Here is a 57,671-nt window from a genome sequence, read left to right as displayed (position 1 = left end):
AAAAGCATCGTTGCCCATCCTACATAAATCATGGACTCATACGCATCACTCCACGGTGCATGACCCGAAAGATACCATCGTACAATAAGTCCCGCAGTATGACAGGCAAATAAGGCTACAATTAGCCATTTGGAAACCTTGATAGCAGTTGCAATTCCTTTCCTATCTTTAAATATTTGAACAATGATAAAGACAAACATTAAAAATCCAACTAATAAATAATACATCATTAATCGTTCAAAAACGTTGACTTTATTGTAAATAATTTCTGTTTCTATTTTTGTGTCTGATGGCAACACAGCACTTCCAAATTCTTGTTGTCGCAGGCGTAAACTCTCTACCATTTTATCTGCTTGTGAGTAATCCCCTGATTGCTGTGCGGCATTTAACATCAATGCGTACACATTCATTGCACTCTTAACATATTTCTGATATAGTGAATCTTTTGGTTGAAAACCAACTCCTGGGTTATCTTCATAGTCTTTACTTGAAATCCATTTGTTATTTTCATGATTCGGTAATGGGAAAATTTTAAATAAATCTCCACGAATTGATCTACTCAACAAACCAAGTTTTAAATCATATTCCTTGATTGCCTTTTCGTACTGATTTGGCTTATTTGTGGAATAAGCATCTTGTGTATATGGATTCAGTTTATATTCGTTTTGCGACGTAAAGAAATCCAACATAGACGCATATTTATCGCTTTTTTCAATTCCAATGATATTACGAATACTATCGTGTTTTTGTCTCTTAACACTTATAATGTTTGCATTATACCACATTTGTGGATATTGAATCATCGAAATCAATACTTGTTCAGGAGACAAGCCTGCATAATCATCTGTTTTACTTAATTTACGTACTAATTCTCTTGCGTACGTATGTGCTGGTTTCATACGTCCATTTTCATCTTGAATTACCAACCGTGCAAACTTATCGGCATGTGCTTGTGGAACTGCATTGGCAACGATAATAGAATCTATTTGCGCATCTGTATATGGTTTTATGATAGCTTCATGATCATGTCCATCATTAGGTGAATGTGCTTCTCCTTGATGTGTATCTTTCACCTCTTGGGTAACTTCTGTTTGCACCGAATTTTGCTCCACATTTTCTTGTGCATACATTCCCATCGTGAATAGCAATGCTACAACTGTAGATAACTTTGCTTTTTTCTTTTTGACCTTTTCCAATTGCTTTTTTAAATCACCAAAACGTGTGTGTTTGTCAAATAAAATTACCATCAATGCTAAATAGAGTAAAAAATATCCTAAATAGGTTATATTGGTTCCCCAGTAATCATGACTTACAGATAGGATCGTTCCTTTTTCATCTCGATCAAATTGTGCTTGAAAGAAACGATATCCTTCATTATCTAAAACATGATTCATATAAATATCGTAATCAAAGGGCTCTTCTTCCTTATTATTTACAGTTACTTTACTCATAAACGATTTGTAATTCGCTTGACTAATAGCTCCTGGATGACGTTCAGCAATAAAGTCGTTCAATTTCATGCTAAACGGAAGTTTCAATCTTTCTGCTCCATAAAACAACCAAAAGTCAAGTCCAGCTACAGTCACTTGTACAGGTTTCATATCATACCCTTTTCCGCCTAAGACACGTACTTCTTGTGTTTCTCCTTGGCTAGAGACTTCAAGAATAACAGCATCTGCCTGATCTTTTAGTTTTTCAGGAGTTTCTACTACGCCAATTTTTCCTTTTATTGCTGGCTGTGGAACCACAAACTGTAATCCTGCTAAATTGTATAAGGACCCCAATTGAAATGGTTGCAGACTGTCTTTAAGTACTTTTTGTTGCATGCGCGTTTGCATGATCATGTTCGTTCCTTCAAACGGACTTTTCATAGTATAGTTGCCATATTCGTCTGCCATGATATTGATGGCTCCGTCTACAGGATTATTGAACGTAACTAATATATTGTGTATGCTTTGTGCTTTTGCGCCTCCTTGTAAGAAATGATTGTGACGGTTTCCGCCTCCAGATTCTACAATTTTCAATAATTCTTCACCATTTTCATCTGGTATAATTCCTTCTTCAGCTCCTTGAATAAATCCTTTATAGTCAATTGTAAAATCTTGCTTGTTAAAATCGCGCTCCCAAGGAAAACCTTCTTGAACCCAAGTTGTCGGTGCAATTCCTTCTGGAGAAATTAAGTAATCACCTTTTAAGATACGTCTTCTAGGTTCTCCGTCAATTTCACCATCAACCCAAGCTTTGATATATGTTTTTTCAGAGAGAAAGGTATTTTCGGTAGCTCCTTCACGAATTGGCATCACACCTTCATAACTAACATAACGTGTAATAAACGCGCCAAGAATGATAAAGATAAATGACAAGTGAATGAGCAATGTTGCCCATTTTTCTTTTCGCAATAAGCGATAACGGAAGATGTTTCCAAAGAAATTAATCATAAATAAAAGTAAGATTAACTCAAACCACCACGCATTATAGACGTATATTTTAGAGGTTATTGTACTGTATTCACTTTCAACAAAAGTTCCTATTCCCATGGCCAAAGCAAATGCAAAGAAAAGAAGTGCCATTAATCGTGTAGAGAAGAGAATATTCTTAATGATATTACCCATTGTGTAGCGTTATCGTTTAGATCAAAATTTCAATATGCAAAAATACGGTATTTTGCATAATTTAATGTCTATTTAATACGCAATTTATTCTTATTTAGGAATATTCTAAGTTGAAGCGTTTTTATTTTGTAGTTCTGGATTCAAATAATTTGATATAGATGAAAGTTCCCATTTTCCTAGCTCTGTTTTTAGCAATATTAGCTTTATCGCCTTCAAAAAGCTCATCTAAGGTTTGAATCCAGTAATTTAGCCAAATTCCAAAGTGATGTTCATTGATAACATGATCAATAGCCGCATCTACCTCAACATGCTTTTCTAAAGGATTTCCTTTGTATTTGTTGACAAAAAACAAACTACTTTCCCAAAAATCGGTTAAATGATCTAAATGTGAATCCCAATCATGAATACGATTGTTAAAAATTGGACCTAAAACATCATCTTTTCTAATTTTAGTATAAAATGTAGTGACCAATGTGTAAACGTCTGCTCTATTTAGTATATCATTTTTCATGAAAGATTGGCTTGATTTTAATTTCGTAAACGCTTACCCATATCAACACAATTACTTTTATAAGTTCTAAGATTACATAATTCATGTGTAAAATTGAATCTTCTACAGGTTGTTTTTGTACTATTTTCAGTGCTCTTTCGTCTAAAAAAGGCAATAATATAAAAGTTTGAATTAGTACAATTCCAATTAATATATGCAACAAATAACTTCTTTTGAAACTTCCCGAAGCCAATGTCAAAATTGTGTAGATGATTAAAAAAATTACTTCTACTCTATTCAAGAAAGTAAATACAATTCTTCCAATACTAACGCCTACGCGTGTATCTACCAATTCGGATTGAAATTTGAGTGGCGCTCCCATAAAGCTGATTGCCAACACTATTCCAACCCAAATTAGTGTGATTATATATTTATGTACTTTCAAGAAATCCCACATTAGAGTATCGATTTTGTAGTACGCTAAAGTATTCTTTTTTAATCAAGAGAATTATATCGTGTTGATTAAAATAAACAACGTATTCAACAGTAAACTTAATATCAACATATTAAACACCCATTTATCTTTTAACTGCGCTAAGATTGCTGCATTATAAAACGATGTAAATATTACACACAAAAATAATTTTACTAAACCTGCAATGTTATCTAATCCATTCATTAAAATACACATTGCTGCAATTCCTCCGATACAACTTTGCAGAATAATGGTTAATGGAATATACATAGTGTACTTGTCATGAAACTCGTTGTAATATTTTGTATGTAATGTCATGGCGTATATGTTTTTTTGTTTGGTACAAATGTCAGCACTCTATCATTCTAAAAACATGATATTGGTCATATTTTGCTTTTTTGTGGAATAAAAACTCTTTTTGTTCACTCCTCATTTGGAAGTAATCTGTAGTAAAGTTTCAAAAATCCCAAAGTGTTGCTATTTTTGCCCAATGGTAACAGTGGTGATTCTCGGTGCAGGAAATATTGCGCAACACTTTTATACTGTATTTCAAAATACAGAAAGCATACAGGTTGTTCAGGTATACAATCGATCTGAAAAAGCACTTCAATATTTTAATGCAGTACATACAACAACTAACTTAAAAGATATAGTTGAAGCAGCTGTATATATCATTGCTGTGGCAGATGATGCTATTGCAAGTATTTCCAACAAAATCCCATTTACTGATCGTTTTGTAGTACACACTTCTGGAAGTGCCAGCATGCATGTACTTCACAAGAAAAACCGTCGCGGTGTATTTTATCCATTACAAACATTTACAAAAGGAACACAAGTTGATTTTGCCACGATTCCTTTATGTTTAGAAGCTGCTGATAAAACAGATTTTAAGTTGTTGCATAGTATGGCAGCAGCTATTGGAAGTACTTCCTATAGAATAAGTTCAGAACAACGTCGTGCCTTGCATGTTTCGGCAGTATTTGTGAATAATTTTAGCAATCACTTATACAGAATTGCACATGAAATTTGCGAAGCCAACAATGTTCCTTTTAAAATTTTAAATCCGCTGATTCAGGAAACTGCAAATAAACTTAATACGCTAACTCCATATATGGCTCAAACGGGTCCTGCAAAACGTGGCGATGAAAAAACAATTAACGACCATATAGCAAAATTAGAGAAAGACATTCACAAAGAAATATATACATTGCTTACGCAATCAATTGGAAAAACTTATGGAAGAGAAGAGTTATAAAGAATACTTAAACGACATTACTACGTTTATTTTTGATGTAGATGGTGTATTAACAGATGGAACTGTAACCGTGACGACCTCAGGAGAAATGCTACGTCGAATGAATATTAAAGATGGTTATGCACTCAAAGCAGCGGTAACCAGAGGTTATAATGTATGTATTATCTCTGGAGGAACCAACGAAGGTGTTCGTAAACGCTTGGAAGGTTTGGGTATTACTGATATTTACTTAGGAGCACATCAAAAAGTAGTACAATTAGAAGAATACATTGCTGAGAAAAATGTAAAGCTTGAAAATGTATTGTATATGGGCGATGATATTCCTGATGTCCCTGTATTAAAGCGTGTTGGTTTATCGTGTTGCCCACAAGATGCCGCGTATGAAGTATTGGAAATTTGCAAGTATATTTCGCATATCGATGGTGGAAAAGGTGCAGCAAGAGACGTGATTTCGCAAGTAATGCGAGTACAAGGAACATGGGATAAAAATTTTGACGCTAAATACGATTAAAGGCAGAATTCATGGCAAAGTTTTTACAGCTTATTCGTTTTCCTAACTTGGTCATGATTACCTTGACACAATTCCTCATTTATTACTATTGGATACCTTCTTCTGACTATTCTTATATTTCAATTGACTTATTCCATTATGTGGTATTAGGAACAATTTTAATTGCTGCTGGCGGAAATATTATTAACGATATTTTTGATGTAGTTACGGATCGTATCAACAAACCACATAAACAGTTTATTGGCACATTTATTTCTAAAAAAAGCGCCTATTCACTGTACTTTTTATTCACTTTCGTGGGAATTGGCTTGGGAAGTCATGTTGGTTTCGCAATAAATCGTTGGTGGATTTCCTTGATTTTTATTGGAATTGCTTTCTTGTTATTTTTATACAGTTCACACTTAAAAGGAATTCCAATTGTAGGAAACATCATAGTATCACTTATAGTAGCAAGTAGCATCCTAATCTTGATTGTTTTTGACAATGGACAAAGCGCTGAGGAGAAGCATCCTAATTTTTTCAATCAAGTTTCACTTATTGCAATATATATGTACGCAAGTTTTGCCTTTTTGATCAATTTGATGCGAGAAATGGTAAAAGATATTGAAGATATTAACGGCGATTACAACGCAAACATTTCTACCTTACCTATCATTTTGGGAAGAAACAGAGTCAATAAAATTGTGGCGGTTTTAGCAGGAATTGTCATTCTTTTCACATTATACGTTATAAGTGAATATCTTCAAGGAAAAACAATAACTACAGTATACGCTCTACTTACCATCCTATTACCTCTACTATATTTTATTGTTAAAATTTGGCAAGCCGATACCAAACGTGAATATAGAATGCTGTCATTATTATTAAAGTTAATTATGTTTTTTGGAATTCTATCTACACTAATTTTCTATTACTTTGAGTCTTATGACGTTTTCCAATATATTTTATTTTAAACTAAAAAATTATGCTGAATACACTTTCTGAACAATACCATATCATTTTAGCTTCAGGCTCACCAAGAAGACAGCAATTTTTTAAAGACTTAGGATTGGACTTTGAAATCCGATTAAAATCTGTAGAAGAAGTCTACCCAGCACATTTACAACATCATGAAATTTCAGATTATTTAGCACAATTAAAAGCATCTGTTTTCAAAGATGAGCTAAAAGGTAACGAAGTGTTGGTTACGTCTGATACCGTAGTTTGGCATGAAGGTGTTTCCTTAGCAAAACCTCAAGATGCACAAGAAGCATTTGATATGATTGCTGCTATGAACGGAAAAAGTCACGATGTCATTACATCGGTTTGCTTTACCACAATAACTTCACAAAAAGTAGTACATGAAGTCACTACAGTAACTTTTGAAGAAATGACAGCCGAAGAAATCTGGTATTATGTCAACAATTTCAAACCTTTTGACAAAGCTGGCGCATACGGCATTCAAGAGTGGATTGGTTATACTAAAGTTTCACGTATCCAAGGTTCGTATGCTAATGTCGTTGGATTACCAACGCATTTAGTATTTAAAGTCTTATCAGACATAGAAAGCCTGTTCTGACAAATCATCTTTTTATAGGGTAGAAAAAAAATCGATGAAGCATGTCGGTTATTGTCCTGTTAGTTGTTCTATAAATGAACTATGAGATTTGTATCTTACTCATAACCATTTATATACAAAATGGCACGATTCACACATTAATACAGTAATCTTACAAAAAAATACGGCATTTTAACATAACTTTATGTATCTTGATGGAAGATTCCCTAAAATAACAGCTTAGTGAAAAGAATTATACATTTTATTAGTATAGTAATTATCTTCTCTTCGTTGTCATTAATGTACGCGCAAGAACCACTTGAAACTTCTGTAGATGTTGTTGAAGTTTCTAGTAACTCTATGCCATTCCCAGAAATAGAAACAATGACAACAAACGGAAGTACGCTAGCCAATACTGGAAATAGCATTAAACTACAAGTTGAATCTTCAACCAGCTTTGTTTGTGTTATTGCTGCGATTTTGGCTATTTGCATCATCATTATTATCAGTTTTAGAATTCGAAAAAATACCTTGAAATTGTTTTAACAGACTGTTAAAGCATTGTTAGTATCGTCGTTTTTAAATATCTTTATAAAAAAACGATGAAAGCCATTTCCCGACAACTTATTTTAGCTGGACTCACAGTTATTGGAACTATTATTGCGTGTTCTAATGTAAAAAATGACACTACAACAACTAGGTACAATACCTTAAAAACACCTCAAAAACCAGCTGCACAGCCAACTTCTGACGCTTTTAATAAATATTGGTATGCTGGCGAAGCAGAACTTACTTCTTTTGAACTAGAACAAGCTCGTTATGGCGAAATCCATAAAGGAAAAGCCGTATTGGTGTATGTAACGGAAGATTTTAATCCTGAAAAGCAAGTAAAAGCAGATCAACGCAGAGACAATAATGTTCCTATTTTAAAGTTAAACGCTACTAAAAAATTCTACACAGGTGTATATCCATATAGCGTAATGACAAGTACATTTTATCCTGTTGCCAACAATCAGCATGCAATTAAAGTGACTTCTTCTATGCAAGAATGGTGTGGACATGTGTTTACACAACTTAATAATAGAGACATATTTGATGTGGAATCCTATTCGTATTTTGAAAGTGAATCTGATCAAAAGTTTTCATTAGATAAAGTTATTTTAGAAGATGAATTGTGGACTCAATTACGAATAAACCCTTCACAGTTACCTGTAGGCTCACAACAAATCGTTCCAGCTTTTGAAACATTGCGCATGAAACATATTCCATTAAAAACTTATGAAGCAACTGCGACGTTAACCAATTCAGATAGCATTTCTACATATACTATAAACTATCCAAAATTGAACAGAAAATTAGAAATTTCTTTTAATTCTAGCTTTCCGTACGATATTTTGGGTTGGACAGAAACTGCTTCAAGTGGCTTTGGAAATTCAGCAAAAATAATGGTCACTAAAGCAACGAAAATCAAACAGTTAAAAAGTCCATATTGGTCTAAAAACAGCGTAAAAGATAGCGTTCTTAGAAAAAAATTAGCGTTATAATTCTTACAAAAAAACTCTACATATCACTGCAAACGTGTAGTGGTTGTATGGTAAAACCGTAACTAGAAGTTTCGAAATTTCACGAAATTTAAGATAATAATATGATAAATTATTTACTAAGTATATTTAAGTCATAATTCCACGCTTAACCTGCTGGCTTAGATATCATCTCATTAAGAAAAGGATACAATATGCCCTTATTGTATCCTTTCTGTTTTTTTAACTTTTATATGATGCATCCTGAATGCAAGAAATGATCAATATTATCGTTGTCTTTTTATATTTAACTTAAAAAAGTATCTAAAATATACGAAGATGAAAAACTGTCTATTTTTTGTACTGGTATTCGTTTTCTCTATTTCTTACGGGCAAAATAATTCTTTGAATTCGGATAAAATTTGGGAAAAAGCTAAAGCACAATGGAAATAAAATAAGTTCAATGAAAAATATCCCAATTACATTGGTAAGTACAACTATACTCAAAAAGATACTATAAACAACGTCACCTTTACCGTTGACTCAACAGAAATTACCATCACAGCAATCGACCTATTTGGAAATATCCTATGGAAAACAGATCCATGGAAAGACAATAAACTACCTATTTATCGACACAACAGACCTGTTATTAAATATTTTGCTTTAGATACGATATCCAGCTATTTTACTGATGAAAAATGGCATGCTAAAAAAAAAGTCATCAGCATCACATACACAAATTCTCAATTTGGTTATGTAGATAGAAAAACTGGCGAATTCTTTTTCTTAGGACAAGATTGAAATCATAATATTTAATACGAAACACCTAACATATCATCAATCGTATTCACGGTTACCGAATGATAGTTTGGACGTGCTTTTTCATAAATACGCTTAGCTTCTTCCAATTTATCAGCACGCTTAAATGCTCTATATAAGGTAGAAACATACCAACGGCGACCAACAGTCATCAAAAAGTTTTCAATGTGTACGTCTACATTATTTGCATGATAATTATGATTAATCGCTTGTTCAAACCAAACCATTGCAATGTATGAATTGGTTGCAGATGAAAACTGGCAAGCATTATCTAAAGTAGTAAACTTTTCAATAGAAATCGTTGCAGGAATGTTTCTTATAAAATGAATCTTTTGCTGAATATTCCAGTCTTTTGCACACAACTCGTGATCACTCAGTGTTCCTTTTTTCCAATTTTCAATCGCTTCTTCTACTTTTTGAAACTTATCGGATACAATTTTTGCCGCGTTTGCAGGAACACCAGCATTATAAACCCAATCATTTATATTAAAAGAAACCTTATTTTTTTCTAATAATTCTGTATTCAAATACTTAATAAACTTCTCTGTTGTCATCGTTGAAAATGCATGTTTATTGAAATATCCTTTCAAGAAAGTATCCATTTTATAACGTCCGACAGTTTCTTCTAGGGTACGTAAAAACAAATATCCTTTATCATATGCAATACTATTCATTCCATCATCAGGATTTTTCCCTTTTAAATCCAACTTTAAATGTGTTGCTTCGGGCTTATCATGAAAACTTTCCAATTGCTCCGCTAAGTCTTGTCTTCCTATAGACGCCAGCATGTTTGCATATTCTTTTCCATATAAAGCTTCCATGATACGCATTTCAAAATATACGGTAAACCCTTCGTTCAACCAGAAATCATTCCAAGTGGCATTGGTCACTAAATTTCCAGACCATGAATGCGCCAATTCGTGTGCAATTAAACTTGTCAAACTACGATCGCCCGCAACAACTGTTGGTGTAGCAAATGTCAATCTTGGGTTTTCCATTCCTCCAAACGGAAAACTTGGTGGTAAAACTACAACGTCAAATTGATCCCACACATATGTACCATACAAGTTCTCAGCTGCATTCACCATTTTTTCCATATCTGCAAACTCATAATGAACTTTATCTATCATAGATTTTTCGGCATACACACCAGTTCTAGGACTAATTTCTTTATATACCAAATCACCAACCGCCAAAGCAATCAAATATGGTGAAATTGGTTGTCTCATTTCAAAACTATACTGTCCATTTTCACTTTTTACTTTTGGATTTTCGGCACTCATGATGGCCATTAATTCTTTTGGCACTTTTACCTTAGCAGTATATGTTAAACGTACTTGTGGACTGTCTTGAATAGGAATCCAAGTTCGTGTCAAAATAGCTTGTCCTTGCGTTAATAAAAATGGAAATGCTTTGTCGGCTGTTTGCTGTGGGTTTAAAAACTGTAAAGCTTCTGTTTTATCAGTGGTTTCATAACTGATCGCAACTTTTTTAGCATTTTTTGTAATTGGAATCGTCAATGACTGCCCTAATATTGGATCATTTGTACCAAGTGAAAACGCTACTTCTTTTCCATCTACAGTTGTTTGATGAATCTTTAAATTCTTAGCATCAAATACGATTTCAGATGCATTTGTACTCTCTATACTATATGCAGCTGTTCCTTTGATAACTTCTTTATCAAAATCAACTTCAACATCTAATAAAAGATGCTTTGCCACAGCTTCATTAGGTTTTGCATAGGAATGTGTATCGTTTGCATAAGAATTCGATTTGTTCATTTCTTTTTTAGTAGTTGTACAACTTACTACACAAAGAGTAAACAGTAAAAAAGCAGTTTTCTTTAAAATATTCATGTATGTTTGGGAATTTATATCAAGGTTTCAGTGATTTTCTCAAAACTACATAAATTATTAAAAACACACATAAGTTGTGACTAACCAAATGTTAAGTAAGGTATTACCATACTGAGCTTTTAGCTTTTTTTTATAAATTTTGTTTGTTAACCATAAAAATTACAATCATGTTAAAAAACATTTCAAATTTAAAAGGAACTGAAGCACTCAGTAAAAAAGAACAAAAAACCGTATGTGGGGGAATAAGACCTAGACCTAGTAGACCATGTGATGGAACTGGTGGAATGCCAATAAATTGGTCACAAGATCGATGTTTTGGATGGGGAATTGTTTGGCATAATGGACAATGTTATGCGTGTTATTAATAATTTATAATTCATTTAAACCCATTCATTATGAAAAAAAGAGAATTCAAAAATTTACAATTGAACAAAAAATCAATTTCAAATTTAGAGATGACAGAAATAGTGGGAGCTACAGGACGTGCTTGTCATGCAGAAAGTATTATTATTTGTGAGGAAGGAAAGACAGAAACAAAGTGTCTATTTAATTCAAATTGTATTTGTTAAGTTTAAAATAGAATTATGTGGAAAAAACTACAAAAGTTTACAACTAAATAAAAATTCATTTCAAGTCTAGAAATGAATGCTTCCAATGGTGAATACAAATTACAACAAAGTTTATCCATTTAGCAGGATTCCCCATCTAATGATCCTAATTTTATAAGTGATTATTATTACAAAATAACAAAAAGACGAAGGAAATAGTAATCATATTGCCAAACTTAGTAAGGTTGAGGATCTGGAAGTTCTCGCTACTTTGAAGATTATGAAGATTGTGAAGATTGTGAAGATTGTGAAAAAATAAATTAACTTCTAAATTCAAAAACTCATGAAAAAAAGAACTATTAAAAATTTACGACTCAACAAAAAGTCTATTTCTAATATGGATATTAACAATCCTATTGGTGGACGCAACTCTAACAACAGAGAATGTTATTCTGAGCAAAATATTACCGCTTGCTATTGGGAACCAAGATGCGAAAGTGTTCACCCAAGAACATGTCGTTAAAATAATCGTATCTTAAATTATTATAAAGTGAACTTTGGTTCACTTTTTTTTGTCACTTTTCATTATAGTGATTATCCTTTATAAACTCCGTGTTTTTCCCCACATAGTTTACATATATGATTTCTTTCTTTGGACAATTGAAACTTTAAAATAGATCAAAATGAAAAAAAGAACAATTAAACACCTATCCTTGGGTAAGAAAACGATTTCTACATTCGAAAATGGTGTTATTGGGGGACTGCCAACAACACTACAATCACAAAATTGTCCTGAGCCAATTCCAGTTCCTTGGAGCTTTACTTGCCCACATTCATTGGATGAATTAATATGTAAGACACGCTCTTGTAACACAGCTTGTTATTCAAGATGTCAAGGGTGCTAATGCATTACGTATGTAAACAAACAAAGCGAACTTCGGTTCGCTTTTTTTATAACTTTAATCTTTTTAGCTTCATAATGAGTTTGCGAGGATCTTTAAACTATTTTTGAAACTTAAAATCTAGATTTTTTTTGGCTTAATGAAGTCTTTTTTTGAGTAAGATAGCCTTAGCTACTTTAAAGAAAAAAGTCGAAACAAGAACAAAACAAAATAAATTCTCACCTATATCATAATGTTTAAATCACTTCTATGCAAAAATTCTAATGAAAGTTAAAGAACGTTAAAAATAGAAGTCCGTAGATGAACTTTTCTATTTTTGATGCTATCCAAACCAAAAATGTCCTAATGAGAAAATTATTACTGTTTATTTTTGTGACTTATGCTATAGTATCGACCAGTTTTGCACAGAAACCTGATAAACTTTCCTCCAATGAAATCTACGAGAAAGTACAAAAATTAAACTTTCTAGGTTCTGCACTATATATAGCTGCACATCCTGATGATGAAAATACGCGACTCATCGCCTATTTAGCAAATAATGTAAAAGCACGAACAGCCTATTTATCGTTAACACGCGGTGATGGTGGACAAAATTTAATTGGTCCTGAAATCCGTGAGCAATTAGGTGTTATTCGCACACAAGAGTTATTGGCAGCGCGCCGTGTTGATGGTGGGCAACAATTATTCTCACGTGCCAATGATTTTGGCTATTCCAAACATCCAGATGAAACTTTTGATATTTGGGATGAAGATGAAGTGTTGAGCGATGTGGTTTGGGCAATTCGAAGGTTTAAACCTGATGTAATCATCAATCGTTTTGATCATAGAACACCTGGTAGAACGCATGGACACCATACAGCATCAGCGATGTTGAGTGTAGAAGCTTTTGATTTAGCAGGTGATAAAACAAAATATCCTTCTCAATTAGCAACTTATGACGCTTGGCAACCTACACGTTTATTTTTTAATACATCTTGGTGGTTTTACGGAAGTCGTAAAAAGTTTGAAGAAGCTGATAAAAGCAAAATGCTGAATTTTGATATTGGAGTATATTATCCGATAAAAGGATTATCTAACAATGAGTTGGCTTCTATTGCGAGCAGTCAACATTTATGTCAAGGTTTTGGTCGACTGACTTCACGAGGAACACAACAAGAATATATAGAATTTTTAAAAGGTGATTTTCCAGAAGATAAAAGTGATATTTTTTCAGGAATTGATACGTCTTGGAATCGTGTAAAAGGTGGAAAAGCTATTGGAAACATTCTACATGCGATTGAAAAAGATTTTGACTTTGTAAATCCGGCTACGCATTTACCAAAATTAATGGAAGCTTATGGAATGATTCAACAATTAGAAGATGAGCATTGGAAAACGATTAAATTAGCTGAAATTGAAACAATTATTCAGGCTTGCGCTGGATTGTACTTAGAAGCTTCTGCAGCAGCGTCAAGCGCCACTCCTAGAGCTAATATAGCTGTCAATATCGAAGCGTTAAACAGAAGCACAGCAACAATTAAATTGGTTTCAATAACTTCTACTAGCGACAATAAAACGGAAACCAAAAATTTAGATTTATCTTCAAATAAAAGAGAAAATCTAAATCTAGATATCAATTTAGCTACAGACGATTTTTCTGCACCATATTGGTTATTTGAAAAAGGAACACTGGGAATGTACAAGGTAGCAGACCAACAATTACGTGGATTACCAGAAACGCCAAGACCAGCAATGGTAAAGTTCAATTTAACTATTGAAGGTAAACCTATCACAATTACAAAACCTGTTGTATACCGTTATTCAAAACCTGACAAAGGTGAGTTGTATCAACCATTTGAAATATTGCCAGAAGTAACAGCGAGTTTTGCTGATAAAGTAATTATTTTCTCTGACGATAAAACCAAAGAAATTCCAGTAACTATAAAAGCAGGAAAAGACAATATTGATGGTTACGTTTCTATCAAACACCCATACAGTTGGAAAGTATATCCTGCAAAACAAAAAGTAAATATTCAACAAAAAGGAGATGAAGTAACGTTAATGTTCACAGTAGTTCCTCCATCTACACAAAGTGAAGGTGTTTTAACTCCTGAAGTTGTTATTGACAATAAAAAATATACACAAGCTTTAAACGAAATTGAATACGATCATATTCCTAAGCAATCTGTGTTATTGCCAGCGGAAACAAAAGTAGTACGCCTAAACATTCAGAAAGGTGGACAATATATTGGATACATTCAAGGTGCAGGAGATGCCATTCCTGAGAGTTTGCGTCAAATTGGATACGATGTAGAAGTTATTGACCCATCAACAATTAATGGCGAATCGCTTCAAAAATACGATGCGGTTGTGGTAGGAATTCGTGCTTATAATACCGTTGACGAATTAAAATTCAAGCAAAAATACATTCTAGAATATGTAAAAAATGGTGGAAATGTAATTGTTCAGTACAACACTAATCGCCGCATCAAAGTTGAACGCAATGAACTCGCTCCTTATAAATTAGAGTTATCGAGAGATCGTGTAACTGATGAAAATGCAAAGGTAGAAGTTATTGCCAAAGATCATTCGTTGGTGAACTTCCCTAACAAAATAGAAGCTAAAGATTTTGACGGTTGGGTACAAGAGCGTGGATTGTATTTCCCAAATAGTTGGGGAACTGAATTTACGCCAATTCTGTCAATGCATGACAAAGGAGAAACTGCAAAAAAAGGAAGTTTATTAGTGGCCAAATATGGAAAAGGAAACTACATCTATACAGGATTGAGTTTCTTCCGTGAATTACCTGCGGGAGTTCCTGGTGCTTATAAATTGTTTACTAATATGATTTCTATTGGAAAAGCACAAATCATAAACAAGAAACAATTAAAAAACTAAGCCATGAACACTGAAAAATTTGTCTGGAAAAAAATGTATACGATCATTTTGGCGGCCAACTTGGCGTACATACTTTTCTTCTACCTAATCATGAAAATTTTCTCCTAACCTTACCCTATGCAAGCATTAGACTGGACTGTATTAATTGGAACCCTAGCCGCGATTGTTGGTTATGGAACATGGAAAACACGCGGAAGTAAAAATTCCGAAGACTATATTCGTGGTGGAAGCACTACAAAATGGTGGACTATTGGTTTGTCTGTCATGGCAACACAAGCAAGTGCCATTACCTTCTTATCTACTACTGGGCAAGCGTTTAGTGACGGAATGGGATTTGTACAATTCTATTTTGGTGTTCCCATAGCAATGGTGATTATATGTATGGTGTTTATTCCACTATATCACAAACTTAAAGTATATACTGCTTATGAATTTCTGGAAGATCGTTTTGATTTAAAAACCAGAAGTTTAACCGCTACATTATTCCTAATTCAACGTGGCCTGGCTGCAGGAATTACCATTTTTGCACCAGCTATTATTCTATCTATTGTATTGGGTTGGAACTTAATTACACTCAATATCATTATTGGAATTCTCGTAATTATTTATACCGTTTCAGGAGGAACCAAAGCTGTGAGTGTGACACAAAAACAGCAAATGTTTGTCATTTTTGCAGGGATGTTTGCCGCTTTTTTTATCACTTTAGATTTAATTCCAGATGATGTAAGTTTTACTCAAGCCTTAGATATTGCAGGTGCTAGTGGGAAAATGGAAGTGTTAGATTTTTCATTTGATTTAGACAATAGATATACGGTTTGGACAGGAATTATTGGAGGAAGTTTCTTGGCACTCTCCTACTTCGGAACCGATCAAAGTCAGGTACAACGCTATCTTTCAGGAAAATCTGTAAAGGAAATGCGTTGGGGAATGATGTTTAATGGATTGTTGAAAGTACCTATGCAATTTTTCATATTATTGGTGGGAATCATGGTATTTGTATTTTATCAATTCAATCCAGCTCCATTAAACTTTATTGATGCTTCTACAGAGAAAGTATTGGCTTCTGAGTACAGTGCTGAATACAAGACATTACAAGAAAAGCAAGCTAAATTATTCGAACAGAAAAAAAAAGTTAGCTTACAATTAGCAAAATCATACAATGATGCAGATAAAAAGCAATTATTACGTTTAGACAGTATTGAAAAAAGCTACAGAGCTGAATCAAAATACCTCATCAAACGCACTATTGATGCTGAATATAGTGCTGAATATGACATTCTGAAGGAAGAAGTAGCTATCCTTGAAAAAAATCCTGAAAGTGAGGCATACAAAGAGAAAAAGGCAGAATTAAAAGCATTATTTAAAGAAGCAGCAAAGGATAATGAAACCAATGATAGAGATTATATGTTTATCTCGTTCATTCTAAAATATTTACCACACGGATTAATTGGATTGTTATTAGCGGTAATTCTATCAGCAGCAATGTCTTCAACGGCTTCTGAAATCAATGCCTTAGCCACCATTACCTCGATGGATTTATACAAGCGAAATCAAGTCAAAGAAAAAGACGATGCCCATTATGTAAAAGCAACCAAATTATTTACGTTAGGTTGGGGAATTTTAGCAATCATCATTGCATGTTTTGCAAGTTTAGCCGAAAACTTAATCCAATTGGTAAATATTATTGGTTCTATTTTCTATGGAAATGTTTTGGGTATTTTCTTATTAGCATTCTTTGTAAAGAAAGTAAAAGGAAATGCTGTTTTTACTGCAGCTTTAATCACACAAATCCTTATTGTTGGAATTTGGTATATTGACATTATGCCATTCTTATGGTTAAACTTAGTTGGTTGTGTGTTAGTGATGTTTATTGCAATGATTATCCAGTCAACAGAAAAGAAAGTAGTATAAATCGTAGCTAAATTGCTAAAATTAGTTTATTTATCAACGCAACCTTTTTAGGTTTTATACATCATAGACGTAAAACCGAAACAAAAATTATGAAAAAATTCACCAAACTAATCATTGCGTTAGCATGTATTCTATGGCTACAAAGTTGTAATGATGATGACTTTACTGATGGAATTGGAAATGATCCAAACCCAGATACTGAGTCTCTGATAGATGAGCAATTTAAAGCTGAAAACTTTGGAAATTCCACAACTGGAAACTTCATGGGAATCATCATTGACGAAAACGGTGATAAGCTTGAAAATGTACTGGTGACTGTAGGTAATACCACAACCTTAACAGACCGTAATGGAATGTTTATTGTAAACAATGCACAAGTCTTTGAAAATTTTGCATACATCAAAGCACAAAAAGATGGATACCTCAACGGTTCTAGAGTTGTCATTCCCAAAACGAATGGCACAAATAAAATCAGTATTACACTTATAAAAAGAGAAATAAGACAACGTATTCAATCTGGAATTGTATCAGAGGTTAGTCTTGGGACTACAAAAGTGAGATTCTCTGGCGATTTTATTACTGCGGATGGAAGTCCGTATGTAGGTCCCGTTGATGTTTTATTGCACTATGTACCACCAAATGCTTTAGCTACATTTACAGAAGCACCAGGAAACTTTTTAGCGCAAACAGCTTCCAATGAAGCACGCTCTTTGGAAACTTACGGAATGGTGAATGTAAATCTATTTTCTCCTTCTGGAGAATTAATAAACATCAACCCTGAAATTCCAGCTACAATCACATTTCCAGTTGATTATACACAAGCAGAAGATGCGCCTGAAACTATCCAATTATGGTATTTTGATGAAGCACAAGGCTATTGGAAAGAAGAAGGTCAAGCCGTAAAAGAAGGTAACAAATATATAGGTGAGGTGACACATTTCACATGGTGGAACTGTGATATTCCTTTTGACGCTGTGCAATTTTGCTTCACGCTCACACCACAAAACAATACAGAGTCAACTCCATATTTTGTAAGTATCAAACGTATTTCTTCAGGTGAATTCATTTATTACGGACTTGTATCATCCTATGAAGCCGAATGCGGACTAATTCCACGAAATGAAGAAATAGAAATTTCTGTAACTGGTGGTATCGATTCACAAACCTGTAATGGTTCTCAAATTCATCAAGAAGTACTAGGTGGTTATGCTACATCAACTTCAGCAAACATCTCATTCCAAGAAGATACTACCATTACACCGATTGCAGGAATAGCAACGAATTGTGCTGGAGATCCAATTACGAATGGATATATATACATAAACAATGTAAACACGTTCAATATTATAGATGGGACCATTAATATTGCGGTACAAACCTGTGCAAATGTGACAGAAACACTTCCGGTACAATTGTTTGATTTTGATACCAATCAGTGGACAATTGTCAATGATGTCTTGATGGATGGGAATCTTATCAATATTGGAAATCTAAGTACATGTGATGAAAGTGGCGGTATTTATAATGGCAATGTTACATTGTTGAAGCAGAGTGAAGTTAGTAGTTTTGGATCGATAAACTTTAGTACCATTAATGGTGATTTACGTATTGGAGATTCTGCTTCTCCAGGAAACATCAACGATATCACACCTTTGATGTCTTTAGAAGAAGTCACTGGAAATCTTGTCATCTCTTCAAATCAATCACTTGGAACACTAAATGGTTTAGAAAATTTAGTTTCTGTAGGCGGAATATTTATTCAAACCAATCCTTCATTAGTATCATTGACACCACTCAGTAATCTCACTGAGATTGAAGGAACAGTTTCTGTGATTGGAAATAATGCGCTCACGTCTCTAAATGGCTTAAACGGAATTACAACAGCAGGTTTTTTTGGAGTCATTAGCAATCAATCATTAACTTCTATTGATGCCATACAATCGTTAAGTACTGTGGGAAGATTAGTGATTGATAACAATCCATCTTTAAATTCGATTGCTGCATTGAGCAGTATTACAACAGCAACAAGTATTCAAATTTATAATATGCCATTACTTACTTCTCTTGAAGGTTTGAATCAACTTACAAGTGTTGGTCTCCTCAGAATAAGTTATAATGACGGACTCACAAACCTAGCTGAACTTAGCAATTTAGTTACAGTTGACTTTTTATCAATTGGAGGAAATGATGCGTTAACAAGTCTAGACGGTTTAGATAATGTAACCACTTCTGAGTGGATTTTAATTGGACGCGACTTTGAATTTGATGTTATCAATGATGCACCAAATCAAAGTTTGGTTGATTATTGTGCCTTGCAAAATCTATTTACAAACGGAACATATATTGATCCACCTACTAGTATTTTTAATGGTGTAGAAATTATCAACAATCCATTCAATCCTAGTATCCAAGATATCATTGATGGTAATTGCAATCAGTAATTGTACGCAAATAAAACAAATTAGTTAAGTTTTCAAGCAGTCTTTTCGAATTTTCTACATCATATGTAAAACCGAAAAAAAATATGAAAAACTAACCAAGCTGTTTTTTGCTGTACTTTGTTTTATCTGATTACAAAACTGTAATGACGATGACTTTAATGGTGATACCACACCAACAAGTCCACAACCCATTGCAGAAGAACTCCGTGACCAACAATTTCAATCAGAAACTTTGGAAATTCCATAACTGGAAACTTCATGGGAATCATCATTGACGAAAACGGCGATAAGATTGAAAATGTACTGGTGACTGTAGGCAATACCACAACCTTAACAGACCGTAATGGAATGTTTATTGTAAGCAATGCACAAGTCTTTGAAAATTTTGCATACATCAAAGCACAAAAAGATGGCTACCTCAACGGTTCTAGAGTTGTCATTCCTAAAACGAATGGCACAAACAAAATCAGTATTACACTTATAAAAAGAGAAATTAGACAACGTATTCAATCTGGAATTGTATCAGAGGTTAGTCTTGGGACTACAAAAGTGAGATTCTCTAGCGATTTTATTATTGCGGATGGAAGTCCGTATGTAGGTCCCGTTGATGTTTTATTGCACTATGTACGACCATATGCTTTAGCAACATTTACAGAAGCATCAGGAAACTTTTTAGCGCAAAAAGCTTCCAATGAAGCACGCGCTTTGGAAACTTACGGAATGATTTCTGTGAATTTGTTTTCTCCTTCTGGAGAAGAATTAAATATAAATAGCAATAGTCCTGCAACCATTGAATTTCCTGTAGATGTAAGTCAAACTAGTATTGCTCCAGAAACGATTAATCTATGGTATTTTGATGAAGCACAAGGCTATTGGAAAGAAGAAGGACAAGCTACGAAAGAAGGAAACAAATATGTAGCAGAAGTTTCACACTTTACTTGGTGGAATTACGACATTCCTTTCGATGCTATTAATTTCTGTTTTTCAATAAATCCATCTCATTCCGATACAACAATTCCATACTATGTGATCATCAAACGTGCTTCAAATGATCAAATAATTTATGCTGGAGACATATTTGCTTGCGAAACAGAATGTGGCTTAGTCCCAAGAAATGAGGAAATTTTAGTCTCTATCGATAGTCAAAGTGATAGCTGTGATCAACAATTAGTAGACTCTGAAACACTTGGAGGATATGCTACCGATACTACTGTTGAAATTTCATTTACAGAAGAAGTCACTACGACATCCATTACTGAAATTGCTACAAATTGTGATGGTGAACCAATTACGAATGGATACATTTACATAAACGATGCTGACACTTTTAGTATTACTGACGGAACTATAGACATTGTATATACAAGTTGTTCTGTAGATGTAGTTTCAATTGAAGTATTAGATTTTAATACAAGTCTATGGACCGTTGTTCAAAGTGTAACTGAGGAAGGTGCTAACATAAAATTAGGCACTGTGAGTACATGTGAATCCAATGGTGGTATTTATTATGGAGATGTTACACTAGAAACACAGCAAGAAATAAATGATTTCGAAATATATTGATTCGCTGAAATAGATGGAAATTTAACCATAGGACCTGAATTACATACCAACAGCATTATTGACCTATCTACTTTAGCTTCTTTAGAAATAATAATAGGAACACTTAATATTCAAAGGAATTCACACTTACCTTCTTTAGCAGGATTAGATAACATAACGTACGTACAAGTTCTGAGGGTTGTTGACAATGAACAATTAGTATCACTAACAGGATTGGAAAGTTTAACGACCATTATTGTAAGTGTGATAATAGAAGATAATAATAATTTAACCTCCTTAGCTGGTCTTGAAAATGTAACGCAATTAGATTTTCTTAGAGTTCGTTCTAACGATTCTTTGACTTCATTATCTGGTGTAAATAGTGTAACAGAATTAATTATTTTAGAAATAGATGCCAATCCTCAGTTGATAGATCTTACAGGTTTAGAACAAATTACAACACTAAGCACTTTATGGATACTAAATAATGATGCTCTAGTAAGTTTGGATGGTTTACAGAATTTAAATTTTATTTTAGAAAGCGCATTTCAACCCGAAGTAGCTGTAGGAATCACTCCATATTGTGATACTAACAAACCAGCTCCTGATCCAAACTTAGTAGATTTATGCGCAGTACGAAATGACTTTTTAAATAGCAGCACTACAAATACTCAAATAAATATAGCTATTGGGAATAATGGATACAATCCTTAAATACAAAATATGTTCGAAGGAGATTGTTGTCAGTGAAAAACATAAACTCTTAAAAAAAAACTTTCTACATGTGTGGAAAGGTTTTTTTTGTATTTTCCTTGTGAATTTCACATTACAACAAAACTTACTATACTTTACATCTCGGAAGTCTTAAAGTTTTTTTCAGTTCCTGCAGCTGCATTTGAATTTTTAAGTGATCAACATAAACAAAAAATAGAACAATGGGTTACAAAAAAGCTTCCTGATATAGCAAAGAAACTCACAATTTACTTCTTTGTTATTTCACTAACATTATTGTTTTTAGCGCATGGAAGTATTTTTTTAGTAATCCTATGTATTGCAATCGGAATTATTGGCTCTAGATATTCAAATATAATCTCTAAATACAATATTTATATACTCCTTATTGCCATCATTTTCTCAGTTTTACAACAGTGGATCATTCCTGAATCTTGGATAATAACATTAGCCTATCCATTAGAATGGATTTGTGATATTTTCCCAAAAGTCTCTATCATCAATAGTTTTTTAGCCGATTATAATGCAGAGCAATTTGTAATTAGTTATCAAGGCTTCTTTAGTACATTTAACATAGATAGTGATATCCAAAATATTTGGGTATATCTTTACAAAACGTATCTATTTGCAACAAAAGGATTATTGGTTTTAATCATAATTATATTGGACGTAATAGCACTTTTGTTTGCAGTTTTGGCTATTTTTTTGCTGTTACTAATACCAAGTTACTTTATCATTCAACTCTCTAAATACCTAAAAAAGATATTCAACATAGAAGAAAAAGTCGTTCCAGTTGCTGCATTTATCATTTGGTCTCTTGGAGAAATTATTGCTTTCTATTTTTCTTCACGTGAGTTTTTTGACAGTTAAACTCGCTATTAAGACTACTGCGAAAGGTCAAAATTATTAACCGCATCTGATATTTCGTATCCCAAACGCAAACCTTCGGTACAATCAATACGCAAATGTACACCTAAAGGCAAACGTGAAAATGCATTTTCTGCAGCCATATCTGAAAAAGTTGTATAACTTCTTGGATCGCCACGAAACTCTGTTCTTCCTTCGTGAGAACGATCTGTGAAATCTGTATTATTACCAAAATGATGAATAAAAATTCCTGCAGCTGCAGAAGCAAACGTTGAATGTCCTGATGGATAACTTGGAAATGTAGGATTTGGCCAAGAAATGAACGGAAACAAATTGGTTTGAAAATCTGGATCAATAAAATTTTGAATGTATACACTTGGTCGCATCACCATATATTCATACTTATCTGCCCATGTAGAAACGGCTGCATCATTCAATGAAAATCCTAATTTTAGTAAGATAACTAAAGCTGTTTGATGATCTACATTGTACTGTGTTATCAATTGATTGGCAATAGAAATTTGTCTTCCTGGTGGCCTCATCATTAAATTCTCTACATCATTGGACCAAAATTCTGCAATCCACAATCCCTCTGTATCTGTCGTTCGCGCTGCTTCACTGGCATCATACACTTCTTCCATTGCAGCATAGTAAGGACTTGAAGTATCTTCACTATACATAAGTGCAGGCGGAATTGTAGATGTTTCTTCCGTTGAAATTACAAATGTACGCACAGATGACCAATACGGAAACAATCCTCTTTCAGCTTCATCACTATAGGTCCAAAAACCTTCACCAATAGGAGGTTCATACGAATTTGGTTGTGGACTTAAAATTTGTGTTTCTGCTTCTGTATCAGTTTGGCTATAGGCAATTATTTGTTGTGCGATATAATTTCCCCAATCTTGAGAATTTTGGACCACATCTGCATTAACTCCTTGTGTCAAATCTGCTTCTTTTTCCTGACGCAAAATATTAATTTTAGCATCAATATCTGGTCGTACATTATACATAAAATGATCCATAGAAGCTGCATAACAAGCATTTAATGCAATAGCTACATTTACATTAGGTTGACGTTGAGAAAAGTCGATCTCCAATTCGGCATATCGATCTTTATTAGAAGTATAACTAACCATATCTTCCACACAAACTTCAAAAGCTGCCAAATGGATATATGCCAAAGCACGAGTAGTTGCATTTGGTCGCATGCCTGTTGCATATCGATCTAATTCGCACCAAAGTTGATTCCAATCAAGAATCACCTGCGTAATATCATTTGTAACCACAGGTGTAGTAGGTTGTACCGTAGCATCAAGTTGTTCATTTGAACAAGAAGTAGATACCATAGTAATGGTAAGCACTATAAATAGCACTCTAAAATAAAATCTCATGTTGTTAGGTTGTTGATTTAGGTGATGAATTTACTTTATTTTTCACAACTACACATAAAAAAACGGAGAATTACTTCAGAAAACACCGTAAAAAAGCCTTTCCGTTTCGGAAAGGCTTTCTAATATGTATGAGAGCTCTGATTACTTTGACCACTCTTTTATAGAATCTTTGTTCATCTTTACATAATCTTTATTTCCAGCTTTTTCAGCTAATGCTAATGATTCTTTTGCAATCTTAACTGCTTCAGCTTTTTTACCCATCTTAGCATAGATTAAAGATTGTTGTCTTAAGTACCAAAATCTTGGCTGATCTTTTGTCAATTCTGTTGCTTTATCAATCCACATTTTAGCCTTATCCATATCTTTTCCTTCTTCTAAGTAGTATCTAGCAGCTGAAAAATAATCTCCTGGTGCTGGTCCACCCATCATTTTTTCTATACTAGCAGTTGCTTTCTTATCAGTAGGAACCACGAAAGGAACCACAACTAATGTTTTCTCCCACATGAAAACAATATCTGCTCCATTGCTCTTAAGGTTTGCAATGTCAATTGTAAATGACTCTGTACTGTAAGGCATAGTATTTACAGGTGCTACTGCTTTTGCTACAACTTTAGAGTCATCCCAATTTCTTGGAGTTCCCCAATTGTTAGCATCGCTGTATAAAACAACTTCCCACGTTTTTGCTCCTGGTGTTGTAAAAATAGCATACGTTCCTGCTTTCACAGAAGTACCTCCAATAGTAACATCGTCACCAAATGTAATTTTCGTATTTAAATTTGCACCAGTTCTCCATAATTTTCCGTGAGGAACTAAATCACCAAATACTTTTCTTCCTTTTACTGCTGGTCTTGAGTACTCAACAGTTACTTCTGTCAAACCAACAGTTTGGATCAATTTTGAACTTGGGCTAGGTTGAGGCGTTTCTATTTGTGCTTGAACACTGATTCCCGCGACTAAGAAACATGCCAAAAGTAGTTTTTTCATCTCTGTTCTTATTTTAGATTTTTTTATGCTGACGAATTTACGCAGAAACCTTAAGCGTAAATGTTAACAAATACTTAAAATAAGAAATAGTATTTTTGATTTCTAAAAAAAAATACCAACGATGAAGAATTATATTTCGGAATTTCTAGGAACATTTACCATGGTTTTTTGTGGAACTGCTGCGATGGTAGTCAATGATATTGCAGGGGAAATCACACATCCTGGTGTTGCTATTACTTGGGGATTAATTGTCATGGGAATGATTTATGCATTTGGAGAAATTTCTGGAGCACATTTTAATCCCGCAGTAACAATTGCTTTTTCCTATGCTAAAAAATTTCCTTGGAAAGAAGTTCCAAAATATATTCTATCACAATGTTTAGGTGCTATTTGCGCAAGTCTGCTAGTATTTATGTTTTGGCCCGAAAACGAAACCTTAGGAGCTACTATTCCATCCATTGTCCCTTGGAAAGCTTTGATTTTAGAATTCTTGCTCACCTTCTTCTTAATGGTAACCATTATAAATGTATCAACAGGAAGTAAGGAAATAGGTACTATGGCTGGAATTGCTATTGGAGGAATCGTTTTATTAGAAGCCATGTTTGCTGGTCCTATGACCAAAGCTTCTATGAATCCTGCACGTTCTCTTGGTCCTGCATTAGTCTCTGGACAGCTCACACATTTGTGGCTGTACATTGTCGCACCAATTTTAGGAGCTTTGACTGCCGTGGTGAGTTGCAAATTGGTAAAAGCCGAAAATTGCTGTGACGCTGACTGTTAAAGCATAAATAACCTCATTTCTTCTCCATATTTAGATTTCTTAATTACCGTTTTAAGAAAACTTTAACAATGCTTTCATTTTTTTTGTTCAACTAATTTCAAAATAAGTTAAACAGTATTTGTATTTTTATACTGTTTAAACTCTACAACATGGCAAAGAAAAAAAATATTACACCACTTTTTATTATTTCAGCATATATGGATCATGTCTTAGAACATGGTACACAACCTAAAAATGTATATGCTTTTGCAAAAAACAACAATTTTGATGAAGCAAAATTTTACGAATTTTTCAGTTCGTTTCAAGTATTAGAAGAAAACATATTTACCACATTTGGCACAAACACTATTGCTGCATTAGCCAATAGTGAGGAATTTGCAACATTTGATGCACGAAATAAATTATTGAGCTTTTATTATACTTTTTTTGAGCAAGTTACCGCCAATAGAAGTTACGTAGTACATAGTTTGACTGCAAATAAAAATCAACTTCAATCCCTAAAGTTGTTGAAAGGACTAAAAACAGTATTCTCAGATTTTATTGAGAATTTAGACATCAAAACGCTCGATTTGAATCAAGAACGCTTAGAAAAACTTCAAAATAGAGCTATCAACGAAACAGCTTGGGTACAATTTTTAATGACTATAAAATTTTGGTTAGATGATACATCTCCAAGTTTTGATAAAACCGATCAGTACATTGAAAAATCTGTAAACGCTAGTTTTGATTTAATTGACAATACGCCACTACGAAGCATCGTAGACTTTGGAAAATTCATCCTAAAAGAAAAATTAGATATTAGAGCTTAATGAAGACAATTGATAAAATCCCAATCACCAAAATCCAACGTGCCAGTAAGTTAGTTACGACTGGTGCAAAAGTTGGTGTAAATTATTTAAAATATTATGGTGACAAACTCATAAATTCTGAAGAAAAAGCAAAAGAACGCTTAAACGAATCCAATGCGGAAGATATTTATGACGGACTAAAAAAGTTGAAAGGAAGTGCATTAAAAGTAGCACAAATGTTGAGTATGGAAAAGAACATTTTGCCACGTGCCTATGTGGAGAAATTTTCATTATCACAATTCTCTGTACCACCTTTGTCTCCACCACTAGTCATCAAAACATTTAAAAAATATTTTGGCAAACATCCAAGTGAAATTTACGATTCATTCAATTCCACTTCCATGAATGCCGCAAGTATAGGACAAGTACACGTTGCCGAAAAAGACGGGAAAAAACTTGCTGTGAAAATTCAATATCCTGGAGTTGCCAAAAGCATCTCTACTGACTTGGCACTTGTAAAACCTATTGCGATTCGAATGTTTAACATTACCGGAAAAGGTTCTGATAAATATTTTAAGGAAGTGGAAGAGAAATTGATCGAAGAAACCGACTATTTACTTGAAATTAAACAAAGTAAAGATGTATCTGAAGCTTGCAAGCATTTGCCAAACATACTTTTTCCCACATACTATGATTCGCTCTCTTCGGAGCGAATCATAACCATGGATTGGATGACAGGGGAACATTTATCTGAATTTACCGCTCGAAATACCGATCAGGAAAAAGCGAATTTAATAGGACAAACACTTTGGGACTTTTATATGTTTCAAATTCATAAATACCGTAAAGTACATGCAGATCCACATCCTGGGAATTTCTTGGTTTCAGAAAATCATGAATTGATTGCATTGGATTTTGGCTGTATGAAAGCTATTCCAGAAGATTTTTACATCCCTTACTTCGAATTGGCAAACAACGAAACTTTGAACGATCATGAATTGTTTGTAAATAAGTTATACGAATTAGAAATACTTCGTGAAGACGATACTAAAGAAGAACTAGCATTTTTTACAGAGATGTTTCACGAATTACTTGGATTGTTTACAACACCCTTTAATACGGAAGTTTTTGATTTTTCGGATGAAGAGTTTTTCGGAAAAATTGCAGATATCGGTGAACGTTATGCTAAAAACACACAATTACGTAATATGAACGGAAACAGAGGCTCAAAGCATTTTATTTACATGAACAGAACATTTTTTGGACTCTATAATTTATTGCATGATTTGAAAGCTGAAAATGTAATCATTAATAATTTTAAAAATATATCATAATGGCTATCATCACTTCTGCTGATATTGAAGCAATGGAAAAAATATACCGAATCAACTTGATCAATAGTTGCTCTGGTTATAAATCGGCAAATCTAATTGCAACAAAATCATCAGAAGATTACACAAATGTTGCAGTATTTAGCTCTGTGACACATTTAGGTTCTAATCCGCCATTACTAGGGTTTATTACGCGACCAAATGTTGTTCCGAGAAACACGTATGAAAACATAAAAGAAACAGGAAAATATACGATCAATCATATTCACAAAACGATAACCAAGGATGCACATCATACCTCAGCAAAATATCCAAAATTTATTTCAGAGTTTGATCAAACAGATTTAGAAACTGAATATAAAAGTGATTTTGCAGCTCCGTATGTAAAAGGATGTCATGTACAAATTGGCATGCGTTACATGAATGAATATTTGATTGCAGAAAATAATACCATTTTAGTGATTGGCACTATAGAACAGATACATATCAACGATACTATTTTAGAAACGGACGGTTTTATAAATCTTGCGAAAGCTGAAACCGCCACCATTAATGGACTTGATGGATATGCGATACCACAACAACAAACACGCTATCCGTATCAACGTCCCAAATAACAGAAACTATGCGAATTCTACTCACTGGCGCAACAGGATATATAGGGAAACGACTCATTCCAATTCTTTTGGAAATGGGACATTCCTTAGTTTGCTGTGTGAGAGATAAACAACGTGTGCCTCATGAAATCATTTCACATGAACGAATTGATGTGATTGAAGTTGATTTTTTAAACTTGGGTAGTTTGTACCGAATTCCAACAAATATTGATGTGGCGTTCTATCTAATTCACTCCATGTCATCTTCTATGAAATTCGAAAAACTGGAACGCAATTGTGCTGTACACTTTAAAACGTATATGCAGAATACCAAAGTAAAGCAAGTTATTTATTTAAGTGGAATTGTCAATGATCAACAATTATCAAAACATTTACAATCGCGAAAAAATGTTGAAAACATATTGCAGTCAAGTCTATACAAACTAACTACATTTCGCGCAGGAATCATTGTTGGTAGCGGAAGTGCTTCTTTTGAAATTATTCGTGATCTTACAGAGAAACTGCCGGTCATGATAGCACCAAAGTGGATTAAAACAAAATCGCAACCTATTGCCATTAGAAACGTACTGCAATATTTAACAAAAGCTATTGGAAATGAACATGTATACAATCAATCTTACGATATTTTTGGTCCAGATACACTAACGTATAAAGACATGATGTTACAATTTGCAGAAGTTAGAAGGTTAAAGCGTTCTATTTTTACCGTTCCTGTAATGACTCCGAAGCTTTCCTCTTATTGGTTATATTTTATCACAACAACTTCTTACAAGCTGGCAAAAAACCTAGTGGATAGTATGAAAGTAGAAGTCATTGGAAAACCAAGCAATATCAATGAACTTTTAAACATTCAACCAATATCTTACAAAGAAGCTGTACAAAAAGCATTCATCAAAATTGAACAAAACAGCGTTGTCTCAAGTTGGAAAGATTCGTTGATAAGTGGGCGTTTTCGTGAAAAAATATCGCGCTATATCAAAGTGCCAGAATATGGTTGTTTTAAAGATATCAAAAGACGCAAAGTGGTTGACGAACAACTCACCATTGACAAAATTTGGGCAATTGGCGGCACAACAGGTTGGTACCATGCAACCTTTCTGTGGAAAATTCGTGGATATCTCGATAAACTATTCGGCGGTATCGGATTGCGTCGTGGCCGCAGAGACCAAACTACACTTAATGCAGGTGATCCGTTAGATTTTTGGAGAGTTTTATACGCTAATAAAGAAGAAAAAAGATTGCTGTTATTTGCAGAAATGCGATTACCAGGTGAAGCTTGGTTAGAATTTAAAATTGAAAAAGAACATTTATTACAACGTGCTGTTTTTAGACCAAAAGGGATTTGGGGTCGATTGTATTGGTATGCAGTACTGCCTTTTCACGGTTTTATATTCAAGGGAATGATTAATAAACTTGTCAAAAAAAATTAAAAATATAAATGTCAAAAAAAAACAAAATAGAAATTAATGTTGTCCTTTTTAAGCGTGATTTACGACTCCAAGATAATGAGGCGATTCACAATGCACTCATTACAGGACGGAAAACGTTGTTTGTATTTGTTTTTGAAGATATTCTTTTAAATGATCCGCACTATAGTGAACGTCACTGGAACTTTATTAAAGAATCATTAATCGACTTGAATAATTCTTTGAGTTTGCACAATAGTGAACTATTAATTGTACAATCAAACTTTAACAGAACTTTGCAGATCATTCAGGAAACTTACAAAATTTCGCATCTGTATTCGCATCAAGAAACAGGCATCAAAGTTACTTATGATCGTGATAAAGGTTTGAAACGTTTTCTACTGAACAATATGATTACTTGGGTAGAAAATATAAATAACGGAGTTTTCAGAGGATTAAAAGATCGTGAAAACTGGATAGAACTCTGGGAAGATTTCATGAATCAACCATTATTTGACTTTCGTCCAAAAAAAGATCAATTGTTTACAAAAGAAGAGGTCGCGCATTTGACAACTTTTTTTCAGCTTCCAAACTTAGAAACCAATCCTGATGCTCCTTTTCAAAAAGGTGGAACTACAATGGCGATGAAGTATATGAATACCTTTTTTAAGGATCGTGGAAAAAACTACAATGCACATATTTCCAAGCCATTACTAGCTCGAAGAAGCTGTAGCCGTTTGTCTCCATATTTAGCTTGGGGAAATTTATCGGTACGACAAGTAATAAAAGAAACAAAACGTTGTATTGACCAAAACATTCACAAAAAACAAATGGAATCCTTTGGATCGCGTTTGCGTTGGCAAGCGCATTTCATTCAAAAATTTGAAATGGAAGACGAAATGGAATTCGTGAGTATAAACAAAGGATACAGAAAGCTAAAAAAACAGATTTCTGAACGCTATATAGAAGCTTGGAAAAACGGAATGACGGGCTATCCATTGGTAGATGCTTGCATGCGCTGTTTGAAGGAAACAGGATATTTGAATTTTAGAATGCGTGCGCTTGTAGTATCCTTCTTTACGCACAATTTATGGCAACCATGGCAAAAAGCAACGATTATCTTATCTCAATACTTTTTAGATTTTGAACCTGGCATACATTTTCCACAAATTCAAATGCAAGCAGGAGAAACTGGTGTAAATCTATTACGAATGTACAATCCAACAAAAAATGGTATTACACATGATCCTGAAGGTATCTTTATTAAGAAATGGGTTCCTGAATTAGAAAACCTAGAAACAGCTTTTGTACACGAACCATCTCGTATGACTCCCATGGAACAACAAATGGCAAACTTTTTTATAGGGAAAAATTATCCTAAACCTATTGTTGATTTACAAGAAACTAGAAAATATGCAAGTGACATTTTATGGAATATGAAAGATGAAACCACAGTCATTGAAGAAAACTTCAGAATCTTAAAAAAACATACCCTAAAGAACCGCAAAAAAAGTTCGTAATGATTGTTAATACAACCTACAAAAACAAAGAAACTGCTGAAATAATTGATACACACTTAGGTGAAGCTTTTTCAATTATACAACGTATTAAAATGAAAGGAATTGGCTCTAAACGAATGATTATTCATAATGTAAGCCCAAAAATGAAACCCTATCTAAATACCGTTGATGATCTTAATTATGGAAATATTGAATTACGTCCAAAAGGCATCATTGTTCATATTCACAAAAAACTGAATAGCTTTTCGTGGATCGTTCCTTATTACAGACTTCAAATTTACAATTCCTCATTTTTTAGCATTCATGCAAATGGTAACTTTATTCAGTTTAAAAAAAACAAACTCTACAAAGAAAATAAAGCATTCATAGAAAAAATGCAGACACAAAAAAATACAGTACTTAACGCTACAGATTATTATCAAGGATGAAACACAACTTAAACGCCATACAAATTGATAGAATTATAGAAATGGCCTGGGAAGATCGTACTACGTTTGATGCTATAAAGTTTCAATTTGGACTCAAAGAACAAGAAGTTATCGATTTAATGCGTTCTCAAATGAAAAATTCTAGTTTTAAAATGTGGAGAAAGCGTGTACAAGGTCGCAAAACAAAGCATCAAAAAAAACGTGATTTTATGAAAGGTCGTTTCAAGTGTTCTCGACAAAGTACTATAAATAACAACAAAATAGCCAAACGATAAAGCAATCATAACTTTTCCTTATACAAGTATTAGTAAAAAAAGCTATGATTCTTTTTTAAATCTATTTTATTTTGTTTAACTTTATATTCAAATAATTAAACATTTTTTTAATATATGAAAACTGCTGACGTTTTAAACCAATTGAGTGATACTTCCCTGTCCTTGAATGGGTTTGATCATGATGAAATTGGGGATGAACACCTACTTACAGGTATGGAAACTCCTATGCGTACAGATGCTTTCGAAATGCCAGACAAGGAAAAGAAACAAAAAATTGCCTATCATTTTCAGGAAATTATGGAAACGTTAGGTCTTGACTTAACTGACGACTCATTAAAAGGAACTCCTAAGCGAGTTGCTAAAATGTACATAGAAGAAATTTTCTCTGGGCTTGACCCAAAAAACAAACCTAAAATAGCATTGTTTGATAACAAATATCAATACAATCAAATGCTTATTGAGAAAAACATTCAATTTTATTCAAATTGTGAACATCACTTTGTCCCAATCATGGGAAAAGCGCATGTAGCATATATTTCCTCCGGGAAAGTAATTGGATTATCGAAACTAAACAGAATTGTTCAATATTACGCAAAGCGACCTCAGGTACAAGAACGCTTGACTAACCAGATTGCTATTGAATTATGCGAAATATTACAAACTGAAGACGTAGCTGTAATTATAGATGCCAAACACTTATGTGTTTCATCAAGAGGAGTTAAAGATGACTCTTCTACAACAATTACATCCTATTATGGTGGTGTATTCAACACTCCCGAAAAAATTCTAGAATTACAAAACTTTTTAAACAATTAAATTATGGCAACTATTTTTTCAGAAGTATCGGACTTTGAGAAAACAAAGTTCATATCAAGAAGTGATAAAATCACTGCAACCCGAGAAGCAAAGCGTTTAATCTTAGGATTGAATGAAATTTATAAGCAGAAAAAAGATCCTGCAATTATGGAAATTATGAAGCGTTTGACTGTGCTTAAAAGAAAGTATGAAAAACGTTTAAAATAAACTTACCCCGAACTCAAGGTTAAACAATGCTAATAATTAGCCCTTATTGGCATTGTTTTCAATGAGTAAAACAACAACAACAACCTATCAATCCAAACAAATGAAAAATATTGTAGTAATTGGAGGTAGTAAAGGTATTGGTGCTGCTATTGTTCATTCCCAGATACAACATCACAATGTGATTAATATTAGTAGAACCGCTCCTGAAATAACTTCCAATAACTTAACGCACTATAGTTGTGATATCCTTGAAGATGAACTTCCTGATATAGCATCAATTGATACACTTATCTATTGTCCGGGAAGTATCAACTTAAAACCTGTTTCACGACTAAAAATTGACGATTTTAGAAATGATTATGAAATCAATGTCATAGGTGCAGTAAAGTCAATTCAAAAATATCTTCCTATTTTAAAAAAAGGAACAAACCCTAATATATTATTGTTTAGCACAGTAGCTACTCATTTAGGAATGCCTTTTCATGCAAGTATTGCTGCCGCAAAATCTGCTGTAGAAGGCTTGGTGAAAACATTGGCTGCTGAGTTTGCTCCTGTCATTCGTGTTAATGCCATTGCGCCAACTGTTACCGATACTACGCTTGCGAGCAAGTTGTTGCGAAATGAAAAAATGATTGAGAACATTGCAGAACGCCATCCTTTAAAAAAGTTTTTGCAACCACAAGAAGTAGCAGATATGGCAGATTTTTTAATCTCTGACAAGGCAGGTTCTACTTCAGGTCAAATTTTTACGATTGACTGTGGAATTGTGAGTTTAAAATTATAAACTATGAACTTTATTGCACGTCTTATCCTGTTCTTAATCATCAACTTTGGAGCATTAGGTATAGGCATTATTTTAATGAATGATGGACCAAGAACTGATTGGTATTTAAACTTAGATAAAGCTCCATGGACACCGCCAGGATGGGTTTTTGGTTTTGCGTGGACAACTGTAATGATATGTTTTTCAATATTCATGGCTAAACTCACGGATACTAAAATCAATAAAGTTTTAATACTAGTATTTACTTTTCAATTTATATTGAATATAAGTTGGAATTATGTCTTTTTTAACCAACACAACATCTCTCTTGGAATGGTAAATTTAATTGTACTATTTGCGTTGATTACCATGATGACATTTACAACTAGACCTAAAGAAAAAATATACAGCATATTTATACTGCCCTATTTTACATGGTTGATCGTAGCCAATTCTTTAAACGGCTATATTTTATTTATGAATTAATATTTTATGCGAAAATTTAGCACGAAAGGAATTGTGTATCGGTTACACAGCAAACAAAACCTTCCCATATCTCTTGAAGAGGCATGGGATTTTTTGTCAGATCCAAAGAATTTAAAAACCATTACGCCTGATTATATGAGTTTTGACATTCTCACAGAAGATTTGGGCAAAATGTATCCCGGTCAAATTATCCAATACATTGTAACGCCCATTTTTAAGATAAAAATACATTGGGTTACTGAAATTACACAAGTAAAGCACCTACATTATTTTGTTGACGAACAACGCTTTGGACCTTATTCTATGTGGCATCACAAGCATTTTATCAGAGAAATTCCCGGCGGTGTAGAAATGGAAGATATTATAGATTATAAAATTCCACTTGGTTTCTTGGGGCGATTGATGTATCCTATTTTAGTTAAACCCAAATTGAAAGAAATATTTGAATACCGAACTAAAAAATTAACTGAACTATTTGGAACGTATGAAGGATAATTATGTACTTTTTTGGCATCGAAGAGATGTACGTATCGAAGATAATATTGGTTTATACAAAGCTTTAACTTGTGGTAGTAAAGTGATCCCATTATTTATATTTGACAAAGACATTTTAAGTAATTTACCACAAGATGACGCTCGTGTTACGTTTATACATGAAGAATTAGAAAAAATCAATAATACACTTCAAGAAAACTATGGAGTTTCGTTCATGGTTCAACATGGAAATCCTTTAGAAATTTTTCATAAACTAACACAAAAATTTACCATTACGGCTGTATATACTAATCATGATTATGAACCGTATGCTATTGCCAGAGATGAAAAAGTGCGTGAATTTCTAGCGACCAAAAATATTGCATTTCACAGCTTTAAAGATCAAGTCATTTTTGAACGCAATGAAATTGTAAAAGCAGATGGTAAACCATATACAGTGTATACTCCATATTCAAAAAAATGGCTAGCCACTCTTAAGAAATTTGATTATGAAAGTGTTAATTGTAGTGCTCATTACGGAAACTTTGCTAAAACATCTTTCAATTTTCCTTCTCTTGAAGAGATCGGATTTATAAAGTCTACTATTAAAGTACTTCCATATACAATGACTGAGAACATCATTGCTAATTATGAATCCACTCGAAATTTCCCTGCTATAGAAGGAACTTCCAAATTAAGTCCACATTTGCGATTTGGTACTGTAAGTGTTCGACAATGTGTACAGAACGGATTATTATCTGAAGAAAATACTTTTTTAAAAGAACTCATTTGGAGAGAGTTTTTTATGCAGATTCTTTGGCATTTCCCTGAATCAGTCACAAACAATTTCAAACTAAAATACAATGGTATCAAGTGGCGTAACAACGAACAAGAATATAAAGCTTGGTGCGAAGGGAAAACAGGGTATCCTCTAGTAGATGCAGGTATGCGCGAACTCAATGAAACTGGCTATATGCATAACAGAGTTCGTATGATTACAGCAAGTTTTTTATGTAAACATTTACTAATTGATTGGAAATGGGGAGAAACATACTTTGCAAAAAAATTACTGGATTTTGACTTGGCTCAAAATGTTGGGAATTGGCAATGGGTTGCAGGAACTGGCTGCGATTCTTCTCCATATTTTAGAATTTTCAATCCAACTTCTCAGATCCAAAAGTTTGATAAAGCACACGAATATATTCGAAAATGGGTTCCTGATTATCAAGAATTTACCTATCCAACTCAAATTGTAGAACACAAAGAAGCCCGTATACGCTGCTTAGAGAGATACAAAAGTGGAATTGAAACCTAAAACCAATCCTTGTTTTGTTTAAACTTTCATTGTTTTTAACAAACAATTAACACATTTTGTTTAACATTATTTAATTTTCTTTAAACAAAATTATTTATATTTGTGACGATCATTAAAAAAAACTAATCACAAAAAGCAACAAATTGTTATGAAAAAGAAAAAAACACTTATCCTTATGGCTTTTGTAATCTCATTATTCACACTAACCTCGTGTAGTGACGATGATAATAATGTTGTTACTCCAATACCAAGTAATACTATCGCAGATTTCGTTGCTGCAAACTCTGACTTTAGTTCTCTAGGAGCAGCTTTAGACAGAGCTGGATTAACAGGAGTATTAGATGGTACAACAGCCTATACAGTATTTGCTCCAAACAATGCAGCATTTGATGCATTTTTAGCATCAAATGGGTTTGCTAACTTAGAAGCTGTACCAACTGATGTATTGACACAAGTGTTATTGAATCATGTAGTGAGTGGAACAAACACTTCTTCTGATTTAAGTACTGGTTATATCAAAACATTGGCAGAAGAAGCAACCACACAAAACACACTAAGTATGTATGTAAATACTAGCAATGGTGTTGTATTAAATGGAGCGGCTACAGTAACAACAGCCAATGTAGATGTTGATAATGGTGTTATCCATGCTGTAGATGCAGTAATTGATTTACCTACAGTAGTAACTTTTGCTACTGCTGACTCAACTTTTGGATCTTTGGTTGCTGCACTAACAAGAGAGGATTCATTTACATATGTAGCTACACTAAGTACAAAGACATCTCCAGCTCCATTTACAGTTTTTGCGCCAACAGATCAAGCGTTTGCTGATTTAGTTGCGGAATTAGATGGAGTAAATTCTTTAGCAGATATTCCAACAGCTACACTAGAAGCCACTTTAAACACGCACGTTGTTGCGCAAGCAAATGTATTAGCATCTACATTAACAGATGGAATGATCGTAAGCACATTAGGTGATAATTTTACTATAAACACAACTAATGGAGCAACTTTTACAGATTTAAACGGAAGAACTGGTAATATTATAGTGACAGATGTACAAGCAGTGAATGGTGTAATTCACGCTATTGACAAAGTAATTTTACCAAGTTTAGAATAATATATAACTAATGAATTTAACCGCTTTAGTTATATTAAATATTTTGACAATATACAGTTGATAGAATTTGAATTCTATGAACTATTACAATAGAACCAATGACGCTAGTCATTGATGTTCAGGCAGTGAATGGTGTAATTCATGTTGTTAATAAGGTTATATTACCGAATCTAAATTAGGTGTATTAGATTCAAAAAAACCATTTTTAAGACTGATAAGGGTAACTATTTGTTTAGTTACCCTTATTTATTGATATAATTTTGTACCTTTTTGATTCCAAAAGGTAGCCCATGAAACAACTACTTATTATAGTGTTATGTAGTATTAGTTTTTGTCAAGCACAAGATATTGCGTTTGATATTTATTTTGATTCTGGAAAGTTTACATTATCTAAAAAACACACCAAAAGAATCAACCAAGAATTGTCTAGTTTGGATAGCACAACAACCTATAATTTTGTTGTTAAAGGTTATACTGATTTTGTAGATACCGAAAATTTCAATCTTGAGTTATCTAAAAATAGAGCGAGTTCAGTGACTACTTTTCTTAAAAACAACTATAAACCTTTAATCAACTCTATTGAAAAAGAAGCCAAAGGCGAATTACCTACCGAGGAAGAAAAGCAAAATGAACGTATTGGTGTTAAAAAACATCGAAAAGTATCTGTAATTGTTTCTAAAAATGATCATAAACCCAAAGTAGTCAAACAAAAGCAGAATATTTATGTAGTTCCTGTCAAAAAATTACGTGTTGGCGCTTCCTATTCTTTTGGTAAAATTAACTTTAAAACGGGTAGAGTTACACTAATCAAATCATCTAAAAAAGAACTAGAAAAGCTTGCTAGATTTTTAAAGAAAAACCGAAACATTCATATTGAAATACAAGGTCATGTATGCTGTGGTGGCAATGACGATTCTGATGCATTAAATAGTGATACAGGTTTGCAAACACTTTCTGTAGATAGAGCGTATTTTATTTATAAATATCTTATAAGTCGAGGAATTTCTAAAGAACGACTTACCTATAAAGGATATGGGTTTAAGTTACCTTTGCGCTATCCTGAAAAAGGAATTAGAGATCGTAGTGCCAATAGACGTGTTGAGATTAAAATCACGAAAGTGTAGTATAAATTTTCTTCATAAAAAAATGAACCATCTTATCTTTATAAAATGATTCATTTCTATATGTTTATCTAAAAGTACTTTTTACAAACGAACAATCTTTGCGCCAATAGCACGTAAACGTTCGTCTATATTTTCGTAACCTCTATCAATTTGTTCAATATTATGAATCGTTGAAGTTCCTTTGGCAGATAATGCAGCAATTAATAATGAGATTCCTGCTCTAATATCTGGCGAAACCATTGTAGTTGCTTTTAATTGTGATTTAAAATCGTGTCCAATAACGCTTGCTCTATGCGGATCGCACAAAATGATTTTTGCGCCCATATCAATCAATTTATCTACAAAGAATAAACGACTTTCAAACATTTTTTGATGTATCAAGACACTTCCACGTGCTTGTGTTGCTACTACCAATATAATACTTAATAAATCTGGTGTAAACCCTGGCCAAGGCGCATCGGCAATGGTTAAGATAGAACCGTCTATATAGTTTTGAATTTCATAACCATCTGTATGTGCAGGAACATAAATATCATCTCCTTGACGTTCTACTGTAATTCCTAATTTTCTGAATACATCAGGAATTTGACCTAAATCGTCCCAACTTACATTTTTAATAGTGAGTTCGCTTCGCGTCATGGCTGCCAATCCAATCCAGCTTCCAATTTCAATCATATCAGGAAGCATTCGATGATCTGTTCCGCCTAATTCTTCAACACCCTCAATTATTAATAAATTAGAGCCAACACCACTAATCTTAGCTCCCATTCGATTCAGCATTTTACACAATTGCTGTAAATAAGGTTCGCAAGCAGCATTATATATTGTTGTCGTTCCTTCTGCTAAGACAGCAGCCATTACGATGTTTGCAGTTCCGGTAACAGAAGCTTCGTCAAGTAACATATACGTTCCATGTAACTTTTCCGCTTCTACTCCGTAGAAATAATCTTCTCTATTATATCTAAATTTTGCACCTAATTTTATAAAACCTTCAAAGTGCGTATCCAATCTTCTACGTCCAATCTTATCTCCTCCAGGCTTTGGAATATATCCTTTTCCAAAACGTGCCAATAAAGGTCCAACAATCATGATAGAACCTCGAAGTCCTCGTCCTTCTTCTTTAAATTGTTCAGATTCTAAATATTTAAGATTGATATCATCGGACTGAAAAGTATACGATCCAGGTCCATTTTTTTGAGTTTTCACGCCTAGGTTTCCTAAAAGCATGATGAGTTTATTGACGTCAACAATATCAGGGATATTACTAATTGTCACTTTTTCAGATGTCAATAAAACAGCACATAAAATTTGTAATGCTTCGTTTTTTGCGCCTTGTGGTTGAATACTTCCTTTTAACTGATGACCACCTTCAATCTTAAAAGTCCCCATAAAATATGATAATGAATTTTGTTAGTAACGTTTTCTACTGTTACGATTTTTGTTATTTCGTTGTTGATTTTTGTTAGAAAACTTCTTCTTTTGTTTCATCAGATTTGAAGCGTCTGATAAGTCTTCTTCTTTTGCTGCTAAATCGATTTTCCCATTACTCAATTCAAGTAAATGTTTAAAAATAACAGCATCTTCAACCGTATCTTTATTCCAATTTAAATAACACTTTTTCATGTGATTTGCAATAGCAAACTCTAAAGCTTCTTTCATTTCGCCTTCATCCCAACTATTAGCCACATCAATCATTCGTTTGATATTATTTCCATAGAAACGATATTTAGGAAAGTTTTGTGGATATCCAAGTGGTTCCGGACGCTCTTGTAATAACTCTTTAGAAGGCTTTGGAAATGGAGATTCTACATCCAATTTAAAGTCAGACATAATGAACAACTGATCCCACAATTTGTGTTGAAAATCAGGTACATCACGTAAGTGTGGTTGTAAATTTCCCATAACGCCAATAATGGCTTTTGCTTGCTTGTTTCGCTCTGCTGCATCTTCTGTAGCTACGGCAATATCGACCATTTTTTGAATATGTCGACCATATTCAGGAATAATCAATCGATGGCGTTCTGTATTGTACTCTAGCTGCTCAATCAAAATAAAATGTATTAGTAAGGTATGTTATTGAAGTAAAATAAAGTTCGTGTGAAGATTATTTTGTGATTGCAAAATAGTAAAAAAAATCTATATATGTCAGTAGTTATAAAGAAATTATGCCTTCTACTTGACTTGCTTCCTTATATTTTTCAATAACGGCGTCTGCGCTTTTCATCTTTGCGGTAATAGTTACGCTTGTGTATGTTCCTTTTGAAGACTTTTTTGTATCAATTACAGCTCCAAGGTTATCAAAAATTTGGTGTACTTCTTTTATTTTTTCATCACTAGAAGGTACAATGAATTTGTACATATACAGCGCTGGAAACTTTGTAGTATCTTCTAACTGTGTTTTTAATTTTGCATAAAACGCTTCTGGATCGTTTTTTAAACTCATGCTGTCTTTTTTTTCTAAATGAACGGCAAAGATACAGCTTCTTTGAAAACTTTTGCTGTTTCTGCTATTTGATTACTTTTTTGATCATTATTGCATTATTCATCGTCACCTTTAAGAAGTAAGTTCCAGAGCTTAATTGTGTGACATCAATACTAGTTACTTGTAAATTAGACACTTCTTTTTTTGTTAGCATTCTACCAAAACTATCAAGTAATTCAATAGCTTGTATAGGTTTTTTAGAAGTTATAGAAAGTTGATTTTCCACAGGATTTAGAAAAATTTGTAGTGTATATTCAGTAACTTCATCTACACTTAAAACGCAATTAACCTGTGTACCAGGTTCTATCACTAGTGTTCCATTATTTACAGACCAATGTTCCCAAGTTCCGCCAGATCCAGTTTTCCAATCTCCTAAATCGAAGGCATTACTTCCAGTAGTAGTCCCTTTTACTTTATAAACTTTCAATGCTTGTCCACCTCTATCCCAATGTAAAGGAGTATTGGGTTCACAGGTTTCTGGTAGCATATCAGAAAGTTCACAATTTACCTGAATGAAGTAGGCATTATCATCAAAAGAAGGATAATCGCCAAAAACTCTAGCTGCACCATTTTCATCAATACAAACCGCTGTATATTCATCGCAAGCAATTCCTTTCATGTGAATAAAACCAGCACTACTATAATCCGCAAGTATTCGGGCTAAAAATGTGGTATGACGACCTCTACGGTCAGGATCATCATAATGTGTATCTGTAATCACATCATTTAAATACCAATTATTCAAAAAAGGAGCATTTGGAACTGTTAAATCACTATCGTACGGATTTGCCAAAGCTTGTGCAGAAGTAATTGTTCCATTTTCTGCTGAAAAATAAAATCTACCTAAAATTGCCATTCCTGCACTGGTACCACCTATGACTAAGTTTTCAAAATTGACAGCGTTATTGATTAAATTTTGCACTTCTGTATCACGCCAATACGAGATATAATTCCACTGATCTCCACCAGCAAACCAAATGGCTTCTGCTTCTTGAATTCTTTGCAATACGTAAGCATCATTGCTCGCCGTACTGTTGTTAAATACAATCGTTTCCACAGAATTCACCGTCACACCCAATTCCGAATACATATAATTATTATATCCGTCTGATCCGCTCGCACGAAGCACCAACACGTCTCCACCATTGGCACGTTGCAAAAACCATTGCATTGCTTCGTCAGACTCCGAAGCTCCGCCCATTAAACACGAACGACCTAAGGGAGTTTGCTCAAGACTTGTGGCACTTCCTGTTCTGTAAGATGTATATGATTGTGCAAAGCTGTTTAGCGTAAATAATAAGCATAAAGCAAAGGTAAAGTTCGTTTTCATAAATAAAGTCGTGAATTTCAAATGTAGGGAAAGTTACACAACTTGCAAAGGAAACTTGTATGGGGATAAATTACTTATTGTGTTGTCTTGGTAGACTTCTTAGACGCGTATTACTTTTAGCAATTTTAATCTACTTAGACTTTTCAATCGAAGTTAATTTCACAAAAATGAATAGCTACTGAAATACCGAATGGAAGATAAAAAAAGCAGACCACATCATACCCAAATATACATGCAGGGCACCATTAAGATTCATTAAAATCTTGTATTATTGTTGTTGTTCAATTTTAAACCAGCCATTCCATACACCTCCTGTTTGATAGCATGTAAAATATTCTCCTGCTTCAGTAAGCGCTACTACCTGAATTTGACCTCTCAAATCAGTTGTAGCAGCTACTCTGACAGCTCCATTCAAAGGTTCTCTCGAACCTCCTGCAACTCCGAAAAGTACCTCTGCTTGAGACCATACTAATTTATTTCCTGCTTCTATTTGCCATGTGTGCGCTACATTCTTTGCTTCGTCAACATAAAAAGCTTGTACACGTCCGTCAGAATTTGTTGCAATAACAAAATTGTTCATAATTTATAATTTTAGGTTTCCTACTCTGTTTAAAATTGGCTTTTCGGGTTTCACCTGTAAAAATCAAAAAAGAGAATAACGAATTCATTATTTAATCTTTACAACAATTTAAAGATGCGACCATTCTTCTTGTTTTTATCAGTAGGAATTGCTTGTTTTCACAAAACGGATAGAACTACCAATGTGTAGGAATAAACTATTACCAAGAAGAAGTAATCACCAAGCAACTAGCAAAGCTTTTATTATCCACTTAAAATTATAATTAATCCGTCTATTTCTTAAGCAATTTAACCGTTTGAATATGTACTCCGTTTGAGACTTTAATTAAATAAACACCTTTACTCAAATTACTTACATCAAGCTCTAATTTTGGTTCTTTCATTTCAAATATTTTAATTTTTTGTCCTTGAAAATTAATTATTTCTACCTGATATTGCCCATCAAAATTCTCAAGATAAATTGTTGTTATATCTGTGACTGGATTTGGAAACAAGGAAAGGTTTTCTGACGCAGCCTCTAAGGTTCTACTTTTACTCTCATCTGTGTTATAGACTAAATTTTCCCAAGGACTTGTACGCTCAGACTTAAAGCTATTCGACCTGTTAGGCTCACAAGGATGGATAAATGCATCAAATACACTTCCATTTTGAGCAATAAAATCTGGATGTAAATCAATAAAATCTCCTGCTCTGTATTTCACATTTTGTTCAGCTTGTATTGTTGCAATTGAATGAATTTGTCTACGAGCTTCTTTAAAGACATATGAATTCCCATATGTTCCAGACTCATAAAATATTTCGTCTTCTGGACAAACAAAACAACCTTCCCAAAGTCCTCTACCAAAAGTTCCTACTCGCAATTTATTTTGTATATTGTATGGTTTTATGCCTCTTTTTTCAATATTAGGAAGACCAGTTCCTACTAGTGTCCAGTTGTAGTTTCCTGTATCTAAATCACTTCCATGTAAATAAAAAACGCCACAATCTTGAACCACATAAATTCCTTCATGAGTACCTTGTTCAATGGCAATATTATAATCATTTGCATGTTTAACACCACATTTGGGTAAATTACCAGTAATGTCAGTATATATCATATCTCCTTGACTATTTATATCAAGCATAACTGCTCTATACTCTGAATAAGAAGCATCAGTATTACCACTAGTGGTAAAATAATACCTGCCATCTATATAATGGCTCTCTTTTACACTTCCGAACGCTGTGTTAATAATAGGCTGCCCTGTGTCATAAGGCATTTTAATTTCAACCCAGCTATTCATAACTACCTGAGGATCTGAATTATTAGCTTTATTGCAATAGAACAACACTTGGTTACCTCCATTTGGAGTAAATTCTACACCATTTGCAAATAGAACATTATCATTTTTTTGTGAAGCACTTAGTTGTGTTAGTATAAGGTCGTTACCATTGGGTAAAAATTGAGAAAAGTTAGATATCTTGGTTCTAGTTGTTGGAATGATTCCAGGGACCAGTTCAGTTTTATAAACATTCCCAAAGTTAACACTATTCTCCACTCCATGCGTATATAATACAGTTCCATCCTGAGCAGGTTCATACCATCCATTATAATTAGTTGAATACGCCGACGGGAAATCTAAATCTACAGATGGAGCATAATAATTTACCGAAACAAAATCCGTTGTTCCTGTTTGACCACTGGCAAAATAAAATTGATATTCATCCTCATCAATTATAGTAGCACCGACTCCATCTGATATGCCAGAGAACATATTCCAGTCATGTGTTAAGTTCGGTTGGTTATACGAACTATTTAATCGGGTTGTACCATCATGATCTAAAGAAAGTAATATTTTATTCAGATCATTTTCACTATGATCAAACTTTTGAACCATACCAACTCCTAGCCCTAGGTCTTTACTTTCCCATGTTACGCCATTATCTACAGATTTAGATATACCTCCATGATGCGCCACCCATACTTCATTTTGATGTTGAGAATGTGGATGCCATAAAAAATATTCTTTATCATCGTGTAGTCCGCTGTTTGTAGGTTTCCCTATATTATTAACAAAACCATTATTGGTTCCAGATAATCCTAGTTTAAAAGAATAAATAATTTTTTTATCATCAAATGGATTTACGGCAAAAGCAAAACAAGCACCGAAATTTGATGAGCCTTCAAATTGAGATTGTAACATATCTTCTGAAAGATTAAACAATCGTAAAGACCAAACTTGTTTCAAATTGCCTGTCTTAATATTGCAATGTATCTTTGCTTTGTATGGATCTGCGCCTGAGGATAAATTAGATGGAGAAAATTCAAATGTGGCTGCTTCTTTCTCAATGGAACTGAATACTTCTTGACTTGTTTGCCAACCATTTTGTGTTACATACGTCTTTACACTAGAGACGTTTGCCGTGCCAAAATTTTCTATTACTTGAAAACTAGTTGCAAAAAAATTTCCATCTGGAAATAGTTCGTCAGATTTTATAATTTCTACATCGAGACATTCAATCATACTAAAACCATTTGGAGACGAAGGAATAAAAACTTCTTCTAATTTATTCGGGTTATCAGGATCATTAATATCGGTATACTTATATAACCCTTTGGACTTGGCAATAAAAATTTCGTCTGGATTATCTGGATTAAAGATTACTTTATTTATCTTACCATAAGATACTATATTTGCAGATAGTAGTTTATGCCAGGTTTGCCCATAATCTCTAGAAATTAAAATTCCACCATCAACACCTAAACGATGAGATTTTCCATTAAGGTCACCTCCTAATGTTGAAACAGCTACGATAGTACCAGGATAGGCTTCAGAAAATTCTGCCCATGCTACTGCAGAAGTATCCCAATTATCGCTAACGCAAGTCCATAACTCTCCTCCATTACTGCTATAAAAAAGACCACCAAATGTAGATCCTACTAACATGCTTAATGGATCATTCATATCTATTCTAATAAATTCAGTATGGCCTATTCCATTTAAACGAGTTTGAGTCCCTGTAGTAGGATTTAATTGACTTCCAGAAGATTTTACTACTGGTCCAAATTCTTCCCACTCGCATCCTTTTACTGACAAATTCTTAATATCTGATTTACTATCTAACGAAGAAAAATAACGTTTCAAACTATAATCATAACTTGCTAGTTTTATTTCCCAATCTGAAATAAATCTTATAAAATCAACGTATGGACTACCTTCTGTTGCCACTCGCTCAATTCCATAAGTTTCAATCTTTTTTTTGTAAAATTCTAAGCCTTCTTTTTTTATATCGATAAAATTATTTTCTCCCAAAATAAATTGATAGGATTCATTTGGATTCTCTCTACCTTCTCTTGAGGTATTTTGACCAAAAGAAACTTGAAACAAGAGCAAGAAAATTATAACTTGTATTTTATATGTCGTTTTCATAATTGCTCAATATTATTTGATATTTTTATTTTTTAATAAGGCTTTTATTTCTTCATTTTCTTTTTTAAGTTGAATCACATAGAGTGTTAGCTCTTCTATTTTTTCCATGAGTTTGGCATCCATTTTAGCAACATCAATTCCTGAATTTACAATTTCTTCTGCGCTTGGAACATTTGGTAAATGTCCTTTTTCTTGAATGTGTTTTTCGACTTGAGAAAGCGTTAATAAATGGTAGTCATCTTTAAAAACGTAATCGGCCCAATCATCACTTGATCTAACTGCTACTCTCGCTTTTTCAGTTAAAATTCCTCTTCCTACATATAAGTTGTAATCTCCCGATAAAGTAGCTCTTGGGAAACTGTTTGGATTATTTGGATCAAGTCCAATACTTACTTTTCCGTTATCTGCCAAGAACAAAAAATGATTTCCAAAACCATCTCCATTATTTCCATTTGTACTTCCATCTGGTTTCCAAAAATTAAGTCCAGAAACACCATTAGACACATACTCTATTCCCCATTGACCATTTGGAGCATTGACATCTCCTCCAAAGACCATCATAGGTCCGCCATAAGAATTGTTTCCTGTAATTTGAATTCTACCATTATGGACATGAAGCTTACTGTTGGGGTTCTCCTCTCCTATTCCTACTCTTCCATTAGTTCTTACTACAAATTGACTAAAATATGATCCTTGGTTAAATCCTGATTTTCGTAGATGGAATAATGTATTTATATTACTACCAGCAAGAAATGTAAATGGACTCGTTATTCTCAAACCTGATTCCATTGTTGCTTCTTCAGGAAGAATAATGTCTGTTTTTGCTGTTGGAGTTACAGTCCCAATACCTACATTCCCATCATCTGGAAATATATTTGTTTGAGAATACGTAAAGTTTACTATTATTAAACTTATTATTAAGAGTAAGTTATTTTTTGTTTTCATAATGATGATTTTAATATTAGATATGGTATGGTTATATTTTAAAGTATTTCTAATTGTATGTATATGCATTTTCAGAATAGAGAGAAAAAAAGCGAACAGAAGTTCGCTTGAAACATTTTTTAACCACCAACATCACAATTAGTAGGTACTCCTCCTTCAGGGTTTCTACTTGTATGTGTCCCAAAAGTGTCACAGCCATCAAGACTTTTTGGTTGTTCATTTGGACAATTAACTCCCATACAATTAGTAACATCTTCTGTACCTCTGTAACCTCCTTTTAATTGTGTAAACTGAAAATTGGAAACTAATCGCTTGTTAAGCTTTAATGATTTTAAATTTTGTTTTTTCATAATGTGTATTTTTAATGTTAGTATTAAATGTGATATAGCTATATTCTTGTTTGATTTTAGCAATCCATTTTTGTAAACTCTCTTCAAGTGCATACTAAAAATGAAATGTTGTTTCGCTGTTTTCTCATTTTAGATTGCTCTATTAATTTTCCGAACTTGGGTATAAGTTTTTCTCGTTCACTCAACATCTTTTATATTTCAAAATATTTTTATAACATTACATATTCTGAATAAATGTTGACTCAAAGTAAATGTGTTGATGCCTATAAAAAAAGGAATGTAATTGGTGTTTTATAAAAGATCAATTGCGTTTTTATAAAACATAAATAAAATATTATCTATGAGTTTTTTCCATTTTTATGAGCTTACAAAACCGTACAGACGAATTAATTGATTTATGTGATTTTCTTTTACAATGGAACCACCAAGCAAAAACAAAAAATTTCATATTCCTATCATTTTGCGTAATTTTACCCCATAAATTATTCAGATTGAACACGAAAAGAATACTTATTTTTGGTGGACCTGGCACAGGGAAATCTACCTTAATTACAGCATTGGAAGAAAAAGGACATGTTTGCTTTCATGAAATTTCAAGAGAAGTAACAGCTGCAGCACAAAAGAAAGGCATTGAACAATTATTTTTAACGCAACCATTGTTGTTTAGCGAGTTGTTACTAAAAGGTAGAATTCAACAATTCAAAGATGCAGGAACACTCAACAATCGCTATGCTTTTTACGATCGTGGTATTCCAGATGTTGCTGCATACATGGATTACACTGGAGACGAATATCCTGATATGTTCCGAGATGCCTGCAAAGACCACGTGTATGATGTAGCTTTTATGTTAGCGCCTTGGAAAGAAATTTATGAGCAAGATAACGAACGCTATGAAAGTTTTGAACAAGCAGAAACCATTCAAAAGTACTTGATTACTGCGTATGAAAGTTATGGCTATTCTTTGATAGATGTTCCTTTCGGAACAATTTCAGAACGTGTTTCATTCATCCTAAATACACTTAATACGCACGAATGACCAAACCGCTTGCACTTCTAGAAAAATATTGGGGACATACTTCGTTTCGTCCTTTACAAGAAGAAATTATAAACGCGGTTATTCAACAAAATGATACCTTAGCTTTATTACCTACTGGCGGAGGAAAATCTGTTTGCTTTCAAATTCCTGCCTTGGCTATGGACGGAATTTGCATTGTGATTTCTCCTTTAGTGGCTTTGATACAAGATCAGGTTGCCAATTTAAAAATTAATGGAATTAAAGCGATTGCCTTAACAGGAGGCATGAAAGCTTCTGAAATAAGTGATTTATTAGACAATTGTGTATACGGAGATTATAAATTTTTATACATATCACCTGAACGTTTACAGCAAGAAATCATTCAGGAACGTATCAAACAAATGCCTGTCAATCTAATTGCTGTAGATGAAGCACACTGTATTTCACAATGGGGAAATGATTTTCGTCCAGCCTATAAAAACATCAATACGCTAAGACAATTACTACCCAATATACCTTGTATTGCATTAACGGCAACAGCAACACCAACGGTAATTGATGATATTGAAACGAGTTTACACTTAAAAAATACAGCGAAGTTTCAACAATCGTTTGCACGTGAAAATTTAGCCTACACAGTTTTAGAAACTGAAAACAAGATACTCACTATTGAAAAAACCTTGCGCAAATACCCACAATCTTGTATTGTGTATACGCGCAATCGAAAAAGTACGATTACGATTCACGAATCACTTTCCAGAAAAGGATTTACAAGTGTATATTTTCATGGTGGACTTTCGTCAGAAGAGAAAAAAAGCAATCTTCAAAAATGGTTGAGCGGAAAAGTACAAACAATCGTAGCCACCAATGCCTTTGGAATGGGGATTGACAAACCTGACGTAAAAAATGTGATTCATGTGCAATTGCCAGATAGCTTAGAAAATTACTATCAAGAAGCAGGACGTGCAGGACGAAATGGTGAGTATGCAAATGCTATCATTCTAACAGATGCAAACGATATTGATACTTTACAAAGACAATTCATACACAACTTACCAAGTGTTGATTTTTTGAAGCTTGTATTCCGCAAAATGTGCAGCTTCTTTCAAATTGCTTATGGTGAAGGTTATGATACCAAACACGCATTGACTTTTTATGAATTCTGTAAAGCTTATCAATTTCCCACACAAAAAACATATACAGCATTACAATTATTGGATAGACATAGTGTGATTCAACTTTCGCAAAATTTTCATCGAAAAACTTCGTTACGATTCAATGTCGATCAATTCAACCTAATGCAGTATTTAGATAAGAATGCTAACGTAAGCTTGATAGCACTAGCTATTTTAAGGACCTATGGCGGCGCTTTTGAACAGAAGATAAACATCAACACACACTTCTTAGCACAAAAATTAGGCATTCCCAAAAATAAAATTACGGAGACCATCCAGCAGTTGGCAAAAGATGAAATCATTCTTTTAGACGAACTACAAACCGATGCCGAAGTTACCTTTTTAGTAGCTCGTGAAGATGATAAAACCATTCATCCAATCGCAAAAGAAGTTAGGCAACAAAACGAATTAAAAAAGAAGCGTGTTCAAGCTGTTATCAATTATATAAAGGACACTGGCACCTGTAAAAATATACAACTACTCTCCTATTTTGGAGAAACCACTAAGAAAGCTTGCGGAATTTGTTCTGTTTGTAAAACAAAAAAAGCAAGTACGCCGACAAATGAATTGCAGTTGCTCGTACGTGATGAGATTTTAAAAGTACTAAAACAACAACCTATGACCTCAACTGAAATTTGTGCTGTTATACCGTATAGAGAAAATCTTATTTTAGAGATAATTCAATTACTTTTGGAAGCTGAAACAATTACATTATCAGAAACAAACACTTATACCATATAATATATGAAAGATTTGAGAATCGTTTTTATGGGTACGCCCGATTTTGCCGTTGCAACACTAAAAGCATTATTAGATGCAAAATATAATGTGGTTGGTGTTATTACTGCGCCAGATAAACCTGCTGGTCGTGGACGTAAGTTGCACCAATCTGCCGTAAAAAAGTTTGCCTTAGAAAACAACTTAAACGTTTTACAACCCACCAACTTAAAGCGCACTTCTTTTGTGGAAGAATTAAAAGCGTTAAATGCGAATTTACAAATTGTAGTTGCCTTTAGAATGTTACCCAAAGTGGTTTGGCAAATGCCCAAATACGGAACCTTTAACTTACATGCTTCGTTACTTCCAAATTATAGAGGCGCTGCACCAATTAACTGGGCTATTATTAATGGTGAAACAAAAACGGGTGTTACAACATTCTTTATTGATGAAAAGATTGATACTGGTGCTATGATTTTTCAGGAAGAACTTGCTATTGATCCAAAAGAAAATGCAGGTTCTTTACATGACAAATTAATGAACATTGGAAGTGGCTTAGTTGTAAAAACCGTTCAACACATAGAAAAGGATGATGTCACAACAACCACTCAAGTAAATTCAGAGAATATAAAGACCGCATATAAAATTCACAGAGATACTTGTAAAATTGATTGGACAGATACCATAGACAATATATATAATAAGATTCGTGGGTTGAGTCCATATCCAGCTTCTTGGACTACCTTATATAATGGAGACAAAACCTATACCATTAAAATATATGAGGTAGAAAAGGTAGAAGAATCGCATTCAAGTGCTGTGGGAAGTGTTGTTAGTTCTAAAAAAGAAGTAAAAATTGCGGTAAAAGAAGGATACATTATTGTTAGAGTTTTACAGCTTCCAGGAAAGCGTTCTATGGAAATTAGTTCCTTATTAAATGGTTTTACTTTCGAAAAAGAGGCAACAGTCTCGTAACCCTTATGTTTACTGATATGAGAGAAAAACAACAAAAAATGGGCTTGTTTATTAACAATCGCATGAAGTTATCAACAAAAACCGGCTTTTCCCGCGCTATTACTTGCATGGCAAAGAAATCCGTATAAATTTGTAGTGCTTTTAAAAATAATGTTTAACCAACAATTAATAATTCAACGATTATGAACAAAACAGAATTAATTGACGCAATGGCTGCTGATGCAGGAATTTCTAAAGCTGCAGCTAAAAAGTCATTGGAATCATTTTTAGGAAATGTAGAAGGAGCTTTAAAAAAAGGAAATAGAGTTTCTCTAGTAGGATTCGGATCTTGGTCAGTTTCAGAAAGAGCTGCAAGAGAGGGAAGAAATCCACAAACTGGAAAAACTATCCAAATTGCTGCTAAAAAAGTAGTAAAGTTTAAAGCAGGATCTGATTTAGGAAAAGCAGTAAACTAATTGTATTTATACATAAATTAGGCAAAAAGCACTCAAAATTGAGTGCTTTTTCGTTTTTATAACTGTATTAAAAAGTATCATATTTGATTATTTCGTTTTTTTTTTATAGATTTAAGTAACCTAAAAAAACGCAAATGATAGCCTTAAAACCCGATAAAGGACATCTTTTAATTGCTGAACCATCTATTATTGGAGACGTATCTTTCAACAGATCAGTTGTTTTACTTGCTGACCATACTGAAGAAGGATCTATTGGCTTTATTTTAAACAAACCATTAAACGTTCATCTTTCTGACTTAATTCCGCAATTTTCAAACGCTAAAACCACATTTAAAGTGTATAATGGCGGACCTGTAGAACAAGATAATTTATATTTTATTCATAAAATACCACATTTGGTACCTAATAGTATAGAAATTTCGCTGGGGATTTATTGGGGCGGCGATTTTTCTTCTATTATTAAATTATTGGAAGAAGATAAATTACAGCAAGATGATATTAAGTTTTTCTTAGGCTATTCGGGCTGGCATGCGAATCAATTGAGTGAAGAATTGAATTCAAATTCTTGGATCATTGTGGAAAATGAATTCAAAAAGGAAATCATTTCCAAGTCGTGCAAGTCTATTTGGCGTAATAAGATGATGGAATTTGGTGGCGAATATTTGATTTGGTCAAATGCGCCCGAAAATCCGAGTCACAATTAGGCTTAGCATTTTAAATTTATAACTCATAAAACATCAAAAGTTGTAAATTACACTCTTGATTTTTTGTGAGTTATTTCTTTAATATTTTACTTGTGCCAAAGAAAAAAGCGTTTTTAAGCTACGCTCCTAACCTGATTCTCATATTCAACTTCGCTATTAAATCTCTTGCAACCGTAGCTGCAAACTGTTTTTTGCGGTATTTTGTAATTGGTACAATTCCTCGAATTACATTCGTCACAAAGAATTCATCTGCTTTTTGAATTTCAAAAGGTGAGATACTTTCTTCTTTTAATTCGTAGTCGGAGGTTTTTTCTAAAATTTCAACCAATTGCTTACGCAGAATTCCTTTTAAACATCCATCGGTAATTGGAGGTGTTTTGATAACATTCCCTTTTACCAAGAAAATATTCCCATTAAGCGCTTCTATGACACTTTTATCTTCATTTACAAGCAAACAGTTATCCAAATCATTTTCTTTCGCATAAATGCTCCCTAATACGTTTACAATTTTATTATTGGTCTTAAGAGTAGAAAGCAATCCTTTGTTGACATAAAAATCTTTATATAAATCTACTTCAAATCGTTCTTCAGATAGTAAATAAAAAGGAGACGCAAGTGAATTTACAGTAACTATATATTCGATATCATTAGAATCTGGTAAATATAATCCACCATTTCCTCTATAAATCGTTAAACGCACACGTGCATTTGTAAGCTCATTTGCTTTTAAGGTATTGAGAATTTCTTCTTCTAGGTGTTCCATAGTAAAATTCATAGGAATTTCCATTCTTAGAATACGCATCGATTCCATTAACCTAAAATAATGATCTTCCCAAAAAAGGATTTTATTGGCAACGACTCTCAGGGTTTCAAAAAGTGAATCTCCATACTTTATCCCTCTATTTTCTGCATCTAAGATAGTTGTATCGTTGCTGATGTTTCCATTAAAATTAATCATAAAAAAAGCCTTGATTTTCTCAAGGCAAATATGGTTTTAATAAATGATTTTCTTAGCGTGAACCTAAAACTTGTTTCAAACTTCCAATTTGATTTTCCCACAACATTTTTGCTTCTTCTAATTCATCCTCTTCGCAGTGGTCAATAACTATTAAAGATACATCTTTCGTAATTTCATCAACGACTATTTTCATTTCAAAATAATACGAGGTATCTTCATCATCTTCCCATTGGAAACGGATGCGTTCATTGTTTTTCTTTCCAAGGAGCTTTGCCATTTCTTCACTATCGTCCCAAATAAATGTAAAATTTTCTCCACGTGAATTCACATTATCTGCAAACCATTCAGACAATCCTGACGGTGTAGACAAATATTGGAATAAAAGCTGAGGAGAAGATTGGATTGGGAACTCGATTTCGTATTTAATTTTATCAGACATACTGTATTTCTTGATTATGTTTTGACAATATATACATTAATTAATAAGTTTAAAAGAAAAGAACAAAAAAAATAATTTTTGTGGAATATTTGCTCAAAAAAAAATAGTTCCTATATTTGCACCCGCAAACACGGCGAGGTAGCTCAGTTGGTTAGAGCGTCGGATTCATAACCCGGAGGTCTCGGGTTCAATTCCCGATCTCGCTACAACATAACCCATTCATTTTGAGTGGGTTATTTCATTTTAGACAGCTTCATTTTCAGTACTCCAGTACTGTTAGGAGTACCTTTTTAATTTTTTCATATATTATAGCATTCACTTAATCAGCCTTTTATGCATCAGACCTCAATTTTAAGACCTCAGGGCTAATTAGGATTACTGTCTTTGCATAAATACTTCAACTTCTCTCATAGCTTTCAACACCACATCTTCATTGATATAATGCCTTCGCAGCACCTCTTTTGAACTATGAGATAACAAAAGCCTGTATCATCTCTCATAGTCATTTCTAAATAGGTTAAATGTAAATTTTCAGATAAAAGTAGGCAAGCAATGAGTTCAAAGATAAAACCACTAGAGTGAATCAAATGTGGCAGACTGATTTTACGTACTTTAAAATCATAGGGTGGGGTTGGTATTATCTATCTACTGTTTTGGATGATTACAGCCGTTATATTATTCATTGGGAACTTTGTTCTACTATGAAAACTACTGATGTGAAGAGATCAGTAGAAGCTGCACCAGAAAAAACAGATATAACTCCTAATAACAGACCAAGATTGATATCTGATAACTGTTCATGTTACATCAGTAACGAGCTAGGTGTCTATTTAGATGAAAAACACATCAAGCATGTTCGGGAAAAATCTAATCATCCTCAGAAACAGGGGAAAATAGAACGTTATCATCGTTCTATGAAAAATGTAGTCAAACTAGAAAATTATTACAGCCCGAAAGAACTTAAAGATCGTTTAGCAGAATTTGTTGAATATTATAACCATTACAGATACCATGAATCTATTAATAATGTAACACCTGCTGATGTGTTTTTTGGAAGAGATCAACAACTATTAAAACAAAGAGCAAAAATCAAAACAAAAACAATGAAACTTAGAAGAAAAAATCAGGTAGTATCCATATTAAATTAATCTCTTATTTTTTTCCTAAATAAGTCCACTTTCGTTAAAAGACTTAAATTGCAGTGAAACTATTCTCACCATATGTATCATATTCTTTACGCCAACGCTGTAATACAGAATAAGGGACATTTAACTCTCTGCTGGTTTAACTGATATTGCCATTGACTTGACTAAGTTTTGCGGCTTTTAATTTAAATTCTTCTGTGTAATGTCGTGCTTGTCTTTTTGACATAATTCTAAGTTTTAATGTGTGAATATAAAACTCTCTTCTTTATGTCCAATCAAATGTAAATATTCCATATTTTCGATTTCATCAAAATATAGGTAATTTAATAGAGATGATTTCTTAAAAAATAGTTTCGATAAAGCTTTTATTTATAACGTAGAAAACCATTCAATAAATACTCAAAATAATGTATTTTTGAAACATGGAATTCATCAAAACAACAGAGCAAGATTCAAAATATAATCATTTAGAAAAAATGACTGTTTTTGAGCTAATTATGAATATCAATAATGAAGACAAAACCGTTCCATTAGCTGTTGAAAAGGCTATCCCGTCCATTGAAAAATTGATTTTAGAAATTGCAGTAAGAATGAAAAATGGCGGTCGTTTGTTCTACATTGGTGCTGGAACAAGCGGAAGACTTGGTATTGTTGATGCTTCTGAATGTCCACCAACATTTGGAGTTCCACATGAGCTTGTTGTTGGACTTATTGCTGGTGGTGATTCTGCCATTAGAAAAGCCGTTGAATTCGCTGAAGATGATACTACTCAAGGATGGAAAGACCTAAAAGAACAAAATATTTCAGAAAATGATACTGTTATAGGTATTGCTGCTTCAGGAACAACTCCTTATGTAATTGGTGCATTAAAAGAATGTAATAAACATAATGTTCTAACTGGTTGTATTACTTGCAACCATAATAGTCCATTATCAAATATTTCAAAACATCCCATAGAAGTAATTGTAGGTTCAGAATTTGTAACTGGAAGCTCTAGAATGAAAGCTGGAACAGCTCAAAAACTTGTACTCAATATGATTTCAACTGCCGTGATGATTCAACTAGGGAAAGTAAAAGGAAATAAAATGGTTGATATGCAACTTAGTAATCATAAATTAGTAGACAGAGGTATTAAAATGATCATGTCAGAATTACAAGTATCTATAGAAACTGCAAAAGAATTATTAGCAGAACATCAAAATGTACGAAAAGCAATTAATAGTTATGACAAAAAGAACAAATAAAGAAGTACTCTCTAAAGGATTAAAACTAATGTTTGGCTCTTTATTATGTATGTTTGCTGGACCTATAATTATAAATTCAGCATTTAAAAACCAAGAGCACCCTCTCTATATCCCTGTACTAATAGTTGGTCTATTGATTGCAGCAGCAGCAATATTTCTAGCCTTTAAAGGTCTTAAAAAAATAATGGATTCAATGTTTAACTAGCTTTTGTATGCTTTAAAACATGCATTGGAGTAGTGGGATTATATCCGAAGTTTTCATCCTTAATTTCTACATCTAAACGATCTAAAACATATGCAATGATAGCATAATGATGAATTGTATGACTGTTTGCTTGTGCTAATAAAGCTCCTAAAGTATATTGCAATGTAATATTTCCATCTCCCAAATTATCTTCTACATCTAATACCAGATTTAAATCTACTGAATGAAGCCCTTTAATTTTATCTGCAATAAATTCAATTTCTGAAATTGCGCAATTACAATCATTTTCCACTCTTTTATCTCGATCTCTTGAAGTCAAATTTACATGCTTACTTTCTAAACCTTTAAAAATACATTTATAAAAATCCAATGCATGTCGAATATGGGATCCAACACTAGAATAATAAGGTCCCACTTCCTTACAACAATAGGAATTATCATTCAAATCGTTCAAAAGTTTTTTAGACTTATATAATGTAATTAGAAGAGAGTTTATAACAACAGTATTCATGAGCAAAATTTATGTATGTCAATATACTAAAAAACTATGAATCTACTATTTACTTAGCATATATTAGGAATCATGACAGTAATATTAGTACTCATCTGAAAAAAAATATTTTTAAACTCCGGGTATTTCCATAAAAAAAACCCTTATCAGTTATGATAAGGGTTTTAAAAAAAGGCGGCGACATACTCTCCCACATTTCTGCAGTACCATCTGCGCTAATGGGCTTAACTTCTCTGTTCGGAATGGTAAGAGGTGAGCCCCATTGCTATAACCACCTTAAATTGTTCAGCGATATTTCGCCGTA

The 57,671-nt window shown here is 33.4% G+C and carries 57 protein-coding genes, 1 tRNA gene and 1 rRNA gene (1 of these 59 running past the window's edge); 40 read left to right on the top strand and 19 right to left on the bottom strand.

Annotated features, from left to right (window positions below):
- The 4 genes from ccsA to MK119_RS11860 all read right to left on the bottom strand — a co-directional run.
- A protein-coding gene (ccsA, locus tag MK119_RS11875; protein WP_290678850.1) for a cytochrome c biogenesis protein CcsA crosses the window boundary here: on the bottom strand, positions 1 to 2,612 show its 5' portion. Its footprint begins 697 nt before the window's first position; 2,612 of the gene's 3,309 nt are visible here — the first part of the coding sequence; it begins with the start codon at positions 2,610 to 2,612; the stop codon falls past the left edge of the window.
- Between the two features lie 121 nt (positions 2,613 to 2,733).
- The gene (locus MK119_RS11870; RefSeq protein WP_290678847.1) at positions 2,734 to 3,123 is read right to left on the bottom strand and encodes a group III truncated hemoglobin; all 390 of its coding nucleotides are present in this window, start codon (positions 3,121 to 3,123) and stop codon (positions 2,734 to 2,736) included.
- Entirely contained in the window at positions 3,113 to 3,547 is a 435-nt protein-coding gene (locus tag MK119_RS11865) for a hypothetical protein (protein WP_290678844.1), read from the bottom strand. The genes MK119_RS11870 and MK119_RS11865 overlap by 11 nt, the downstream gene beginning before the upstream one ends.
- 63 nt (positions 3,548 to 3,610) lie before the next feature.
- A complete protein-coding gene (locus tag MK119_RS11860; protein WP_290678842.1) occupies positions 3,611 to 3,895 on the bottom strand; it encodes a hypothetical protein in 285 nt (94 codons plus the stop codon).
- A gap of 100 nt (positions 3,896 to 3,995) precedes the next feature.
- Here MK119_RS11860 and MK119_RS11855 point away from each other — a divergent pair, with 100 nt between their 5' ends.
- The 6 genes from MK119_RS11855 to MK119_RS11830 all read left to right on the top strand — a co-directional run bounded on the left by MK119_RS11855 (position 3,996) and on the right by MK119_RS11830 (position 8,424).
- Complete coding sequence (locus MK119_RS11855; RefSeq protein WP_366512800.1) at positions 3,996 to 4,832, top strand: DUF2520 domain-containing protein; 837 nt, start codon at positions 3,996 to 3,998, stop codon at positions 4,830 to 4,832.
- Entirely contained in the window at positions 4,813 to 5,343 is a 531-nt protein-coding gene (locus tag MK119_RS11850; protein WP_290678839.1) for an HAD-IIIA family hydrolase, read from the top strand. Before MK119_RS11855 ends, MK119_RS11850 begins: the two co-directional genes overlap by 20 nt.
- Positions 5,344 to 5,354: 11 nt before the next feature.
- On the top strand, positions 5,355 to 6,296 hold the full coding sequence (locus MK119_RS11845; protein WP_290678836.1) for a geranylgeranylglycerol-phosphate geranylgeranyltransferase: 942 nt from the start codon (positions 5,355 to 5,357) through the stop codon (positions 6,294 to 6,296).
- A gap of 11 nt (positions 6,297 to 6,307) precedes the next feature.
- The gene (locus MK119_RS11840) at positions 6,308 to 6,901 is read left to right on the top strand and encodes a Maf family nucleotide pyrophosphatase (RefSeq protein WP_290678833.1); all 594 of its coding nucleotides are present in this window, start codon (positions 6,308 to 6,310) and stop codon (positions 6,899 to 6,901) included.
- 222 nt (positions 6,902 to 7,123) lie between these two features.
- Positions 7,124 to 7,426, top strand: coding sequence for a hypothetical protein (locus MK119_RS11835; RefSeq protein ID WP_290678830.1), 303 nt, complete (start codon positions 7,124 to 7,126; stop codon positions 7,424 to 7,426).
- A gap of 56 nt (positions 7,427 to 7,482) precedes the next feature.
- Positions 7,483 to 8,424: a septum formation inhibitor Maf gene (locus tag MK119_RS11830; RefSeq protein WP_290678827.1), complete on the top strand. Its 942-nt coding sequence runs from the start codon at positions 7,483 to 7,485 to the stop codon at positions 8,422 to 8,424.
- A gap of 791 nt (positions 8,425 to 9,215) precedes the next feature.
- On the opposite strand, the gene MK119_RS11825 is transcribed toward MK119_RS11830, so the two are convergent.
- On the bottom strand, positions 9,216 to 11,003 hold the full coding sequence (locus MK119_RS11825; RefSeq protein ID WP_290678825.1) for a M1 family metallopeptidase: 1,788 nt from the start codon (positions 11,001 to 11,003) through the stop codon (positions 9,216 to 9,218).
- Positions 11,004 to 11,245: 242 nt separating this feature from the next.
- On the opposite strand from MK119_RS11825, the gene MK119_RS11820 reads away from it, so the two are divergent.
- The 9 genes from MK119_RS11820 to MK119_RS11780 all read left to right on the top strand — a co-directional run bounded on the left by MK119_RS11820 (position 11,246) and on the right by MK119_RS11780 (position 22,901).
- The gene (locus MK119_RS11820) at positions 11,246 to 11,443 is read left to right on the top strand and encodes a hypothetical protein (protein ID WP_290678822.1); all 198 of its coding nucleotides are present in this window, start codon (positions 11,246 to 11,248) and stop codon (positions 11,441 to 11,443) included.
- A 30-nt stretch (positions 11,444 to 11,473) separates the two neighbouring features.
- Positions 11,474 to 11,647, top strand: a complete 174-nt coding sequence (locus tag MK119_RS11815; protein WP_290678819.1) for a hypothetical protein — start codon at positions 11,474 to 11,476, stop codon at positions 11,645 to 11,647.
- A gap of 322 nt (positions 11,648 to 11,969) precedes the next feature.
- A complete protein-coding gene (locus MK119_RS11810) occupies positions 11,970 to 12,149 on the top strand; it encodes a hypothetical protein (RefSeq protein ID WP_290678815.1) in 180 nt (59 codons plus the stop codon).
- 724 nt (positions 12,150 to 12,873) lie between these two features.
- Positions 12,874 to 15,405: a PIG-L family deacetylase gene (locus MK119_RS11805; RefSeq protein WP_290678812.1), complete on the top strand. Its 2,532-nt coding sequence runs from the start codon at positions 12,874 to 12,876 to the stop codon at positions 15,403 to 15,405.
- 117 nt (positions 15,406 to 15,522) lie between these two features.
- Positions 15,523 to 17,316 carry a sodium:solute symporter gene (locus MK119_RS11800; protein WP_290678809.1) on the top strand — a complete coding sequence of 598 codons (1,794 nt, stop codon included), beginning with the start codon at positions 15,523 to 15,525 and terminating at the stop codon, positions 17,314 to 17,316.
- Positions 17,317 to 17,405: 89 nt separating this feature from the next.
- On the top strand, positions 17,406 to 19,757 hold the full coding sequence (locus MK119_RS11795; RefSeq protein ID WP_290678806.1) for a hypothetical protein: 2,352 nt from the start codon (positions 17,406 to 17,408) through the stop codon (positions 19,755 to 19,757).
- 258 nt (positions 19,758 to 20,015) lie between these two features.
- Positions 20,016 to 21,320 (top strand): hypothetical protein, encoded by a 1,305-nt coding sequence (locus MK119_RS11790; protein WP_290678803.1) that lies wholly within the window; start codon positions 20,016 to 20,018, stop codon positions 21,318 to 21,320.
- Positions 21,321 to 21,329: 9 nt separating this feature from the next.
- On the top strand, positions 21,330 to 22,013 hold the full coding sequence (locus tag MK119_RS11785) for a hypothetical protein (RefSeq protein ID WP_290679031.1): 684 nt from the start codon (positions 21,330 to 21,332) through the stop codon (positions 22,011 to 22,013).
- A gap of 72 nt (positions 22,014 to 22,085) precedes the next feature.
- Positions 22,086 to 22,901 (top strand): hypothetical protein, encoded by an 816-nt coding sequence (locus MK119_RS11780; RefSeq protein ID WP_290678800.1) that lies wholly within the window; start codon positions 22,086 to 22,088, stop codon positions 22,899 to 22,901.
- A 14-nt stretch (positions 22,902 to 22,915) separates the two neighbouring features.
- On the opposite strand, the gene MK119_RS11775 is transcribed toward MK119_RS11780, so the two are convergent.
- Complete coding sequence (locus MK119_RS11775; protein ID WP_290678797.1) at positions 22,916 to 24,292, bottom strand: vanadium-dependent haloperoxidase; 1,377 nt, start codon at positions 24,290 to 24,292, stop codon at positions 22,916 to 22,918.
- A gap of 141 nt (positions 24,293 to 24,433) precedes the next feature.
- The gene (locus tag MK119_RS11770) at positions 24,434 to 25,276 is read right to left on the bottom strand and encodes a DUF2911 domain-containing protein (protein ID WP_290678794.1); all 843 of its coding nucleotides are present in this window, start codon (positions 25,274 to 25,276) and stop codon (positions 24,434 to 24,436) included.
- 121 nt (positions 25,277 to 25,397) lie between these two features.
- Between MK119_RS11770 and MK119_RS11765 the strand changes: the two genes are divergently transcribed.
- From MK119_RS11765 to MK119_RS11690, 16 genes are all read left to right on the top strand, one after another.
- Positions 25,398 to 26,057, top strand: coding sequence for an MIP family channel protein (locus MK119_RS11765; RefSeq protein WP_290678792.1), 660 nt, complete (start codon positions 25,398 to 25,400; stop codon positions 26,055 to 26,057).
- A 149-nt stretch (positions 26,058 to 26,206) separates the two neighbouring features.
- Positions 26,207 to 26,866 carry a TetR family transcriptional regulator C-terminal domain-containing protein gene (locus MK119_RS11760; RefSeq protein ID WP_290678789.1) on the top strand — a complete coding sequence of 220 codons (660 nt, stop codon included), beginning with the start codon at positions 26,207 to 26,209 and terminating at the stop codon, positions 26,864 to 26,866.
- Entirely contained in the window at positions 26,866 to 28,179 is a 1,314-nt protein-coding gene (locus MK119_RS11755; protein ID WP_290678786.1) for an AarF/UbiB family protein, read from the top strand. The genes MK119_RS11760 and MK119_RS11755 overlap by 1 nt, the downstream gene beginning before the upstream one ends.
- Complete coding sequence (locus MK119_RS11750) at positions 28,179 to 28,793, top strand: flavin reductase (protein ID WP_290678783.1); 615 nt, start codon at positions 28,179 to 28,181, stop codon at positions 28,791 to 28,793. The genes MK119_RS11755 and MK119_RS11750 overlap by 1 nt, the downstream gene beginning before the upstream one ends.
- A gap of 8 nt (positions 28,794 to 28,801) precedes the next feature.
- Positions 28,802 to 30,223 carry an SDR family oxidoreductase gene (locus MK119_RS11745; protein ID WP_290678780.1) on the top strand — a complete coding sequence of 474 codons (1,422 nt, stop codon included), beginning with the start codon at positions 28,802 to 28,804 and terminating at the stop codon, positions 30,221 to 30,223.
- Positions 30,224 to 30,231: 8 nt separating this feature from the next.
- The gene (locus tag MK119_RS11740) at positions 30,232 to 31,719 is read left to right on the top strand and encodes a deoxyribodipyrimidine photo-lyase (protein WP_290678777.1); all 1,488 of its coding nucleotides are present in this window, start codon (positions 30,232 to 30,234) and stop codon (positions 31,717 to 31,719) included.
- Positions 31,719 to 32,147: a hypothetical protein gene (locus tag MK119_RS11735; RefSeq protein ID WP_290678774.1), complete on the top strand. Its 429-nt coding sequence runs from the start codon at positions 31,719 to 31,721 to the stop codon at positions 32,145 to 32,147. The genes MK119_RS11740 and MK119_RS11735 overlap by 1 nt, the downstream gene beginning before the upstream one ends.
- Positions 32,144 to 32,422 (top strand): TIGR03643 family protein, encoded by a 279-nt coding sequence (locus MK119_RS11730; RefSeq protein WP_290678771.1) that lies wholly within the window; start codon positions 32,144 to 32,146, stop codon positions 32,420 to 32,422. Before MK119_RS11735 ends, MK119_RS11730 begins: the two co-directional genes overlap by 4 nt.
- Before the next feature lie 114 nt (positions 32,423 to 32,536).
- Entirely contained in the window at positions 32,537 to 33,238 is a 702-nt protein-coding gene (gene folE / locus MK119_RS11725; RefSeq protein WP_290678768.1) for a GTP cyclohydrolase I FolE, read from the top strand.
- 3 nt (positions 33,239 to 33,241) lie between these two features.
- The gene (locus MK119_RS11720) at positions 33,242 to 33,445 is read left to right on the top strand and encodes a hypothetical protein (RefSeq protein ID WP_290678765.1); all 204 of its coding nucleotides are present in this window, start codon (positions 33,242 to 33,244) and stop codon (positions 33,443 to 33,445) included.
- A 100-nt stretch (positions 33,446 to 33,545) separates the two neighbouring features.
- Complete coding sequence (locus tag MK119_RS11715) at positions 33,546 to 34,229, top strand: SDR family oxidoreductase (RefSeq protein WP_290678762.1); 684 nt, start codon at positions 33,546 to 33,548, stop codon at positions 34,227 to 34,229.
- Between the two features lie 3 nt (positions 34,230 to 34,232).
- A complete protein-coding gene (locus tag MK119_RS11710) occupies positions 34,233 to 34,694 on the top strand; it encodes a TspO/MBR family protein (protein ID WP_290678759.1) in 462 nt (153 codons plus the stop codon).
- A 6-nt stretch (positions 34,695 to 34,700) separates the two neighbouring features.
- Positions 34,701 to 35,189: an SRPBCC family protein gene (locus MK119_RS11705; protein WP_290678756.1), complete on the top strand. Its 489-nt coding sequence runs from the start codon at positions 34,701 to 34,703 to the stop codon at positions 35,187 to 35,189.
- Positions 35,179 to 36,483, top strand: a complete 1,305-nt coding sequence (locus tag MK119_RS11700) for a deoxyribodipyrimidine photo-lyase (RefSeq protein WP_290678753.1) — start codon at positions 35,179 to 35,181, stop codon at positions 36,481 to 36,483. The genes MK119_RS11705 and MK119_RS11700 overlap by 11 nt, the downstream gene beginning before the upstream one ends.
- Before the next feature lie 148 nt (positions 36,484 to 36,631).
- Entirely contained in the window at positions 36,632 to 37,603 is a 972-nt protein-coding gene (locus MK119_RS11695) for a fasciclin domain-containing protein (RefSeq protein WP_290678750.1), read from the top strand.
- Between the two features lie 290 nt (positions 37,604 to 37,893).
- Positions 37,894 to 38,727, top strand: a complete 834-nt coding sequence (locus tag MK119_RS11690) for an OmpA family protein (protein ID WP_290678747.1) — start codon at positions 37,894 to 37,896, stop codon at positions 38,725 to 38,727.
- Positions 38,728 to 38,808: 81 nt separating this feature from the next.
- On the opposite strand, the gene murA is transcribed toward MK119_RS11690, so the two are convergent.
- The 8 genes from murA to MK119_RS11650 form a co-directional block, all read right to left on the bottom strand.
- The gene (gene murA, locus MK119_RS11685; RefSeq protein WP_290678744.1) at positions 38,809 to 40,116 is read right to left on the bottom strand and encodes a UDP-N-acetylglucosamine 1-carboxyvinyltransferase; all 1,308 of its coding nucleotides are present in this window, start codon (positions 40,114 to 40,116) and stop codon (positions 38,809 to 38,811) included.
- A 21-nt stretch (positions 40,117 to 40,137) separates the two neighbouring features.
- Positions 40,138 to 40,776 (bottom strand): DUF4290 domain-containing protein, encoded by a 639-nt coding sequence (locus tag MK119_RS11680; RefSeq protein WP_290678741.1) that lies wholly within the window; start codon positions 40,774 to 40,776, stop codon positions 40,138 to 40,140.
- A gap of 103 nt (positions 40,777 to 40,879) precedes the next feature.
- The gene (locus MK119_RS11675; RefSeq protein ID WP_290678738.1) at positions 40,880 to 41,170 is read right to left on the bottom strand and encodes a DUF493 family protein; all 291 of its coding nucleotides are present in this window, start codon (positions 41,168 to 41,170) and stop codon (positions 40,880 to 40,882) included.
- Positions 41,171 to 41,234: 64 nt separating this feature from the next.
- Positions 41,235 to 42,539: a T9SS type A sorting domain-containing protein gene (locus tag MK119_RS11670; RefSeq protein WP_290678735.1), complete on the bottom strand. Its 1,305-nt coding sequence runs from the start codon at positions 42,537 to 42,539 to the stop codon at positions 41,235 to 41,237.
- Between the two features lie 268 nt (positions 42,540 to 42,807).
- Entirely contained in the window at positions 42,808 to 43,119 is a 312-nt protein-coding gene (locus MK119_RS11665; protein ID WP_290678732.1) for a hypothetical protein, read from the bottom strand.
- A 271-nt stretch (positions 43,120 to 43,390) separates the two neighbouring features.
- Positions 43,391 to 46,528, bottom strand: coding sequence for a T9SS type A sorting domain-containing protein (locus MK119_RS11660; RefSeq protein ID WP_290678729.1), 3,138 nt, complete (start codon positions 46,526 to 46,528; stop codon positions 43,391 to 43,393).
- Positions 46,529 to 46,540: 12 nt separating this feature from the next.
- A complete protein-coding gene (locus MK119_RS11655; RefSeq protein ID WP_290678726.1) occupies positions 46,541 to 47,473 on the bottom strand; it encodes a hypothetical protein in 933 nt (310 codons plus the stop codon).
- A 119-nt stretch (positions 47,474 to 47,592) separates the two neighbouring features.
- Positions 47,593 to 47,823 carry a hypothetical protein gene (locus MK119_RS11650; RefSeq protein WP_290678723.1) on the bottom strand — a complete coding sequence of 77 codons (231 nt, stop codon included), beginning with the start codon at positions 47,821 to 47,823 and terminating at the stop codon, positions 47,593 to 47,595.
- 491 nt (positions 47,824 to 48,314) lie between these two features.
- Here MK119_RS11650 and MK119_RS11645 point away from each other — a divergent pair, with 491 nt between their 5' ends.
- The 5 genes from MK119_RS11645 to MK119_RS11625 all read left to right on the top strand — a co-directional run bounded on the left by MK119_RS11645 (position 48,315) and on the right by MK119_RS11625 (position 52,865).
- The gene (locus MK119_RS11645; RefSeq protein WP_290678720.1) at positions 48,315 to 48,860 is read left to right on the top strand and encodes an ATP-binding protein; all 546 of its coding nucleotides are present in this window, start codon (positions 48,315 to 48,317) and stop codon (positions 48,858 to 48,860) included.
- Positions 48,857 to 50,755, top strand: coding sequence for an ATP-dependent DNA helicase RecQ (locus MK119_RS11640; protein WP_290678717.1), 1,899 nt, complete (start codon positions 48,857 to 48,859; stop codon positions 50,753 to 50,755). The genes MK119_RS11645 and MK119_RS11640 overlap by 4 nt, the downstream gene beginning before the upstream one ends.
- 3 nt (positions 50,756 to 50,758) lie before the next feature.
- Complete coding sequence (fmt, locus tag MK119_RS11635) at positions 50,759 to 51,706, top strand: methionyl-tRNA formyltransferase (protein WP_290678714.1); 948 nt, start codon at positions 50,759 to 50,761, stop codon at positions 51,704 to 51,706.
- Positions 51,707 to 51,885: 179 nt separating this feature from the next.
- Positions 51,886 to 52,161 (top strand): HU family DNA-binding protein, encoded by a 276-nt coding sequence (locus tag MK119_RS11630; protein ID WP_290679028.1) that lies wholly within the window; start codon positions 51,886 to 51,888, stop codon positions 52,159 to 52,161.
- A 134-nt stretch (positions 52,162 to 52,295) separates the two neighbouring features.
- Positions 52,296 to 52,865, top strand: a complete 570-nt coding sequence (locus tag MK119_RS11625) for a YqgE/AlgH family protein (RefSeq protein ID WP_290678711.1) — start codon at positions 52,296 to 52,298, stop codon at positions 52,863 to 52,865.
- A gap of 118 nt (positions 52,866 to 52,983) precedes the next feature.
- On the opposite strand, the gene MK119_RS11620 is transcribed toward MK119_RS11625, so the two are convergent.
- Entirely contained in the window at positions 52,984 to 53,823 is an 840-nt protein-coding gene (locus MK119_RS11620) for an aminotransferase class IV (RefSeq protein WP_290678708.1), read from the bottom strand.
- Between the two features lie 52 nt (positions 53,824 to 53,875).
- Positions 53,876 to 54,262: an START-like domain-containing protein gene (locus tag MK119_RS11615; RefSeq protein ID WP_290678705.1), complete on the bottom strand. Its 387-nt coding sequence runs from the start codon at positions 54,260 to 54,262 to the stop codon at positions 53,876 to 53,878.
- Between the two features lie 132 nt (positions 54,263 to 54,394).
- On the opposite strand from MK119_RS11615, the gene MK119_RS11610 reads away from it, so the two are divergent.
- From MK119_RS11610 to MK119_RS11595, 4 genes are all read left to right on the top strand, one after another.
- Positions 54,395 to 54,468 (top strand) — tRNA-Met (locus tag MK119_RS11610).
- Positions 54,469 to 54,840: 372 nt separating this feature from the next.
- A complete protein-coding gene (locus tag MK119_RS11605) occupies positions 54,841 to 55,410 on the top strand; it encodes a DDE-type integrase/transposase/recombinase (protein ID WP_290678702.1) in 570 nt (189 codons plus the stop codon).
- A 419-nt stretch (positions 55,411 to 55,829) separates the two neighbouring features.
- Complete coding sequence (gene murQ, locus MK119_RS11600) at positions 55,830 to 56,651, top strand: N-acetylmuramic acid 6-phosphate etherase (protein WP_290678699.1); 822 nt, start codon at positions 55,830 to 55,832, stop codon at positions 56,649 to 56,651.
- On the top strand, positions 56,632 to 56,856 hold the full coding sequence (locus MK119_RS11595; protein ID WP_290678695.1) for a DUF6095 family protein: 225 nt from the start codon (positions 56,632 to 56,634) through the stop codon (positions 56,854 to 56,856). The genes murQ and MK119_RS11595 overlap by 20 nt, the downstream gene beginning before the upstream one ends.
- Here the strand turns inward: MK119_RS11595 and MK119_RS11590 are convergent.
- A complete protein-coding gene (locus MK119_RS11590) occupies positions 56,849 to 57,301 on the bottom strand; it encodes a hypothetical protein (protein ID WP_290678692.1) in 453 nt (150 codons plus the stop codon). The two genes, MK119_RS11595 and MK119_RS11590, sit on opposite strands and share 8 nt — an antisense overlap.
- 235 nt (positions 57,302 to 57,536) lie before the next feature.
- Positions 57,537 to 57,646, bottom strand: a 5S ribosomal RNA gene (rrf, locus tag MK119_RS11585).
- Between the last annotated feature and the right edge of the window lie 25 nt (positions 57,647 to 57,671).

The sequence above is a fragment of the Kordia sp. genome, from assembly GCF_022447245.1.
Lineage (GTDB): Bacteria > Bacteroidota > Bacteroidia > Flavobacteriales > Flavobacteriaceae > Kordia.
This window is presented reverse-complemented; position numbering and strand designations above follow the sequence as displayed.

Excerpts from the sequence above, each read along its gene's own strand:
- MK119_RS11870 (WP_290678847.1), bottom strand. The coding sequence starts at position 3,123 with ATGAAAAATGATATACTAAATAGAGCAGACGTTTACACATTGGTCACT.
- MK119_RS11860 (WP_290678842.1), bottom strand. The coding sequence starts at position 3,895 with ATGACATTACATACAAAATATTACAACGAGTTTCATGACAAGTACACT.
- MK119_RS11850 (WP_290678839.1), top strand. The coding sequence starts at position 4,813 with ATGGAAGAGAAGAGTTATAAAGAATACTTAAACGACATTACTACGTTT.
- MK119_RS11845 (WP_290678836.1), top strand. The coding sequence starts at position 5,355 with ATGGCAAAGTTTTTACAGCTTATTCGTTTTCCTAACTTGGTCATGATT.
- MK119_RS11840 (WP_290678833.1), top strand. The coding sequence starts at position 6,308 with ATGCTGAATACACTTTCTGAACAATACCATATCATTTTAGCTTCAGGC.
- MK119_RS11830 (WP_290678827.1), top strand. The coding sequence starts at position 7,483 with ATGAAAGCCATTTCCCGACAACTTATTTTAGCTGGACTCACAGTTATT.
- MK119_RS11825 (WP_290678825.1), bottom strand. The coding sequence starts at position 11,003 with ATGAACAAATCGAATTCTTATGCAAACGATACACATTCCTATGCAAAA.
- MK119_RS11820 (WP_290678822.1), top strand. The coding sequence starts at position 11,246 with ATGTTAAAAAACATTTCAAATTTAAAAGGAACTGAAGCACTCAGTAAA.
- MK119_RS11815 (WP_290678819.1), top strand. The coding sequence starts at position 11,474 with ATGAAAAAAAGAGAATTCAAAAATTTACAATTGAACAAAAAATCAATT.
- MK119_RS11810 (WP_290678815.1), top strand. The coding sequence starts at position 11,970 with ATGAAAAAAAGAACTATTAAAAATTTACGACTCAACAAAAAGTCTATT.
- MK119_RS11805 (WP_290678812.1), top strand. The coding sequence starts at position 12,874 with ATGAGAAAATTATTACTGTTTATTTTTGTGACTTATGCTATAGTATCG.
- MK119_RS11800 (WP_290678809.1), top strand. The coding sequence starts at position 15,523 with ATGCAAGCATTAGACTGGACTGTATTAATTGGAACCCTAGCCGCGATT.
- MK119_RS11795 (WP_290678806.1), top strand. The coding sequence starts at position 17,406 with ATGAAAAAATTCACCAAACTAATCATTGCGTTAGCATGTATTCTATGG.
- MK119_RS11790 (WP_290678803.1), top strand. The coding sequence starts at position 20,016 with ATGGGAATCATCATTGACGAAAACGGCGATAAGATTGAAAATGTACTG.
- MK119_RS11775 (WP_290678797.1), bottom strand. The coding sequence starts at position 24,292 with ATGAGATTTTATTTTAGAGTGCTATTTATAGTGCTTACCATTACTATG.
- MK119_RS11770 (WP_290678794.1), bottom strand. The coding sequence starts at position 25,276 with ATGAAAAAACTACTTTTGGCATGTTTCTTAGTCGCGGGAATCAGTGTT.
- MK119_RS11765 (WP_290678792.1), top strand. The coding sequence starts at position 25,398 with ATGAAGAATTATATTTCGGAATTTCTAGGAACATTTACCATGGTTTTT.
- MK119_RS11760 (WP_290678789.1), top strand. The coding sequence starts at position 26,207 with ATGGCAAAGAAAAAAAATATTACACCACTTTTTATTATTTCAGCATAT.
- MK119_RS11755 (WP_290678786.1), top strand. The coding sequence starts at position 26,866 with ATGAAGACAATTGATAAAATCCCAATCACCAAAATCCAACGTGCCAGT.
- MK119_RS11750 (WP_290678783.1), top strand. The coding sequence starts at position 28,179 with ATGGCTATCATCACTTCTGCTGATATTGAAGCAATGGAAAAAATATAC.
- MK119_RS11745 (WP_290678780.1), top strand. The coding sequence starts at position 28,802 with ATGCGAATTCTACTCACTGGCGCAACAGGATATATAGGGAAACGACTC.
- MK119_RS11740 (WP_290678777.1), top strand. The coding sequence starts at position 30,232 with ATGTCAAAAAAAAACAAAATAGAAATTAATGTTGTCCTTTTTAAGCGT.
- MK119_RS11735 (WP_290678774.1), top strand. The coding sequence starts at position 31,719 with ATGATTGTTAATACAACCTACAAAAACAAAGAAACTGCTGAAATAATT.
- MK119_RS11730 (WP_290678771.1), top strand. The coding sequence starts at position 32,144 with ATGAAACACAACTTAAACGCCATACAAATTGATAGAATTATAGAAATG.
- folE (WP_290678768.1), top strand. The coding sequence starts at position 32,537 with ATGAAAACTGCTGACGTTTTAAACCAATTGAGTGATACTTCCCTGTCC.
- MK119_RS11720 (WP_290678765.1), top strand. The coding sequence starts at position 33,242 with ATGGCAACTATTTTTTCAGAAGTATCGGACTTTGAGAAAACAAAGTTC.
- MK119_RS11715 (WP_290678762.1), top strand. The coding sequence starts at position 33,546 with ATGAAAAATATTGTAGTAATTGGAGGTAGTAAAGGTATTGGTGCTGCT.
- MK119_RS11710 (WP_290678759.1), top strand. The coding sequence starts at position 34,233 with ATGAACTTTATTGCACGTCTTATCCTGTTCTTAATCATCAACTTTGGA.
- MK119_RS11705 (WP_290678756.1), top strand. The coding sequence starts at position 34,701 with ATGCGAAAATTTAGCACGAAAGGAATTGTGTATCGGTTACACAGCAAA.
- MK119_RS11700 (WP_290678753.1), top strand. The coding sequence starts at position 35,179 with ATGAAGGATAATTATGTACTTTTTTGGCATCGAAGAGATGTACGTATC.
- MK119_RS11695 (WP_290678750.1), top strand. The coding sequence starts at position 36,632 with ATGAAAAAGAAAAAAACACTTATCCTTATGGCTTTTGTAATCTCATTA.
- MK119_RS11690 (WP_290678747.1), top strand. The coding sequence starts at position 37,894 with ATGAAACAACTACTTATTATAGTGTTATGTAGTATTAGTTTTTGTCAA.
- murA (WP_290678744.1), bottom strand. The coding sequence starts at position 40,116 with ATGGGGACTTTTAAGATTGAAGGTGGTCATCAGTTAAAAGGAAGTATT.
- MK119_RS11675 (WP_290678738.1), bottom strand. The coding sequence starts at position 41,170 with ATGAGTTTAAAAAACGATCCAGAAGCGTTTTATGCAAAATTAAAAACA.
- MK119_RS11670 (WP_290678735.1), bottom strand. The coding sequence starts at position 42,539 with ATGAAAACGAACTTTACCTTTGCTTTATGCTTATTATTTACGCTAAAC.
- MK119_RS11665 (WP_290678732.1), bottom strand. The coding sequence starts at position 43,119 with ATGAACAATTTTGTTATTGCAACAAATTCTGACGGACGTGTACAAGCT.
- MK119_RS11660 (WP_290678729.1), bottom strand. The coding sequence starts at position 46,528 with ATGAAAACGACATATAAAATACAAGTTATAATTTTCTTGCTCTTGTTT.
- MK119_RS11655 (WP_290678726.1), bottom strand. The coding sequence starts at position 47,473 with ATGAAAACAAAAAATAACTTACTCTTAATAATAAGTTTAATAATAGTA.
- MK119_RS11650 (WP_290678723.1), bottom strand. The coding sequence starts at position 47,823 with ATGAAAAAACAAAATTTAAAATCATTAAAGCTTAACAAGCGATTAGTT.
- MK119_RS11640 (WP_290678717.1), top strand. The coding sequence starts at position 48,857 with ATGACCAAACCGCTTGCACTTCTAGAAAAATATTGGGGACATACTTCG.
- fmt (WP_290678714.1), top strand. The coding sequence starts at position 50,759 with ATGAAAGATTTGAGAATCGTTTTTATGGGTACGCCCGATTTTGCCGTT.
- MK119_RS11625 (WP_290678711.1), top strand. The coding sequence starts at position 52,296 with ATGATAGCCTTAAAACCCGATAAAGGACATCTTTTAATTGCTGAACCA.
- MK119_RS11620 (WP_290678708.1), bottom strand. The coding sequence starts at position 53,823 with ATGATTAATTTTAATGGAAACATCAGCAACGATACAACTATCTTAGAT.
- MK119_RS11615 (WP_290678705.1), bottom strand. The coding sequence starts at position 54,262 with ATGTCTGATAAAATTAAATACGAAATCGAGTTCCCAATCCAATCTTCT.
- murQ (WP_290678699.1), top strand. The coding sequence starts at position 55,830 with ATGGAATTCATCAAAACAACAGAGCAAGATTCAAAATATAATCATTTA.
- MK119_RS11595 (WP_290678695.1), top strand. The coding sequence starts at position 56,632 with ATGACAAAAAGAACAAATAAAGAAGTACTCTCTAAAGGATTAAAACTA.